Here is a 56,805-nt window from a genome sequence, read left to right on the forward strand (position 1 = left end):
TGTTAAGCTTGGCTCGTTACTGGCGGCTATTGGCCGCGACGCTGAGCTTTCCGACAGCGACGTTGAGGCCCTGCAGAAAAGTCGCGACAAGACGCCCGCTGAACCGATGACCTTCGAATGATCTTGCTGGATACCAACGTTATATCCGAGCCGTGGAAACCGGTTCCTGACGAGGCAGTGGTTGCCTGGTTGGACGCCCAAGCCATCGAAACGCTTTTCCTCTCTGCAATAACGATCGCCGAACTTCGCTTCGGGATTGCTGCTATGCCCTCAGGGAAACGGCAAACTACCCTTCGCGACCGCCTTGAGGGAGAAGTGCTGCCTCACTTTTCCAAGCGCATCCTGCCCTTCGATCTGGCGACTTCACAGTTCTACTCGGAACTGATGGCACGCGCTCGAGTATCTGGGAAGGCGATCGGCCCGGCTGATGGCTACATTGCCGCCATAGCAGCAGCGAATGGTCTTGCAATCGCCACTCGCGACACAAGCCCGTTCGAGGCTGCTGGGTTGAAGGTGATCAATCCCTGGTCCCGATAACGACAATGTGGATCCAGGTGTCGTAGGTTCGCATCCGTTCAAGAGCTGGGATATCCTTCTCGAAGGATGGGTGATGCACACGCCTGAGGTCGACACCATCGACTATGGTGCGCTCGCCGCGATTTACCGTCATGTCGAAAACAACTTCAGGGTGGGCGTCGGCTATAACTTCGGCCGTTTCTCCGATGACCTGAGAGACCTCACCCCCGACGATCAGGGCGTCTTCCTCAATCTCGTCGGGAAATTTTGAGCTGAAACATGCTTCCCGCCGTCGCCGGGAAGCATCTTCATTTCAGGGGACACTACCACGCCGGATGAAAGTACGCGACAGGTAGCCGGCTGCGGCGGTGGGCATGATTGCGTCGGCTCTGCCCGCAAAAATCCCGATCCGTTACAGAGCTGACGGAGATCTGTGGGATATTTGCCATGCGATAACCTCAAGGTGTGCGCATGCGAAAATTAGTAATGGTTTTAGCTACCGGGCGTTGCTAACGTTTCTATGCCGCTTGGGGGCGGCTTGTTGTGGGGCGGGTTATTCATTGAAATGTACAGAGATCTTGCAGACGCTGGTCTGCTGAGGCATGTGCCCGACGACGTCGGGCCGCGGAAGATGGCGTTTCGGGGTGGCGCGGTTCATTGGCGACAGCCACCGGGATCGCAGGAATTCCCCTCAACCGGACACAGTATCGCAATCATGCTGGCCGGCTCACCCAAATTCAGCTTCGCATTCGAATCCGAGCCCTATCGAACCTTCGATGTCACACCCGGCATGATCGCAGTCCGACCGTTTGGAGTAGAGGGGAAAGCCAACTGGTCGTCCACCACTGACGGCGTTGTTATTGCAATCTCGGCCGAAAGCATGCTCGAGCTTGCTGGCCAGGAGTTCGATCGCCCGGAAGTCAATTTGAGACCGGTTTCTTATACTGCCGACAACACGGCCTTGCAGTTCGCCAAAATGATAAAGGCGGAACTGAATCGGCCCGATCATTCGAACGAACTCTATCTCGACTCCCTCATAACAGTGCTGGGTGTTCACGTGCTTCGCAACTATTCGAATGCCGGAAAGCCGGAAAAGGTGGGCAAGGGTGGCCTTTCGGCGGCCGCTGCCACCAGGATCAGGGATTATCTGCACGAGCATTTCAGCCGGAAGCTGACCACGTCGGAGCTCGCCGCCATCTGCGGTCTTTCGCCGGGGCATTTCACACAGGCTTTCTCCAAAACTTTTGGCTGCCCGCCTTATCGCTACGTCCTGGAACGTCGTCTCGACTTTGCGGAAAAACTGCTCTCCGAAACGACGATGCCGGTGGCGGAGGTGGCGTTTCTGAGCGGGTTCTCAAGCCAAAGCCATCTCACGAATATGATGAAGACCCATAGGCATAAAACTCCCAGCCAGTTGCGTTAGCGGCCCGCCGGAACCTTACATCCCGCCAGATTCAAGCAGCTCCGCCCCGCGTCCCCCCGAGCCGGGGGCATTCCTGTCGAACTTTTTCCTCCCTTGGCATTCCCGACGAAGCTTCTACTTAGCTGGAGCAATGGCCGTTCAAATGACCATTTTAACGCCCATTGCTCCAGCTATCCCCCAAAAGGGGTAGCTCGCGTTCGGCACCCTTTCATGCAATATAGATTGGGAACAAAGAGGAGAGGAACAGGTATGGCAAAGCCAACCTGGATATGCGCAGGGTGCGACGTACAGTTTACGACGCGCAAGATCGATGAGTGGCGTGTCCTGCGCGTCGAGATTACATCGATCGGTGAGACATCGCGTCTGAATGAGGCATTTGAACTATGCCCAGACTGCCAGCAGCGCATCGTAAGACTTGCCGATCCTCGAAACTGGCCCCGGCAAGGCCCCGAGTCCGCGGATGATGAACCCCAGATCGTTACGCTTCAGCCATGACGATCTGCTAAGCGCAAAGACGCCTGATCAACGGCAGGCGAGGAGCGCGGGAAGGTATCCACCACGGTTAGGGCGCATCTTAGCCATTCCACAACGCGAACTTCAGGGCGGGGCCTTGCCACCTCTGACCAAACGCTGGTGTCGAGCAGAAGTCTCACAGCGGCAGGTCACGTGGTTCGTCGCATTGGCGCTCAAGGTCCAGGTCTGCGCCGCGTAGTGGTGATTCCATCAGAAATTCTGCAAGTGTACCCTTGCATGCGATCTTCCTCTGCCACTCTTGGGCCGAGACCACGACGACGCTTGGCTTCCATTTCGGATAATCGTCTGCGGCGCGGACTGCGCACGTTCGATGATCTCAGGTAGTTTTGCTTTCGCGCGGGCGTCGGTCCAGCTTTCATCGTTATGCGTCGACGCCTGCATTCTTCGTCTCCTGACTAGAATGACCATTGTGACGATATAAGCCGGAATCGGCCGAGCTGTAAGTCGTTCAACGATAGGGCGGGAAGTTCAAAGCCCAGCTGCTTTCGTGAGATTGACAAAGCCTCTTGGTGTCTTTGTGCACTCCTGTTATAGAGATGGTATGATGGAGTGATTGTCATAATATGTCTATTCCAGATCTCCCGGAGGGCTTATGGCAGTCGCTGAACCAAAAACCTTTCGTCGTTCCTTGTCTTCCCAGGCTGCCGAAGCTCTCAGGAGCCAAATCGAGGCGGGCTATTATGCTCCAGGCGACAAGTTGCCTACCGAGCCGGCTCTTGTTGGTCGTTTCGGGTTCAGTCGCACGGTGATCAGGGAAGCGATTGCGGCTTTGCGGGCGGATGGTCTGGTGGAATCCCGGCAGGGAGCGGGCGTCTTCGTGTTGGGGCCGAGCCAGTCGGATGGCGGCTTGAAACTGTTCACCGGCAGAACCTGCAAAATCTCCGACATCATCGAGGAACTGGAATTCAGGATAGGCATCGAGGTGGAGGCGGCCGGCTTGGCTGCGCTCAGAAGTTCGCCAGCTCAGGAGGCCGAGATTCAGGCTCAGGTGGACCGTTTCGCGGCACTGGCGTCGCAGAACCTGCCAACGGACGACGCGGACTTCCAATTCCATATGGCGATTGCGGCAGCCTCCAATAATGGCCGGTTTCGCGCCTTTCTCGAGCATGTGGGGCGAAGAATGATCCCTCGCGTCAAGTTTCGGTCGGCTATGGGCGGCGTCGAACCGCTACCAAACCGTGACGAACCGATTCTTGATGAGCATCGGGAGATTGGCGAGGCCATTCTTGTCCGGGACCCGGACAGGGCGCGCGAGGCGATGCGGCGCCATCTAGTGACCGGTATCGAGCGGTATCGAGCGTTGAGGAATTCGCGCGACGATGGCGGAGGCGCCCTAAAGGGTTGACTCATCCTTATAGTCATCATACGACATTATGTCAGTATGTATGATGTCGTTGAAGGGCTGGTTGCCGCTCAATAAATTAAATGGCGCATAAACCTTCAGCGGCGGTGGCCAGAAGCATATCGGGAGGCTGTGTGGTTCACGGAACACGGCCATCGGTACGGCTGCCTTGGCAAGTCAGAGGTTGGAGGAAGTAGGAGATGCTACGCGCCGATTGGGGCGCTCTGGATCTGCAGGTGGAGCTTCCGCCCGCATTTGAAATCATCGAGTTGTACAATCGGGAGGAGTGCAATGAGAAAAATGAGCATCCGCGTCGTCGCCGGCGCTGTGTTTTTGGGGGCATCAGCAGCGCTAGCTGCGGCTCAATCAGCATCCGAAGTGCGCATCGTATTGCCGGAGCAGCCGGCAAACCTGGAGCCATGCGGCACGATCATCACCAATGTCGGCCAGATACTGAGCCAGAATGTGGTCGAACCCTTGACGGTCATCGACCCGACCAGCGGTCAGCCGCAACCGAGGCTGGCGACCGAATGGAGCCAGGTCGATCCGAACACCTGGCATTTGAAGCTGCGAGATAGCGTGAAATTTCACGACGGTACGGACCTTAACGCCGAAGCGGTGGTGTTTTCCATCGAGCGCATGACCGGCGGCAAGGTAACCTGCAGCAATATCGCCAAGTTCGGTGATGCCAAGTTGACGGTCACGGCCGTCGACGACCGGACGGTCGAGATCAAGTCGGACAAGCCACAGCCGATCTTGCCGACGCTTTTGAGCGTCGTCATGGTGGTGTCACCGAAGACGCCCGCTGACAAAGCAGTCAACGATCCGATCGGCACAGGTCCTTACAAACTCACTACCTTCTCACCCCAAACGGTGGTGTTGGAAGCCTTCGACGGCTATTGGGGTGAAGATCCGGATATAACCAAGGCCACCTATGTTTGGAGATCGGAATCTTCGATCCGCGCAGCCATGGTTGAAACCGGTGAGGCGGATTTGACGCCATCCATCGCCATCCAGGATGCCAATAATCCCCAAACGGACTTCGCCTATCTGAACTCGGAGACCACGGCGATCCGGATCGACACCGATTTCGCTCCCCTTAACGATGTCCGCATTCGCAAGGCTCTCAATCTTGCGATCGACTGGGAAGGGCTTGCGCAGCTATTCGGTGACGACGTCAAGCGTGCCTCGCAAATGGTGGTGCCCGGCATCAACGGCCACAATAGCGAATTTGAGCCCTGGGCCTACGATCCGGAACAGGCCAAGGCGTTGATCGCGGAAGCCCGCGCCGCCGGCGTGCCTGTCGATACCGAAATCGAACTGATCGGGCGCAACGGCATCTATCCCAATGGGGCGGAAGCCATGGAAGCCATGATGGCCATGTGGCAGGAAGCCGGTTTGAACGTTAAATTGACGATGCTCGACGTGGCAGATTGGCTGAGATACCTGCAAAAGCCATTCCCCGAGGGGCGCGGTCCCAATCTGCTGCAGATGATGCACGACAACAACAAGGGCGATGCCGCCTTTACCGTGCCCATCTTCTATCACTCCAACGGCAGCTATTCGACACTCCACGATCCGGCGCTCGATCAGGAAGTCGATGCTGCAATGGCGGCGACGGGTGAGGACCGCACGGCCAAATTCAAGGCGCTGTTTGCAAAGGTACGCAACGACGTCGTGGCAGACATACCGATGTTCCACATGATCGGATATACGCGCGTCGGCCCACGGCTTGACTGGAAGCCGGATATTACCACGAACAGCGAGATTCCGCTCGCCAACATAGCCTTGAAAGATTGACGAAGCAGACGCGGGAGTGGCGCTCCCGCGTCGTTCTTTCCTCAGATGACAAATACCTAGGGGCGTTGAATGCTCAGTTATCTCGGGCGGCGGTCGTTCCACAGCCTTGTTTCAGTCCTGGGCCTGCTGACCCTCGTCTTCTTTCTCACCAGATTGACGGGAGACCCTTCCGCCCTCTATCTGCCGCTCGATTCAAGCATCGAAGCAAGGACGGCATTCGCGCGGCTGAACGGATTGGATCAGCCTATCTACTGGCAGTTCCTGCAGTATCTGAAGGACCTGCTGGATCTGGACTTCGGCCAATCACTGCGCCAAAACCGCTCGGCCATGGAAGTCGCGCTCGAGGCGTTTCCTCAAACGCTGAAACTGGCCTTCGTCGCAATGACCCTGTCGACGCTGCTTGCCGTGCTCGTCGGCTCTCTTGCCGCCGCTCGTCCCGGCAGCCGTTTCGACAGGATTGCCAGCATCGTGTCGTTGGGAGGGGCAAGCGCGCCCGACTTTTGGATCGCCATTGTCGGGATATTGATCTTTGCTGTCGGCTTCGAACTGTTGCCTACCTCCGGCACCGGCGGGTTTGCCTATTGGGTGATGCCGGTCTTCGTCCTGATGCTGCGGCCGTTTGGACTGCTTGTACAGGTGGTTCGGGGAACGATGCTCTCGGCCCTTGCCTCACCATACATCCGGACGGCGCATGCGAAGGGTATGGCGCGGCGGAAGATCATCTTTGGTCACGCACTACGAAATTCGCTGCTGCCGGTGATCACGGTTGCCGGAGACCTGGCGACCGGTTTGATTAACGGGGCTGTCGTGGTCGAGACTATCTTCGGTTGGCCGGGCATCGGCAAATTGATGATCGACTCCATCATCCAGCGGGACTTTGCTGTCGTGCAATCGACCATCCTCGTGACCGCCATCGCGATCTTCGTCCTGAACATAGCGATCGACCTTCTTTACGCAGCTCTCGATCCCCGTATCCGTTACTAAGGCTGAGATCATGGCTCTTGACGCACCTATGACCAGACCGAAAAGCCGCCTGCAGGTCGTCCTGATCTATTTGATGCGGGACAAATTCGCCCTGGCATCGGCTCTTTTTCTGGTCCTGCTGATATCATTGGCCATCTTCGGTCCTCTGTGGGTCGGTGATGAGGCCGGCCGGCTGGGTTTGCGCCAACGCAATCTGCCTCCGTTCGATTTCGAGCAGGGATGGCTCTATGTCCTGGGCGCCGATACACTCGGACGGCCGATCCTGGCGCGACTTATTGTTGGAGCCCAGAATACCTTGGCGATTGCCGCGGCTGCTGTCGTCTGCTCGATGACGATCGGCGGCGCCCTTGGCCTCCTCGCCGGATATTCCGAACGCTGGTACAGTCAGTTGATCATGCGTTTGGCGGATATCGTGATGAGCTTCCCGTCTCTCCTGCTGGCTCTGATCGTGCTCTATACCCTGGGGCCAAGTATCATCAATCTGGTGATCGTGCTGGCCATTACCCGTGTGCCGATCTATCTGAGGACGTGTCGGGCAGAAGTGCTCGAGTTGCGCGAGCGAATGTTCGTAAGCGCCGCCCGATCGATGGGGGCGGGCTCCGGGCGCATCCTCTTTAGGCATATCTCTCCTTTGGTTCTGCCGACGCTGATGACAATCGCCGCTGTCGATTTCGCAACGGTTATCCTGGCGGAGTCGGCGCTGAGCTTTCTCGGCCTCGGCATTCAGCCACCGGATTTCACCTGGGGCGCCATGGTGGCCAATGGCCGGGGTTATCTCACCACGGCGTGGTGGATCGCATTCTGGCCGGGGCTTGCCATCATGCTCACCACGCTCTCGCTCAACATCCTGGCGAGCTGGGCCCGCATGGTTGCCGATCCACAACAGCGTTGGCGCGTTCAGGCATTGAGAAAGGCGGCTCGATGAGCGCAGCACGCGACATCATTCTGGACCTCAAGGGCCTGACGGTCGATTTCCTCTCGGAGGAGGAGCCGGTCCGAGCAGTGGATTCAGTTTCCTTCCAGGTTCGCAGGGGCGAAACACTTGTCATTCTTGGGGAAAGCGGCTCCGGTAAGAGCGTCAGTACCGGCACCATTATGGGACTGATCGATTGTCCTCCCGGCGATATCGTCGCAGGAACCTGCAGTTTCGACGGCATGGATTTGATGTGCCTGGACGCCGAAATGCGAAGGGATCTCAATGGTCGACGCATCGCAATGATCTTCCAGGACCCGCTCGCCTATCTCAACCCCGTCTACACGGTTGGCAGGCAGATCGCGGAGGTCTTCGAGAGCCATGGTGACGCGGGTGAGGGAAGCGTTCGGGAGCGAGTGGTGAAATTGCTCGAACGGGTTGGTATCCCGGACGCTCGAAAGCGTGCCGATTTTTACCCGCATCAGTTTTCGGGCGGCCAGCGGCAACGGGTGATGATCGCCATGGCCATCGCGCTGAAGCCCGATATCCTGATTGCGGACGAACCGACCACGGCGCTCGACGTGAGCGTTCAGGCCCAGATTCTCGATCTGCTGCGTGATCTTCAGCGTGAGACCGGAATGGCGATAATCATGATCACGCACGATCTCGAAGTTGCGGCGGCCATGGCTGACCGTGTCATCGTGATGAATGCCGGCAAGATCGTCGAGGCGGGGAAAGCGGAGAATGTCTTCCAGGAGCCGAAACATCCCTACACCCGTCGGCTGATTGAAGCGGTACCGCATAGCCGACCAGCGGTGGAACGGCGGCGATCCGCCATACAAGGTGAACCGCTTCTGCGGGTGAAGCACCTGAGCAAGCATTATCTGCTGAAGGCTGGTTTTTTTGCGGAAAAACGGGAATTCCGAGCCGTTGACGATGTCAACTTTACGCTTCGTCGCGGCGAGACCCTTGGCATCGTCGGTGAGTCGGGTTCCGGTAAATCCAGTATCGCACGAATGCTGCTGCGGCTGAACGAGCCCACGGCTGGTAAGGCATTCTTCGCGGGAGAGGATATTTTCAAGCTCGAAGGACCGGCGCTCGGCAGGTTCCGGCGACGAGTGCAGATGGTGTTCCAGGATCCCTTCGGTTCGATGAACCCACGAATGGATGTCCGGACCATTATTTCGGAACCGTGGGCGATTCATCCCGACATTCTTCCACGCGCGCAGTGGGCCGGCAGGGTCGTCGAGCTGCTTGAACTGGTCGGCCTCAAGCCGGACCATGCAAACCGGTATCCGCACCAGTTCTCCGGAGGACAGCGTCAACGCATCGCCATTGCACGGGCTTTGGCCAGCGACCCGGAGATGATCGTCTGTGATGAGGCGGTCTCCGCGCTGGATGTTTCGATTCAGATGCAGGTGGTCGAGCTTCTTGCCGATCTTCAACGGCGCCTGGGTTTGGCCTATATCTTCATCACGCACGACCTGCCGATTGTCCGTCACTTTGCCGACCGAATTCTTGTCATGAAGCAGGGAAGGGTTGTCGAGGAGAATGAGACCGAAGCGCTGTTTGCGTCCCCGCAGCACGAATATACCCAGGCGCTGCTGCAATCGGTTCCAAGGCCAAAGTGGTTGCGGGGTGACGCGGCGCTCCAAAGTACGTCCGAGGGCGCCATACAGCAGGGGTGACCCGAAAAACTTGCCATATGGCAAAAACTCTCCTATTTTATGCCGAAAGGAGATTTGCCATGTTGCAGGAAATCCCGCGCACGGAAGCCGTTCCGGATAATCCGCAGATCACCGCTCGCGAGGCGGAGGCGATGGTACGCGCGGTTATCAGGCTTTTTGAAAAATGGCAGGTATCCGACGCAGACGCCCGCGAGATACTCGGAGGGCTTGCCGCTCGCACCTATGCCCGGTGGAAAGCCGGTGAGCTCGGGCGCATCGACCGTGATCTCGCCACGCGTCTTTCACTGCTCATGGGTATCCACAAGGGGCTCCGCTATCTCTTTTCAGATCCGGAGCGAGGTTACACTTGGGTGAAGAAGCCGAACCAGGCCTTTGGCGGCCGCACCCCGGTCGAGGTCATGGCGCAAGGGGATATCTTCTCGTTGGCCCGTGTGCGAGCCTATCTTGATGCGGAGCGTGGCGGCTGGTGAACGATCGCCTTTCGGTCGTCCGCGTCCAGTGGCCCAAGGCCTGCCGGATCATCCGCTCCATCCACCCGCCCATCGACCTTTTCGAGGATATCGCCGAACCCCAGGATTGGGAGGCGCTGGTTTCGGCGGAATCGAAGACCAATCCGCGCATCTGGGATCATATCGGCAGGCTCGATCTGGTGCCGGCGGAACGGCGTGTAAGCGGGCCGGGCGCCAGCTACCTTATGGCTCCGTTCGTCCATATCAGCACCGATCGGCCAGGGCGATTCACCGACGGTACCTATGGGGTCTATAGTGCCGGCGATCGGGAGGAGGTGGCCATTCGGGAGGTGGCTCATCACCATGGAAGGGCAATGGCAAACAGTGGTGAGGAACCGGGATGGACTTCGCAATTCCGCATGCTGATCAACCGGCTCGATCTCGACCTGCATGATGCAAGGCCGCATAGCCAGTATCACGATCCGGATTCCTACAAGTCTTCGCAAGCATTGGGGCGGAGCCTGAGGGCTGGAGGAGCCAACGGCATCATCTATCGCAGTGTGCGCTGTCTGGATGGCGAATGCGTCGCGATCTTCTGGCCGGATCTCATGGATATTCCGGTGCAGGCGGATCATTTCGATTTTCATTGGGATGGAAGGCGGGTCGACAAGGTGCGCAATTGCCGGACCAATGCGATCTTCGCTCTTTAACTCATGCCGGCGCTCAACGATTCAGCCGTTTCGGAGTGTAGTTTGGACTTGGATGAAGAGACGCAGCAATCCGATGTGCCTACGGCGCGGATGTTCACATGGGCGCGCAACTCGGCGATCTACCGCCTTGAGCGCCGAATGCACACGGAAAAGCAGCTGTTCGACGGCGTTGCCCGCAAGGCACGAGAGAAATTCGACCCGATCAGCGAAGCCCAGGTAAAGGCATTGGCTGATTTCGCCGTGCAGTTTGCCTATGACAACAGGGCATTGGACGACAACGCCTATGCTGAAATCAGCACTCGAAGTGGCATGCGCGGCGGTAAGTCGAAGCGCGCGATCGCGCAGAAACTGTCGCAAAAGGGTGTTGCAAGGACCACGATCGCCGCTGCCGTTGCGGACGCGGACGACCTCTATGCGGCGGTTGTCCTTGCCCGCAAGCGCGCCCTCGGGCCGTTCCGAAAGGCCGATCTCGATGAAAAACGCAAGGCAAAGGAGCTTTCCGCCTTTGCCAGGGCGGGGTTCGGCTTCGAGATCGGCAGGAAGGTTTTCGAGATGTCGCTCGAGGATGCCGAAGAAGCGTTAGCTGCGGTCAGGAGCGTTTAAGGGCCGGATCGTCGAGGGCCGGATTGTAGAAAAGCGAAAGTGTCAGGCTTCTGGCGATACGCTCTGCTGTCGCCATGAACCAGGCCTTTGCCTCTTTGTTCGGGGCGACATCGTCGAGCGTCGCAGCAAACAGTTCGAGCCATTTCGGAAAAAGCTCGGGCGTCATGTTGGCAACGCCGAGATGCGCCTGAACCGGCTTGCCGCCATAGGCGCCGTTGCGGAAAGCCACGGCGGACCAGAAGCTCTTCATCTTCTCCATATGCTCGGGCCAGCGTCCCGAAAGCCTTGCGTCAAAAACGGGTCCGAGTTCCGGATGCGATAGTACGCGGCCATAAAACGTTTCGACCAGCAAGCCGATGAAGGCTTCATCGATGCCAATCGCCGTCATCTCCGCTTCCGCGCGTTCGCGGATCCCAGCGACATGGGCGGCGCGGCCCTGCAGTTCATTGTTCATTTCATACCCCGTGCTCTGCTGCTCTCATATAGTCGTGGCGGGCGTCGTGCCCAAGGCCGAACCGAGCAATTCCCGAGGTGTATCGAGGTGGCAAGCGTCTTTCCCGGCCTGCCTTCCCCATGTTCTTAGATCAGCCTTTCTGGAGCAGTCTCTGCGATCCACCGCCTTCGTTGCCGGTTCGATGATGATGACGGAGAACATGGTGCCTTCGCTTTCCGCTACCCGGTCGTCCATGCGGGCGGCGGGCGTAAGATCGGCCGAGCTGGTCCCGCAGATGCTTGCCGGCCGTCCCAGCGGAAGAGATTCGTGAGCTCTGGCCCGTGGAGCTCATCTTGCGGGAATCCACCGCGCCCGCACCCGTCGAGGCGTGAGAAACGGCCTTGGGTCGATCTTTTTGACTAGGCCAGCTTGGCTCGGCTGACAGTGTCGTCGGTGAGACGCCTTTCGCTTGCCGCATCGAAGAAGTGAAGGTTCGGCGATGCAATCGAAATGGGAATTTGCTGCCCTGGCTCGAAGTCAACGCGATCATTGACGACGCAGGTGATTTCGATGCCTCCGATCTCGGCGAGGACATACGTCTCGGCGCCGGTCGGTTCGATGACCTTCACAACCGCCGCTGTGCCTCCTTCAGCATTGACGATCACGTTCTGCGGACGAATGCCGATAACGACTTCGCCCGCGTGTCCGCTTGGAACGGCCGGAAGCGCCAGACGTTCGCCTCCCGGCAGGCGCATCGATTGCCCCTCTATAGTGCCCTTAAGGAAATTCATCGACGGCGAGCCGAGAAACCCCGCCACGAACATGTTGGCGGGACGATCGTAGAGTTCGAGCGGAGTACCGATCTGCTCGACACGGCCTCCGCGCAAGACCACGATCCGGTCGGCCATTGTCATGGCCTCGATCTGGTCGTGGGTGACATAGATAATCGTCGAGCCCAGTCTCTGGTGGAGCGCCTTGATTTCCCCCCGCATCTGCACGCGCAGCTTGGCGTCCAGGTTCGAAAGCGGCTCATCGAAGAGAAAAACGTCAGGATCGCGAACAATGGCGCGCCCCATGGCGACACGCTGCCTCTGACCGCCGGACAGTTGCGAGGGCTTTCGCTGCAGGAGCGGCGTCAGGCCAAGAACTTCCGCCGCCTCGGCCACCTTCTTCTGTATCTCGGCCTTCTTCACGCCAGAAATCTCCAGCGAGAAGCCCATATTCTGCGCAACCGTCATCTGCGGATAGAGCGCGTAGTTTTGAAACACCATCGCAATGTTGCGATCCTTCGGGGAGAGCTCGTTCACGATACGGTTCCAGATACTGATCCGCCCGTCGGAAATGTCCTCAAGTCCGGCGATCATTCGCAGAAGTGTGGATTTCCCGCAGCCGGAGGGGCCGACCAGAATGAGAAACTCTCCATCCGTGATGTCGATGGATACGTTCTGGATCACGTCCAGTGCGCCGAAGCTCTTGCGCAGATTGGAGACCTGAACCGGTGCCATGCTGCAACTCCTCAATGCTTCTTGCGGGGACGCACGCGTACCGCGAGATACGGCTTGCCCGGCAGTTTCAATCCAAACGCCGCCGCGAACTGGTTGGTGATGTGCGATCCTCCGGTAATGCGCTGCGGATGGACTTTCGGAAGTGCCGCCTTCTCCAGCGGCGTGATCGTCATATTCCAGACGTCGATCAGATCAATGTCCCATTCGCCGTCTTCCTCGGGCAGGCCAAGCGCCCACTCCACCGGCTGATGCTCGGAAAAATAGATATACCGCACATCACCGTCGCGGACTGCCGAGACGCGCTTGAACGGCGTGCCCCGTTCGAGCAGCGGGGTCAATCCGTTGACGGCATCCTCTTCGAGCAACCGGCGCAGGAATGCGATCCGGGGTGGCGCATCCCCGCGGAGCGTGCCGCCCTTTGCCCACCAGAGTTCGTCATTCTCGTGCATGAAGGTTTCACCATGGCCGATATAGCCGCCGCGGCAAAGCGTCAGCCAATACCGGTTGACCAGCTCATGGCCGTGGATATTGCCCCACTCCTTGGGAATGTTGCCCTCATATTCCGGTTCGTCATTGATAACCGGCTTGCCGTAGGCCTGACGCCAATCGAGAGTTTTCTTGACATCCCAGTTCTGGATGCAGACGTGGTCGACCCATGGCTTGCGGTGATCGTAATTCTTGTCCACGTCACCGTTGTGGATCGATTTTGGATGGCGAAGCGGATCGCCCTCCTCGATGATCTGGAAGAACCGGTCCCAGCGCTCCATCGGCTTGGTGTCCAGCAGGAAATCATATTCGTTCGCAAGTGACCACCAGACGTTTCGATAGGCGGCGATGCGGGCGACGATATAGCGGAGATAGCGGAAGTCCTGCTCCTCGGTCATGGTGCAATAGCCCCATCGGTCGTAGGGATGGAAGAGGATGATATCCGCTTCGATGCCCATTTCCATTAGACGTCCGATCTGCGTCTCGAAGTGCCGGAAGCTTTCGAAGTTCGGCCGATCCATGTCGTGGCTGCCGTCGGCGCGCTTCTCGTAGATGTCGTGCAGCGGTTCGTTGGTGTTGTAGATGTAGTCCTTGGGAAAAACTCCCATGCGGATCTTATTGAACGGCGCTGTCTTCAGGGTCTCAAGCGTCTGCTCTTGCAGCTCCATCGTCTGATGGGTCCAGGCATAGCAGGTCGTTCCGAAAGGAAGATAAGGCTTGCCGTCGGCATAAGCGAAATGAAACTGGTTGCGGACCCTGACAGGTCCATGGACCCCGTTCCTGGCTGGTCCGACCGACAGCGTCCCCTGGAGCCCGGAAAGCTCATTGGCGCTGGATGCGGTCACGAACCGCCATTCCCCTTCCGTGTCAGGGCAGAAACGCACCTTGTAGACACCGTCTCCGTCATAGAAGCCGGGCACTTTTATCTCACGGTTGTCGAGCGAGAATGTCGCGCCGAACGAAATGTCGAGATAGGGGTTGCCACTGGAAGGACCAGTTGCTGAAAATTCGAAAACGTCCCAGCGGCTTCGTTGCTCAGCCATAGTTCACTCCTCAATATGCTATGATGTTCAGCCCTTGACGGCGCCCGATGTCAGGCCGCTGACGAAGTACCTCTGGAAGATCATGTAGACGACGACGGCAGGGAATACGGTCATGGCGATGGCTGCGTTCAACTGGCCGTAGTCGGTCGAGAACTGTCCCTGGAAGGACATGAGCCCCAGCGGCAGCGTCCACATGTTGCGATCCTGAAGCAGGACCAATGCCATGGCGAACTCGTTCCAGGTGGAGACAAAATCCAGGATGAGCAGAGCCGCCAGGACCGGCAGGGAAATCGGCAGGAAGATCCTGCGGAAAACGGTCAGATGCGAGGCTCCGTCGATGAGCGCCGCTTCCGACAATTCCTTCGGGACCGCTTTGAAGAAGCCGTGCAGGATGAAGACCTGATAGGGAACCCCGAAAGCCAGGTAGGGCAGGATGACACCCGGATAAGTGTCGATCAGTCCGAAACCGTTCACCAGCGTAAAGATCGGTGCCAGCATGACCTGAAACGGGATCATGGCGCCGAACAGAAAGAACAGCAGGAGCAGCTTGCTGAACCGCAGTTTAATCCGCGCCAGCGCATAAGCGGCCATTGCCGAGAACATCAGCCCCAGCGGGACCTTGATGACGGTGATGATGGCGCTGTTTCGGAATGTCGTTGCGAAATTGCCGCGCTCCCAGGCGCCGGAGAAATTGCTCCAGGCCACGGTCTCTGGCGGCGTGAAGGCATTGGTCGCCATAATCTCTGCATTGGATTTCAGCGCCGTGAAGGCGATGAGCACGACCGGGGCAACCCAAAGCAGGGCAAAGACGACCAGCACCAGCCATAGAATGATGAGGAAGGGATCCCGCCGGCGCTTTATCTCAACCGTCTCGGTTTCAAGATGCGTTGTCATAACCGTCATTCGGCGGCTCCTTCATCGCGTTGCGACCAGCGCAGATAGGGGACGACGATCGTCAGGGTGACCAAGAGGAGAATGACCGAGATGGCGGAACCCCGGCCGAAATCGAAGATCTGCATCGATTGCATGAACGCCCACAGCGCGAGCATCTGGGTCGATTGTGCCGGTCCACCACCGGTCATCCCATAAACGATATCGAAGGCCTTCAAGGACGAAATGGTCGACAGGACGAGGACGATCGCCAGCGTGACGCGTAGAGCGGGCAGCGTTACATGCCGGAAGACCTGCCACCGGTTGGCGCCGTCGATGCGCGCCGCTTCCACGAGCGAGCGGTCGACCCCCTGCAGGCCAGCCAGGAAAAGCACCATGGAAAAGCCGACATATTGCCAGGTGTAGGCGACGAACATGGAATAGAGGGCGATCTCGCGGTCGCCGAGCCAGTCCTGGATCCAGGCCTGGAGGCTCAGACTTGTCAGTACCTGATTGAAAAGCCCGAAAAACGGATCGTACATCCACCGCCACATCGTTGCGACCGCAATCGGCGCGATGATGACCGGAAGATAGTAGATCGCGCGCATCGGCACGCGACCGAAAAGCTGCTCGTTCAATCCGAGCGCGAGCAGAAGGCCGATCGTGGGCGGAAAGATGACCGCCAGGATCGTCCAGGTTATCGTGTTGCGCAGCGCAACCCAGAAGACGGTGTCGCTGGTCAGAATGTAGCGATAGTTTTCAAGGCCGACCCACTCCCGTTGGGGATCGAGACCGTTCCAATGCTGAAAGCTCAGGATGACGACCTCGATCATCGGCCAGATCGCGAACGTCGCATAGACGGCGAAGGCAGGACCGATCAACATGAGAGCTTGAGTCCGTGGGGACTGCATGGCTTTCGATTTCAACATGAGAGTTCCGCTTGTCCAAATCCCCGATCCCGCGTGCGGGTAGCGGTCTCCGCGCCGCATGTTGGACGCGCAGACGTCAGGTCGTAGCCAGCTTACTTGCGGTTACCGATGAAGGTCTGCATCGCGCCGGCCGCAGCTTGCGGCTCGAGCCTGCCGGCGGCGACGTCGTTGATGACGCGGAAATATTCCGTCGTGACATCCAGGGGAAAGGCCTGATCGCCGTTGACGAAGGTGCCCGTCGCCTCCGCGAAGATTTCCGTCCATTCCTTATGCATGGCGGATGCGTCGTCCTTGAGCTTGACCTCCTTGTTCACGGAAAGAGCTCCGAAGACGCCCGCGATTTCAGTCTGGAACTCGGTGGAGGTGAAAGAGTCGATGAATTCCGCCGCCAGATCAGGCTTGCTGGTTTTGGATGAGATGTAGAAATACTCGGCGAAACCATAGAGGCGACCTGTGCCGTTCGGGAACGGAAAGACCCCGTAATCGTCGAGGTTGCCGCCTTCCTTGATCTGGGACACCAGCCAGTCGCCCTCGAGTATCATCGCCGCGCGCTTCGCCAGGAACAGGGTGAAGGATTGCTTCTGATCGACACCCATGAATGGTGACAGGATGTAGTTCTGCCCCCACATCTGCATCTCGGCGAACGCTTTGGTCGCGCACTCCGTCTTGCTCCAGTCTGCCTGCAGCGATTTCAGTTGGTCGTGCAGCTCCGCGCCGCATGTGGTCTCCAGGAGCTCGTCCATCAGACGCATGAGATGCCAGTTGACGGAACCCCCGAACGTGAAGGCTGGAATGCCCGCTTCCTTCAGCTTCTTTGCGGCCTCGACGAGTTCCTCATAGCTCTTGGGTTCTTCGGTGATGCCGGCCTGCTCGAACATGGCTTTGTTATAGTAGAGACCCTCGCCGGAGAAGCGGAAGGGCACGCCATGTTTGCCGGATCCATAGCTGCTTGCAAAGGCAAGAGAGGGGGCGGTCAGGCGGTTGTCCCAGCCATATTGGGAATAATAGGGCGTCAGGTCCCTGCTCAGGCCAGCCTTGACGTATTCACCGCCAAGACCAAGCCCGGCCCAGCTCATGTAGACATCGGGTCCCTTGTCGGAGCCAGCGGCGACCCGCAACGCAGTCTTGTGTTCGTCGACGCCGCGCTGAACGATTTCAACATTCACGTCGGGATGCGATTTTTCGAAGCGCTCCGCAGCGGTCTGCAGCGCTTTGACCTGGGATTCGGCGGAATAGCTGATGATCCAGACCGTCAGATCTTCAGCCTGTGCCGTCCCTGTGGTGGCGATGGCGAGCGCGGATACAGCCAGTAGCCTCTTCAAAGTCTTCACGTGGATCTCCTCCCGTAGATCGTACAAGCCTTCGCGAGAGACTATTCAGATATTTTTGTTTGATGTCAAATTCTTTCGAATGATTTTGTTTGTCGCCGAAAATGCCAGCGTCGGCCTCGTATTTCCCCGAGACTCATTTCGCTTCGATATCGATAGTCTCGTGAATTGCGAGCTGGGTAACTCACCGTGGAGCAGCAAAATGCCGTCGCGCTGCGGCAAGCAGCACGAAAAACGGGTGCCAGGCAGCAATCACCGGATTGATCTCGTAAGCATGCCGTCAGCTTGGCTCATCCGCACTTGGGAATGGTCCAACCTCCGTGCTGGGCACAGCGGAATTCGGCCTCTGCTTGAATGCAATTCTCAAGCAGGGTGCAAGGAGAGCATGCAGTTGGGGGCGATAAGCGCTACTTTGCTATCAATATTTCTATGCCGCGCTTTTCGAATTCCTTTGCATCCCGGTCGGCGATGCCATCGTCCGTGATGAACGAATTGATGACGTCGAGCGAGCCGAGGCGCGTGAACGACGACCGGTTGATCTTCGTGGAGTCAGCGACGAGATAGACGTGTGCCGCAGCCTTGATCATCGCTTCCTTGAGCTGAAGGTCCGCGAAGCTCGGATAGGTCAGTCCGGCATCGAGGGCGACACCGGCGGTCGCCAAAAACAGTTTGCCGGCAAAGATGTTGCGGAAATACTCGACTGATTTGTCACCGGAGAGCGAAAGCGTCGGCGATTTGAATTGGCCGCCCGGCATATGCACCGCCATCGTTGGCACGGATCCCAGTATGATGGCGATGTTCAAGGCGTTGGTGATCACCGTGAGGTCGCGCCGATTGGTCAGCCGCGTGGCGATTTCGGTTGTCGTTGTTCCGGCGTCGAGGATCAGCGTCTCGCCGTCCTTCACCAGGCTTGCTGCAAGAGCCCCGATCCGGCGCTTCTTGTCCATGTTCTCCTGGTGGTGGAGCGTCATGCTTCCCGCTTGAGGCGGGGCGGTGTTGAGATAGGCGCCGCCGTGCTCGCGGGTGATGAACCCGTCGTTCTCGAGTCTTTCCAGATCTTGCCGGATTGTCGCTTCAGATACGCGGAAGGCGCTGGCCAACTCCCGGACGCGGGCGGAACCTTCCTCCTGGAGCCATTCGAGAATACGGCGGCGTCTTGGCTCGGACAGGAGTCCGACCATCGAGTCTGGGGTAGCCTGCTCGTATTTCGCTTCCATAGGGACCTGCCTGAACTGAAAGAATCGCAATTACTCGAAAATCTTCGGTTCCCTTTCCATAATATCCTTACAGCAACCCTGTGAAGCTTCAAATGCTCAATTGACCTGCTGTTGCAGGACAACACGTGCCTGAAGCTTCTGCTGAATTTGGTCGACGACAACGGCGGCGATAATGACGACGCCCTTGATCACCGTCTGCCAGAATGAAGAGACGCCCATCATGATGAGGCCGTCGGCGAGAATACCGATCACGAAGGCGCCGACGATCGTCCCTGCGATGCGTCCGCGGCCACCCGACATGGACGTGCCGCCGAGAACGGCCGCGGCTATCGCGTTCAGCTCGAAGGTTTCGCCGGATGCCGGATGGCTTGCCTGCAACTGAGAAGAGATGATCAATCCGACCAGCGCCGCACAAATCCCCGAGAACATGTACACGAACAGCTTTGTCCGATCGACGTTGACGCCGGAGAGGGCGGCACCCCGTTCATTACCCCCGACGGCATAGATATGACGCCCCAGCGGCGTGCGCGTTGCGAGATAGGCCGCAAGAAGAGCCACGATCGCCATGATCCAGACGGATAGGGGAAAGCCGAGGAAACTGCCGGAGCCGATGAGCCGAAAGGTATCGGAGCCATATTCCGGATTGCCGGCCAGGTTCGGAAAGGTACGACCGTCCGAAAAGAGAAGTGCTGCGCCGCGCGCAACATAGAGCGTACCGAGCGTTGCGATGAAGGGCGCAACGTTGAGCTTCGTGATCAACAGGCCGTTGATCAGCCCGATAAAGACGCCGACCAGCAGGACGAGAAAACATATCTCGATCGTGTTGAACTGGATACTGTATCCAATACCGATGAAGCCAAGGTCGATGCCGTATAGCACGAGATAGCCGGCCACCATGGCGCAAAGGCCGACGATGGAACCAACCGAAAGATCGATGCCGCCGGCGATGATGACGAAGGTCATTCCAATCGCGAGCAGGGCATTCAGCGCGACATGCTTCGAGATGATCAGCATGTTGGCGCCCGTCAGGAAGTTGGGCGCGTAAATGGCGAAGAACCCGAAAACCAGGATCAAGGCAACGAATGTACGCATGTGCAAAAGCAGCAGAAGTCCGGACGTCTTCGATCCACCGGGTACCGTTTTCTCGCTGCTCACCGTGTTGATGCTGCTCATTGAATTGCAACCCTGTTGAAATTGGGCGTTGCCGCGGACACTACGTCGGACGCATTGGCGCCGGCCGGAAACTCTCCGGTCAGTCTGCCATTGGCCATCACCAAAATACGGTCAGACAAGGCGAGAACCTCGTCCAGATCCGAGGTCACGAAGAGGATGCCAAGACCGCTGGCTGCCAGACGGCGCATGGCGCGAAAGATCTCGGCCTTCGCTCCGATATCGATGCCACGCGAGGGCTCGTCCATCAGGAGGATGCGTGGTTTCGTCATCAGCGCCTTCCCGATCACGACCTTCTGTTGATTGCCTCCCGAAAGACTGGAGACAGGATGTTCAAGGCTGGCGACCTTAATCGCCATCTGTTTTACGGATTCGGCGGCCTTGAGAGCCTCTGCCCGCAGACTGAGGTGCAGGATGCGCGTGAAGTCGCGCAGCGACGAAAGCGTCAGGTTCTCCCGGATCGTCATGATCTGAACCAGGCCGTCACGCTTGCGGTCTTCGGGAATGAGGGCGAGACCTTTGCGAATGCGGCCGGACACGCTTTTCTCGCGGACCACTTGGCCTCCAATGAAGATGCGCCCGGAGGAATTGGGATGCTGGGCCATGACGCATTCAAGGAGTTCCGAACGGCCTGCGCCCATCAATCCATAGAGCCCGACGATCTCCCCATTGCGGACGGAGAGCGAGACATGATCGACCGCGTAACCGCCGGCGGCACGGGGCAGGCAGATTTCCTCGACCCGGAAAACCTCGTCGCCCAGCTCGTGTTGTACCGTTTTCGGGAAGTCCTTGGAGGCGCTGCCGATCATGTTGGTGACGATCCAGGGGATGTCGACACCCTCCATCGACCGCGAACCTGTAACTACTCCGTCACGCAGCACCGTGATGTAGTCACCGATGCGGATCAACTCCTCCAGGCGGTGCGAGATATAGACGATGCCGACGCCCTGCCGCTTCAGGTCCTCAATCACCCGGAACAGAACCTCAACCTCGGCTGCCGACAGCGCGGAGGTCGGTTCATCAAGAATAAGAATGCGCGCATTTTCCGCCAGAGCCTTGGCGATTTCGACGATCTGCTGCTGCCCTATTCGCAGATTTCCAAGCGGCGTATCCGGATCGATATCCTGCTCGAGGCGCTTCATTAGCGCACGGGCGGCTGCGGTTTGAGCGCTCTTGTTGATGTGCACCCCTGCGAACGTCTTCTCATGGCCAACGAAGATATTCTCGGCCACAGTCATGTTGGGAAAGAGGTTAAGCTCCTGAAAGACGATGCCCACGCCATGCCGGGCAGCGTCGTTCTTGTCGGCGAAAACCACTGGTTCACCATCGAGGAGAATCGTGCCGCCATTGAGCTGCTCGACACCGGCGATCACCTTCATAAGCGTCGACTTGCCCGCGCCGTTCTCGCCAACCAGGACGTTCACAGCACCCATGCGCAGATCGAAATCGACGCTCTTGAGCGCCTGCGTGCCAGGATAGATTTTTGAGCCGTTGCGGATTGACAGACCGACCGGGTGGGCCTCGTTCATGGCGCAACCTCGATGGATACCGGCATAATGGTCGGCTTCTCGCTGGCGGAGCGTATCACGGCGGCGCCGAGGAAGTTCAGGCGTTTGCCTTTCAGGGCGATATCGGGTCCGAAAAGCTTGGAAACCGCCTTGTCGTTCAAGGCGCGGCCGAGCTTCGCGTACTCGATCTGATCGCGGAAGGTTGAAAAATCGTAGAGATTGGTCGTATCGCGCAGCGCGGTTCCCTTGACCACCGGCCCGAGCTGGAGCGTCGCATCCGCCTGCCCGTCACCATCGAGGTCGATAGCCGCTACCGCGGCCTTGGAAGCGCGATTTTCATCCACCACGGTGGCCGTACCCTTGACGGGAAAGTTCCAGCCGCCGCCTGCGCCACCGACACGCATACCGTATTGTCCGCCTGCTTCATCGAGGCCACGTGCAATCGCCTCTTGCAAAGCTGTGAGCTCGACGGCCTTCTCCTTGAGCGCGGGGACGAGCTTTGCCTCGAATGTCGTCTCCACGAGCTCGGCAATCGGGTCGACGGGCGCACCTCCTTCGCCTTGGTTGGTCTTCACCAGCTTGCAGCTGGCAAGCGATATGCAGGCGAGCACGCTTGCAGCGAGCAGAGTTCTCATCTTCATGACGTGTCGACTTTATCTGGTTAGAAACCCACCCGGACCGTTGGTGGTCCGGGTGGCGCTTTCGCTGCTTACTCAGCCAGTGCGAACGTCTCGAGCTTCGACGCATTCTCGCTATTGATGAGAATGCAGTCCATCAGTTGCTTCTCCTCGAGGCCCGTTGATCCGGTCTTGATGAACTTGTCGGCCTGTTCCACCGCAAGCTGGGCTTGCTGGAAGGCCGGCTGAAGCACGGTCGCCTTTATGCCTCCATTCTTGATGGAGTCGCGAACATCGTTGGAACCGTCGAAACCCACCACGATCACGTCTTTTCGTCCGGCCGCCTCGAGTGCCGCGTAGGCGCCCATCGCCATCGTGTCGTTACCCGAGATAACGCCCTTGATGTCCGGATGTGCCTGCAGCATCGATTCCATCACCGAATAGGCTTCCGTCTGCGACCAGTTTGCCGTCTGCTGCGCAACCATCTTCATGTCGGAATACTGGTCGATCACGTCATGATAGCCCTGCGAGCGGATACCCGCATTGGTGTCGGACTCCTTGCCCACCAGCTCCACGTAATTTCCGCTTTCGCCCATCAGCTTGACGAATTCTTCCGCACCGAGCTGCGCTCCTTGATAATTGTTGGAGACGATCTGCGAGACAGCGACGCCGGTCGCGGTGATTTCGCGGTCGATCAGAAACGAGGGAATGCCCTTGTCCTTTGCCTTCTGGACCGCTGCGACGGACGCGTCTGCGCCGGCATTGTCCAGGATAATGGCCTTGACGCCCGCGGCGATCGCCGAATCGAACAGCTCGTTCTGTTTGTTGGCATCGTCATCGTGGACCATGACCATCGTCTCGTAGCCAAGTTCCTTCGCCCTTGCTGCGGCGCCATCAGCCTCGGCTTTGAAGAACGGATTGTCGTGGCTGGGCGTGATGATGGCGATGGTGTCGGCGGCAAGCGCGGTGCCGGACGCAAGTCCGAGCATGCCGAGAGCTACTGCGGACATAAGTAGACGTTTGGTAATAAGCATGTGGACCTCCCTTTAACGAACCCACCCTCCAGTGGTTTTCATATCCTATCGATTGCTTTCGTTTCCTGTCAATATTCTTTTAATCTAGGTCGATTTATGCGCCGCATAGAAGGTGGAAAATTGGCGTGCGGCGGCGCATACACGAGGCTAGAGTGCGTGGAATTGGCCGCGAGGGGAAAAACTTCTTGAACCCAGTCATGATACATGCGATGAAACGCAACAAACGAAAGAGATCAAAAGTATTCAAAAGGCGGCTTTTTTTGAGAACGCGGCCTTAGGAGGAGATGTGCCGGCTCGTAGCAACTGCCTGAGCTTGCCGCGGCAGTGCACTGGAGGAAGCTTGGGCCGAGCTCAATCGCGCCACTGCAGTTCTCCGCTCCTGCCGTCGGTGCCTTGTCCTTTCCAATAACTGAGTCAAATGGAGGAACCTTATGACCACCCCACGTTTCGGCGCCGGAATCTGGCACTTTGCCACCTACCTCGACCGCTACGCCACTGACGGTTATGGCATCCCGCGGAGCGTCATCGAGGCCATAGACCTTGCCGGTCAGGTCCGGGACCTTTCGGTGGTCGACATCAATTATCCTTTTTTCGGCGGCGACTTCTCCAATGCCCAGATCAAGGAGGCGCTGGATCGCAACAAGCTCGGTGTCATCGGCATCACGCCGGAAATCTACACGCGTGAATTCGTCAAGGGCTCCTTCACGAATCCCGATGCGGGCGTCCGCCGTCGCACCCATGAGCTGGTGACCGAAGCCTGCGATCAGGTTCGCTATTTCGGCGCCGACTACGTGAAGCTGTGGCCGGGGCAGGACGGCTGGGATTATCCCTTCCAGGTCGACTACGGCACACTTTGGAAGCATTCGCTGGATGGAGTTGGCCAGCTCGCCAGTGAGAACCCGGATCTTAAATTTGTCATCGAGTACAAGCCGCGCGAGCCGCGGGTGCGAATGAGTTTCGGTTCTGTCGCTCGCACGCTTCTTGGCATCGAGAAGATTGGGTTGCCCAATGTCGGCATCCTGCTCGACTTCGGCCACGCCATCATGGGCGGTGAATCGGCTGCCGACAGCGCTCAGCTCGCGATCGACTATGGGCGGCTGTTCGGCATGGATGTCAACGACAACTATCGCTCCTGGGACGACGACCTGGTTGCCGGCAGCCTGCACCCGATCGAGATCTTCGAGTTTTTCCACGTGCTTCGGAAGAACAAGTGGGAGGGCGTGTGGCAACTTGATCAGTTCCCCTTCCGCGAGGACAGCGTCGCCACCGCCAATCACGCCATCGACTTTCTCAAGGCTGCAGCGAAAGGTCTCGATGCATTGGACGTGGATGCGCTCAAGGAGGCGCAAAGCCGCCATGACGCGATTGGCGCGCTGAAGATCGCTCAGAAAGCCCTGTTCGGGGCGATGTAGGCGCGGGAAACGGCAGGAGCCAGATCGGCATTGAAAGGCCTATTACCATGTTGAAGAACGATATCGTCGACACGATCAGGCAGAAAGCCTTGTGGATGCGCCGCCGCGCCTTCACCATGGTGTTCGATGCACAGCTCGGGCATCCGGGTGGGGATTTCTCGGCGATCGACATCATCGCAACACTCTATTTCGGCGTCATGCACTATGACCCGAGGAAGCCGGATATGCCGGAGCGGGACCGCTTCATCATGTCGAAGGGACACGCAACCGGTGCGCTCTATACCGCCCTTTGCGCCGCCGGTTATTATCCGGAAGACTGGCTGGCCACCTATATGCAGCCGAACTCGAAGCTGAACGGCCATCCGAACCGCAACTATCTCCCGGGCGTGGAAACCAATACCGGCCCGCTTGGTCACGGCATGCCCGTCGGTGTCGGCATAGCGATTGCCGGACAGTTGACCAACAGCGATTATCGCACCTTTGTCCTGACCGGTGATGGTGAGTTGCAGGAAGGCTCGAACTGGGAAGCGGCAATGACTGCCGGCCACCGCAAGCTCTGTAATTTCACGCTGATCGTCGATCGCAATCGGCTGCAACAGGGGATGGGGACGGAGGAGACAAATGGTCTCGATCCTCTGGACGACAAGTTCCGCGCTTTCGGATGGGATGTGAAAACCGTCGATGGCCATGACGTGCAAGCGTTGCTGGACGTGCTATCGACGCCGCCCAGCGGACGGTCGAAGCCGCTCTGCGTGATTGCCAATACCGTCAAGGGCAAGGGCGTGTCGTTCATGGAAAACAAGGCTTCGTGGCATCATGGGGTGCCGAATGCGGACCAATTTGAAACGGCAATGAAGGAACTGGTGTGATGGCCGCGCCCGCTGTAAAACACGAAGGCACCCACGATTGTCGTGACGCCTGGGCGCGCACGCTCGAAGAGCTTGCGGCGCAAGATCCACGCATTGTCGCCGTCGTCAACGATTCCGTCGGCTCGTCGAAGCTTGGGGGCTTTCAGAAGAAGTATCCGGACCGCCTGGTCAATGTCGGCATTGCCGAGCAGAACATGGTCGGTGTCGGGGCAGGTCTTGCCAATGGCGGTCGGATCCCCTTCGTCTCCGCCGCTTCCTGCTTCCTGACGGGCCGTGCGCTCGAACAGCTGAAGGCGGACATCGCCTATGCCAAATTCAACGTCAAGCTCATCGGCCAATCATCCGGCGTCGCATATGGCGAACTGGGGCCGACCCATCACTCTATCGAGGACTTCGCTTGGCTTCGACCACTGGGCAGCATCACCGTTGTCGTTCCCGCAGATTCTTGGGAAACGGTCGAGGCTGTCAAATGGGCCGCCGTCCACGACGGTCCTGTCTATATCCGGTTGAGCCGCATGCCGGTGCCGGATATTGCCGTTCCAGACCGTGTATTCCGGCCTGGCAAAGCTGAACTCGTTCGCGAGGGCAGTGATGTGACCATCATAGCCTGCGGCACCATGGTTCACCTGGCGGTCGCGGCGGCGGCCGAACTGGAGGCAGGAGACATCTCGGCACGTGTCTTGAACATGGCCACTATCTCCCCTCTCGACGAATCGGCCGTCTTGGCCGCAGCGCGCGAAACGGGGGCAATCGTCACAGTCGAGGAGGCCAGCATCCATGGAGGCCTCGGCGGTGCCGTTGCCGAACATACGGCGGGCAATCTGCCGGTTCCGGTCGAGCGGATGGGGTTTCCGGGCTTCGTTCCGACCGGGTCGGTGGAATGGCTGTTCGAGCATTTCGGCCTAACGGCCGCCGGCATCGCCAGAACGGCCCGGAAGGCGATCGGGCGCAAACGCGGATGAGTGGCGGGTATGTCATCGCCATCGACCAGGGCACGACCAACACGAAAGCCATTCTGGTCGATGCCGCCGGCGGCTTGGTTGCCAAGGCTTCGGCGCCTTTGAGGTCTCATTATCCTCGCCCGGGATGGGCTGAGCAGTCCGCCGAAGATATCTGGACCAGTGTTCAGACCGCGATTGCCGATCTCGTCCGGAGCGGTACCTTCGAGATCGAAGGACTTGCAATCGCCAACCAGCGCGAGACGCTCGTCGTCTGGGACGCAAAAACAGGCAACCCAATCGCGCCGGCAATTCTCTGGCAGTGCCGGCGCACCACTCCGGCATGCGAAGCACTGATCGCCAATGGCGCGAACACGCGCGTAGTGGAAGCAACTGGCCTTTCCATCAATGCCCTGTTTCCGGCCTCCAAGCTGGCTTGGATCCTGCAAAACGTGTCCGAGGCTGCGCCGCTCGCCGCGCAAGGTCGGCTACGTGCCGGTACGGTCGACAGCTGGCTCCTGTACAAGCTGACCGGCGGAGCGATATTTTCCACGGACCATTCAAACGCCTCGCGTACGCAGCTTTTCCACACGGGCAACCTTCAATGGGATGAGAGCCTTTGCGACCTATTCGAGGTGCCGTTATCGGTATTGCCGGAGGTAAGACCATCCGACAGCCGCTTCGGTGAGGTGGCGGAAGGGACAACGGCGCTCAAGGGCGGGGTCCCAATTCTCGCCATGATGGGCGATAGCCATGCCGCCCTTTATGGCCATGGCGTCCGCGCGCCGGGCCTGGTCAAGGCCACCTATGGCACCGGCTCCTCGCTGATGACCCTCACATCAAGCCGCGTGCTGTCGCATAGCGGGCTCTCCAGCACGATCGCCTGGAGCGACAAGAACGGAGTAGCCTATGCGCTGGAAGGCAATATCACCGTATCCGCTCAGGCGGCCGCCTTCGCCGCCGATGTGCTCGGGCTTGCCGATGCCGGCGCTCTTTCCGACCTCGCGCAGACGGTAGCGGATTCGGCTGGGGTCGTCTTCGTACCGGCCCTTGCGGGGCTCGGTGCTCCCCATTGGAATGACAGGGTATCGGGTACAATCTCCGGCATGACGCTGGCCACGACCCGGGCTCACATCGCTCGTGCAACCTTCGATGCCATAGCGCTGCAGGTGAGCGATGTGTTCCTGGCAATGGAGAAAGACATAGGCGCGCAACTGCATGGCCTGCTGGCCGATGGCGGTGCATCCGCAAACGACTTTCTCATGCAATTGCAGGCAGATGTTCTTGATCGCTCCGTCACGCGCAGCGGCGCGGCCGAGGTGGGGGCTCTCGGTGCCGCAGCAATGGTGTTGACCGGTTTGGGAGAGCCTTCGTCTTTATCCAATATGCGGCAGGAGCTGTTTGAACCTCGCCAGGATTCGGCCGCGTGGCGTTCGCAAGTCATTCGGAACTGGCGATCGCTGCTGGCACTGCTGACGGCGGCTTGAAGCTATTGCTGCCCAAGGAAGCGATGTCGCCGCAGTCCATCGAAAATCGGGCATGCAAAACATGATTGTGTAACTCATATTTTTCTGTGCTATTCGCAACCTGAAGCGTATAGAGCTGACTCGTTGCAATACACGGCGATCTGATTTCATGGGCATGGAAAGGGACGACAGACGTAACGGCCTCTACGCCACGCATCGCGCCTCTTTGATTTCCTATGCCGCATCCTTCGTCGGTTCGAGAGATGAAGCGGAAGAAATCGTCCAGGAGGCGTTTTCGAAGCTTTCCGCGGAAAACCTCGATTGCGTGGAGACCCCGAGCGCATATCTTCGGCGGGTCGTCAGAAATCTCGCACTCAACAGGCGCCGACGGCAAAGATACGAGCTGGCACAGGCCACCGAACATGCGCCTGAGTGGATTCAGCCTCTCAAAGTTCCCACGCCGGAGCAGGAAGCTGTTTTCAACGATCAGGTGAGGATCATCGCGCAGGCGCTAAGCGAATTCCCTCACCAGACGCGTGTCATTGTCGAAATGCACCGGTTCGATGGATACACGCTCCAGGAGATTGCCGATCGTCTCGACCTGTCGGTAACGACGGTGCATAGAACCCTGACATCCGCGATGAGCCAGTTGTCCAAACGGTTGACCAGGCACCTTACATGACCGGACAGGTGGAAAAAACGCCCGAGCTATTTGTCTAATTTGTTACAAACAAAATCTGTTCGCCGAGGCAAAGAGTGCATGAAGCCGACTGTCCCGCATGAAAATGACATCGATGCCATCAGAGAAGAAGCGGCAAGGTGGCTGATCGACCTCCAGTCACCGGACTGTCGTGACTTCGATGGCCTGAATGCCTGGCTGGACCGCTCGCCCGAGCACCGGCGGGTGTGGGAAGAAACCCGCCTCATGTGGCAAGCCCTCGGCGCGGCGCCGTTGCACTATAAACGGATCAGCGCGCCTCGTTCCCCCACTGCCGACAAGGCCAGTCCGTCATCGCCGCATGCAAGGAAGAAGGCGATCAAGGGCTTTGCCCGGAGGATGCTCGTTGGAGGGATAACGTCGGCCCTTCTCTGTTTTGCGGCGCTCCTGGTGGTTCCTCGCTTGGCGATCGAATGGCAGGCCGATTATCTGACGACGACGGCCGAAACCCGCTCGATCGCTCTCGAAGACGGCAGCACGGTTCAACTGGGGGCCTCTTCGGCAATCCGGACGGACTTTTCTGGAGGATACCGGAGGGTTACCCTGCTCGAGGGGGAAGCCTTTTTCGATGTGGCCCACGATGAGGCACGTCCATTCATTGTCGATGCTTCCGAGGTGAGGATAGAGGTGCTGGGCACCGCGTTCGATGTTCGGCTGGGAGAAGGGCAAACCGATATCGGTCTTGCACGGGGTTCAATTCGCGCTTCCGTCCATTCCGGAAAGACCACGGCGACGCAGACACTGTCTGCGGGCAATCTGCTGATCGTCGACAGGCAAACGGGGAAAATGTCGGTCGATCAGGTCTCCGCGGATGACATCGGGGTCTGGCGCGCGGGACGGCTGTTGGTGGCAAATTCCACTATCGGTGAAGTCGTGGCCGAGATTCAGCGTTATCACCCGGCATGGATCCTTATGCCCGACAGAGGGCTGGCGGCTTCACGCGTCACCGGTGTTTACGACCTGTCGGAGCCCGACAAGGCACTGCGGGCGCTGGTCAGCGCGCATGGAGGAAAGGTCCGGGATATTTCTTCCGCGATCCGGATGATCACGCGGCTATGATCAACTTCAACATGATCGGAATCAGCTTTTTCGAATTTCGGAGAAAAACATCGGAAAAAATCCTTCGCCAGTTTGTCTAGTTTCTGGAAGCGCCTGATTGGGGGCGCCTTTGGAGATTGCAGGACGAAATGACTGGTGGGGCATTGGGTTTGGTGCGAGGGGTTCGCACCGGAGCGTTTTTATGGGGTACGACCGCGCTGGCGATACTGCTGGGTGCAGGGATCGGCTATGCGCAACAGGGTGACGCCGGGTCATCCCAGGCACAGACAGATCAAGGCGCGCGGCGTTTCGATATTCCTTCGCTGCCGATATTGAGCGCCATCAGCGCCTTCAATCGGCAGTCCGGTCTTCAGATAACCCTGCCGGCCGGCGTCGGCTCTAATATCAGAACCAACCCCGTCAAGGGCAGTTATCGTCCGGAAATCGCCTTGGAGCGAATGTTCGTGGGAACGGGCGTTTCCTACCAGATCGGCGACGTCGATCAGGCGATTCTAAGCTCGTCCGTGACGGGCTCGGATGATGCGGCAACCACACTGCCCACGATCGTCGTCAGGGGCAAAACCGGTCGCAATGCCAATGGAGGTCCGGGCTATCAAGGCACGCCGGATTGGGTTTACGGAGAACCCCGAAGCGTCAGTGTCGTCTCCAGAGAGGCAATCGAGAACAATCCCGCGACGCGCAGCGCCTCCGACGCACTCGATAATGTTGCCGGCGTTATCACCAATCGTGCGGAAGGACAAAAACCGGGTATCGCTGTCAACATACGCGGTCTTCAGGACATGAGCCGGATCACGACCAGCATCGATGGCGCCAGGCAGAATTTCCAGCGATCCGGCCATGGCGGATATCAGCAGACGTTTGTCGACACTGCCTTCATTCGCTCCATCGAAGTGGAAAAGGGCGCGGTCAGGGGCGTCGGCGGGGCGGGTTCGCTCGGAGGTCTCGTCGATTTCCGATCGGTCGGCGTGGACGATATCCTGGAATCTGGCAAGGACATTGGCGCGGAGATCGAGGCGGGCACCGGCACCAACGCATACAATTTCGTCGGTTCGGCCATCGGTGCGGTGCGCCTGTCGGACACGTTCTCGCTGCTCGGTGGCGTCGCCATCCGCAACATCGGCGACTACAAGATCGGCAGCCATGGCGAAATCGCGTCACTGCTGCCGGGCCTGACGGTGGTCGATGACGATGTGCTCTTTTCGCGCCGCGAGATACTCAACACGCTTCTCAAGGCCGAATGGGAGATCACCGATGACCTGACCTTTCAGGGGTCCTGGATGCATTACAAGGCTACGGGAGCCACCGGCGGCTATGGTGGCATAGTCGGGGGACTGCGAACCAACGAACAGGACTATTTCAACGATACGTTCACGGCGACTTGGGACTACGATCCTGAGTCGGAGTTGGTCAATGCCAGACTGCGGCTCTGGTACAACGACACGGTGAACGACGAGAAACGGGATTACGGCACCGGTACCACGGACGATTACTCCTACGGAATGGAAAGCTTCGGTGGCAGCCTTGAGAACACCAGCCGCCTCACCTTGCCTTTCGGCGATCTGGCGCTTCACTACGGCGTCGAGGGATACCAGGACAACGGCAATACCAGGAGCCTGACGATCCCGGCAGCCGATATCGGATATGACGGTGCGTGGGGCCTGCGCGGCGCCAACCCGCCGGGCAAACGCCTGATGGCCAGCGGCTTCACCAGCGCCACCTTGCAGCACGAGGACTGGCTGACCCTGACGGGCGGCTTGCGCTATGATTATTATCGCTTGCGGGGTTCAACGGTTGTCCACAATCAAAGAACCGTCGTAACACCCCGCAATTGCGTGCGATGGCAGGATATCGATTCAGACGGTACGCCCGATCCGAACGGGCTTTGGGTGAGCCCGGATGGTTCGACCTTGCTGGATGGTGCCGTTCCCAATCCCGGTCCCGGATGGGAATTCGCAACGCCGGCTTGTGAAGAGTGGGACTCTCCCTCTGATGGCTTTGAGACCGTGTATGACGCTTTTCCGGTCGAGGTCGACAAGTCGGGGGGCGCATGGCTGCCTTCCGCCACGATCGCGGTTAAACCCTTCGAATGGTTGCAACCGTTCGTCAGCTATTCGCGCAGCTATCGCCCGCCCGCGGTTTTTGAAGCGCTCATCTCGGGTGGGCATCCGGGGCTGCCGTTCGAGAACACACCCAATCCGGACCTGAAGCCGGAAAAGGGCGAAACCTGGGAGCTGGGCGTCAATATCTCGCAGGATGCCGTTTTCACAGCGGACGATGCCTTCCGGATGAAAGCCGTCTATTTCCGCAGGAATATCGAGGACTACATCTCGATGGGTTACCGGTATTTCGAGCCGGCCAGGCGATATTATACGAGCAGCGTCAATCTCGACGGCACGACGAAGATGAGTGGCCTCGAGATTGAGGCCAGCTACGATCTTGGCTATGTCTATTTCGGCGGCTCTTACACGAACGTCGATACGGATTGGGCCGACACCTATACGATCGACGGACCCGACGCGGGATTCGGCAATACGCCGCGTCCCACCGTTCTCTACCTGCCACCCCGCGAAAAGTTCACCCTCGATGCCGGCATACGCCTGTTCGATGAGCGGCTCGTGCTTGGCGCGCGCGTCAATCACGTGAGTGAAACGGAGACCGGGTTCGGCCAGCTCAGTGGCTACACCAATGCGGCCTACACGACCTACGACCTCTATGGGTCCTTCGATGTGACCCCGCAAGCCAAGCTGCGGTTCGGTGTCTCCAACCTGACGGACGAGCGATACGTTCCCTCGCTCGGCATCCAATCCTACCCTGCGGCGGGCCGAACCTTCACTGCATCGCTGAAAATGAACTTCTGACGCGGTGCAAACGAGACATTCGCGGCGGAGCCGCCGTGAAACCCAGGTTCGCCAAGTTGGCGGGCAATCCAGAAAACTAAGGAGATGAACATGGTTGCGACTATCAATCTCACTGTGGCCAATCGTGATCTGGTTGGCTATTTCACTAATTGGACAGCTAACTTCGGTTACAACGGCAATGGTGAATTCAGCCCGAGCTTCGCGGCTGCAACGCAGTGGGCAGCCGGAAATGTAGCCGGCACGACCAACAGCGGCGTCATCATGAACGGCAACTTCGCCTATGTACCTCCGGGCGGTTTTACCGGCACGGTGAACAACCTGCAGTTCGGCACGGATCTCAACGGCTCGACCGCTTCGGGCTTCAGCCTTGCGACCGCCGGCCTCACCGTCCAGATCGGCGATGCCCCGAACGCAGCGCTCAACGGTGCGATCTATTCGCTCTCGCATGGCGGTAGCTTCACCGGCGTCACGGCGCCGAGTGGCAACGCGCAGCCGGGCCTCTACGACTATTTCGGTCAAGTCGGCACGGTTCAGAACGGAACGGCCCTGGCCGACCGCCTCTACAGCTTCGACGGAAACGATGATCTCAATGGCGGCGCCGGAAGGGATACCTTCGTCTTCGATCGGGATATTGCCGGCTCGCTTGCATCATCGATCGGCAATGACAGCGTTTCCGGCTTCTTTGCCGGCGCCAATGGCGATTTCATCGACCTTTCCGGCCTCGCCAGCACGGCTTTCGACACTTATGCGGAAGTCCTTGCGGCATCTTCGCAGGTTGGCGCCAATACCGTCATCGATTTTGGAGGGCTTGGAACGATCACGCTTGAAGGCGTGAACAGGTCCGCTCTGACCTCCGGTAATTTCGTCTTCTAAGGGAACGAAATTCTTGGTCACCACACCAAAGAAGGCGTCGCCGCAGCTTAGGGCTGCGGCGGTCGTCCCGACGGCCAGAGCGGCGATCACGGGCGTAGCGTTGATCAGCGGCGTTGTAAACCTGCTGGCGCTGACCTCGCCCTTGTTCATGCTGCAGGTCTATGATCGCGTGCTCGCGAGCCGGAGCATTCCTACCCTTATCGGCCTGGCTGTCTTGGCTCTTATTCTTTACCTCGTGCAGGCGGGCCTCGACATCATTCGTTCACGCATCCTGCTGAGGATCGGGGAGAGCTTCGACCACCAGCTTTCGGGCCGCATCCACGAGGCAGTGCTCCGCCTGCCCCTTGAGACGAAAATGCCCGGCGACGGGCTTCAGCCCCTGCGGGATCTCGATAATGTGCGAGGCTTCCTTTCCGGGCAGGGACCTGCGGCTTTCTTCGATCTTCCCTGGATGCCGTTTTATCTCGCCATCTGCTTTGCGTTCCATTTCTGGATCGGCGTGACGGCCTCGGTTGGTGCCATTGCGCTGATTACGATGACAGCCTTGACCGATTTTCTTTCCCGGACCCCGATCCGCGAGGCAACAAGGCATGGGATGGTGAGGAGTGCCGCCATGGAGGCGGGTCGCCGAAACGCGGAAGTCGTCCGCGCGCTTGGCCTTCAGGAGCGCCTTTCGATGCGGTGGCGGCAGGTGAATGCGGCATATCTCGCCTCCAACCGAAGGGCGGGCGATGTGGCGGGTCAGTTTGGAGCGGTTTCCCGCTCGCTTCGCCTCATCCTTCAATCCGCCATCCTCGGTGTGGGGGCATGGCTCGTCGTCGAGCAGCAGGTGACGGCAGGCGTCATGATTGCCAGTTCGATCATGATGGGCCGTGCGCTGGCGCCCGTGGATCTGGCGATCGGGAGCTGGAAGCCGTTCCTCATGGCACGTCAGAGCTGGGACCGGTTGAGCGGCCTGCTTTCGATGATGCCGGAAACGCCTGCGGTCATGGCGCTTCCCGCCCCGACTGAAAGTCTGACGGTCGAAAACCTGACGATCGTTCCGCCCGGTTCGGCGAAGATACCGACTATCGCGGGGGTGAGCTTTTCCTTGTGGGCAGGTAGCGCGGTCGGCGTCATCGGACCAAGCGGTTCCGGCAAGTCGACGCTCAGCCGGGTGATCGTGGGCGCCTGGTCACCCGTTGGCGGAAAAGTGCGGCTCGATGGGGCAAGCCTCGACCAATGGGACCGTGACGCTCTTGGAAAGCATATCGGATATCTTCCGCAAGGGGTGGAGCTGTTCGAGGGAACCATCGGTGAGAACATCTCACGCTTTGATCAAGACGCCGATCCGCAAGCCATCGTGGAAGCCGCGAGGGCAGCGGAAGCCCACGAATTGATCCTGCGTTTCGAAAAGGGTTATGAAACGGAAATCGGCGAAGCGGGGTCGATGCTTTCCGCCGGGCAGCGACAGCGCATCGGCCTGGCTCGGGCCCTTTATGGCAATCCCTTTCTCGTTGTCCTGGATGAGCCGAATGCGAATCTCGATGCCGAAGGAGAAGCTGCGGTCGTGAAAGCCATTGCGGCGATTCGGGCGCGCAACGGGATCGCAGTCGTCGTGGCCCATCGCCCAAGTGCCCTGGGTTCGGTCGATCTCGTGCTGATGATCGACAATGGGCGAATGGCGGCGTTTGGCCCCAAGGATGAGGTTCTTTCCCGCGTTTTGAAAGCGCGCTCGCGCGGTGTAGGGGGTGCCGGGGAGAGCCACCCCTTTCAGGCGAGCGGCCGCACGATCACGCCCTTTCGGGTAGTGGCGGCGTCGTCGGAGATCACATCGGCGGCGAGCAAGGATGGCAGCGATGTTGAACAGTAAAGCGGACCCCGTCTCACGATCGATCCACCAACACCTTTTCGCGGGACTTGTGGTCGGGATTGCCTTGATCTTCGGCGCAGGCGCCTGGGCTTCGACAACCCATCTCGCGGGGGCCGTCATGGCTTCGGGCCATTTCGTGGTCGACTCCTACGTCAAGCGAATACAGCATCCGACAGGTGGGGTCGTCGGAGAAATTCTCGTTCGCGAGGGGCAACGCGTCGCTGCCGGAGAGGTTCTGATGCGCCTCGATGCCACCCAGACGCGAGCCAATCTCGCCATCGTGACCAAGCGTCTGGATGAACTCAATGCCCGGCTTGCCCGGCTGGAGGCCGAACGGGATGATCTTGCGACAATCAGCTTTCCGGCTTCGCTTCTGCAACGTCGAGGTAACAGCGATGTCGACCTGGTCCTGCAAAGCGAGGAGCGTCTGTTCGAGTTCCGCAGGAAGTCCAGGGAAGGAAACAAGTCGCAACTGCTCGAACGGATCACGCAGTTCGAGCACGAAATTGCAGGTCTCAAGGCGCAGGAGCTTGCCTATGACCGCGGGCTCAAGGTGCTTGAGGCGGAGATTGCCTCGCTTCGCGCGCTTCATGAAAAAGGCATTGTCTCGGTTCAGCGGCTGAACGGCCTGGAAACGCAGGCGGCAACATTCGGCGGGGAGCGGGGCGAAAAGATCGCATTTCAGGCGCAGGCCGCCGGCCGCATCTCGGAAACGAAACTCCAGATCGCCCAGATCGATCAGGACCTGAAGACGGAAGTCGGCCGGGAGCTACGGGAAGTGCAGGGACAGATTGGCGAGTTCGTCGAGCGAAAGATAGCCGCTGAAGATCAATTGAGGCGCATCGATATCCCGGCACCGCAGGAGGGGACGGTGCATGAGCTGACGGTCCACACCATCGGCGGCGTGATTTCGCCGGCAGATGTGATCATGTCCATTGTTCCCGAGAGCGACAAGCTGGCGCTCGAGGTCCGCATCCTTCCCCAGGATATTGATCAGATCACGGTCGGTCAAAAGGCGGTCGTCAGGATGTCTGCCTTCAATCAGCGTACGACACCAGAGCTGAACGGCACGGTGACGCGTGTTGCAGCCGACCTGACGGAAGACCCCCGCACCGGCTTCTCCTATTATCTTGTGCGGCTCTTGCTTCCTGCTGATGAACTGCTGCGGCTGGATGGCCTGGTACTGGTTCCCGGAATGCCGGCAGAGGCCTTCATTCAAACCGGCGAGCGCACGGCTCTCTCCTATCTGGCAAAGCCGCTTTCAGATCAGATCAGACGCGCATTCCGCGAGGAATAATTCCTAGCCAGCCGCGGGCTCAATCGGTTACCTCATCAGCTCGCTCATCCGTCTGACACTCGTCCAGGACGGAAATGCATTGCCGTTCTAATGAAGGGATGGGTCTCGGAACCCATCCCCTTGAGAAGAGCAAGAACGGCAAGGTTGCCAATCACCAATCTCGCCACCGGCGTTCTCGCCAGCCATGCTCGTGCCGATGGTGGCGGTGAGGGCGGTCGTAATGCCATCCGCGTGGGCGGTCCCATCCATAATGACGTCGCGGCGGCGGCCGCCAACGGTTCGGCCGGCACTCGCCCCACCGGTTCAGGTGCCATCCTCGACCGCATGCCCAATCGACGTTCACGATAGGAGACGCCGATGGAACGTTTATCCCGCCGAGCGGCATGGCATTCACGCCGGTACCTAGCAGTGAGCCGATCAGCAGGGTGGCAGCAATGATGATCTTTCGCATGTCAATGCCTCCTCTAACGAAGACATTTAGCGCCCGTGTCGCTGAATGATGGCTGAAGTCCTCGTTCAGCTTTGCGAAAGATTTCGATGGGAGCTATTGGGCCCGCTCACCAATCACGTGGACGCTCTCTGACGTCATCTCGCCGGCTCCGATCGTCCGATGGGGAGCCTTGCAGCCTGTCAAGCACTTGCAGAAGCGAGTCTGCGCATTCTTTCGTCGTCTCGCCCTCCGCACAACGCAGATCGATCGAGGTTCGGCCGGTCTCGATCCGAAAACGCGCGCCTCGTTCTCGTGGTGATGGATGCATTCGCCAATCGCTCCCATTCATCTCGGGAGCACCCGCTGGTGATGGAGCTGGCGGGGAGCGGTCGTCCTCTGTCTGTGGCGGAGGGCTCGGCGGGGTGTTGGGAGTTTGGGCTAAAGACGCACCGCTGGATACAGCTAGGGCGACGGTTGTCGCAATGAGCGGAAATTTCATGGGATGGCCTCCGGTTATAGATGGCCAACAAACCTCGGTGCAGAAGGGTTTGTTCCTCGGTTAACCGTCTACCGCCAATTCCGCCGATGCCAATGCCATCTCGAAACGCTCGCGGGCGAGATCAGGGCTGCCACGTCCATCGAGTGCGGCAAGGATTGCTTCTGAGGCTGCCATGAAATGTGAATCTTTCAGAAGTGGCCAGCTCGATGTCATAAAATCGTAGGCGTTGAGCGGTCCCATGATCATGATTTCCCCAACCCGAACAGGCCGGTCCCAGAACAAAGTTGTCATGTGCTTCCCATCACTGCCTAGCAGCGGCACAGTGGCATCTATGATATGCCGAGTCCAGCAATAGCCGGCGGTGCTGGGCTTTTACAGGCCGCTGATATCATAATTATCGGTCGCAGCCGTCAGTGCCTGCCCGGCAGCTTTGCCCTCCCAATACGGGAGGAACCACGCGCCTCGGTCGCTTCCGCTTCATCCCTTGGTGGCGGCAGTGAGTCCGTGCCTGTCTGGCCGGATTGCTGAGAATTGGCCACGGGACCACATCACCAGTCGCAACCGGCTTTCAATTTCTTGTCCGGTCCTATGAGGATAGCGCTCCTGCAGGCGCGCAGCGATCTGACCGAGGTTCGTCTCACAGGCTCCGTCCGGTAAAAAACGATCAGCTTCTGCATTGATCGCTCCCATCAACTGCTCATCGCGTCCAGTTTTCATTCCGTGACCTCCTGAGACCATAAGGCGAAGGAATTTGCCACGGTTACGCTGTGCCGTTAATACGGCCAAAAGGCTGATATTGTTATTAAGTGCCTCGCACAGGCGCCGTTGGCTATTATCAACGCTACAGTCTCAAAGCAGGGTAAGAGGCCAGCTATCTCGGTAGGCCGCGAACCCATAAACGGCTGAGATTTGGGTGGCTTCCCGCCGGTCAGCTTTCAAAGGGTCAGTGCCGAAGCTGCCATTGGGTAGTCGGCTTTCTCAGAAAACGATCGAGAAACGAGACACGCCGCGATCTCGTTTCCCTTTCAGAACTCCCGCCGTTTCACCATCTCTTCTGAACTAAGTCGCCAGATGCCGAGCAGGCGTAAAAGCCTGCCGAGGGGCCGAACGCGTGCGTCGTCGCCAAGGCAACGGCCGGGCGAGCACCCTCATCGGGCGAATGGCCGGGTCCGTTCCCCGTCATGTCGGTGGATGTCAGACCCGGGTCCACCGCATTCACTTTTATCCCTTCTGGGTCCAGCTCCTTGGCTAGCTTTACCGTAAGCATGTTCAGCGCCGTCTTCGAAGCGCAGTATCCACCGAAGCCGACCGTCCAGGTTTCGCTCCGCATGTCTAAGGCATCGCCGAGTGAACTCAAGCCACTGCTCATCATCACGATCCGCGCCGCTTCGGACTTGCGCAGCAGCGGCAGGAAAGCTTGCGTCACCCGAAGGACGCCGAACACGTTGGTCTCAAACATTTGCCTGATCTCATCGATCGATTCCTCGGCCAGGGAAGGAGGCTGGCTGGACATGACACCGGCGTTGTTGACCAGCACGTCCAGTTTGCCGGCCTCGCGCTCTATGGTCGTGACGGCACCAGCCACGCTGGCGTCGCTCGTGACGTCGAGTTGCACTGCGCGAATGTCGATACCTAAATTGCGCAACCCACGTGCTGCGGCGTCGCCTTTCTGCAAGTCTCGACATCCCAGCCAGATCGAGTGACCGTTTGCGCCGAGCTGGCGCGCAATCGCGAGACCAATGCCTTTATTCGCACCGGTAACAAGCGCTGTGAGTGGTGTGCGAGTCATGATGATTTCCCTGCTCGTTTCGACCGCAGAGAAATACTACGATTTTCGTAATGTTCAACCTTCGTAGTCTGCAATTCTTTGCGTCAGGCGGACAAATTCGGCCCGCTCTGCAGCATCAAGTGATTCAAGCATCGCGCGACAAGCATCGTGATATCCCGCCATATAGCCTGCGACTGCTTCCTTCCCTTTCGGGGTTACCGTCAGCGCAACGGACCGTCGGTTCGCCTCGGGTCGTTGCCGCCTAATCATTTCCCTACGGACCAACCGGTCGGCGGAGGAAGACATCGTCGTAAGCGCGACTTGGAGGTTTCGGGCAACATCCCCTAAGGTGCAATCAGGATGCTCACTGACGAATAGGAGGGCCTGAACGTCGAGTGCGTTGAGCGAATTTTCCATCGCCGCCGCGGCCTCGGCAACTTTGAAGCGACGGGTGAACCGTTCAAAAGCGAGGGTGAGTTGTTCAATTTGTTCAGGCGTCGGTTTTGTCATTCCTTTTTTAAGCATTTCCGCTTCCCGAACGTAAGTCATCACCGAACGGACAGACGGTAATGAACGCGTTTCTCCCCGGGAGTTCACCGATCGATAATCGCGCGAGCGTGTGAAAACTGCTCCTGATCCAGCGTGAGGAAAAGCGTGGCCCGTTATCGGATGCGACATTGAGAGCGTCCTGTTCACCCCGCCAGTGGAATGGGCGGAATGTAGAGTTCATCACGCTCGATGCTCTCGTTTGGATTGGCTTTATCGGGGCATCTTGAATGCCCGTTGCGCGATTCCGATATCCTTTGATGCCTGTTTTCATCCGGTTGTCCACTGAAGGAGGAAGACATGAACATTCCGGATATTCCTTGGAGAGCTCCCGTCAAAGTTCGGCTGCAGTGCGGTCTGGAACGCACTTTTCTCAGCGTTCACGATGCTCTCGACTTCCTTGAGACCGAATGGCCACTCCGTCGCGGGGAGCGCTATGAGCGCGCAGTCCGAAAATGCGGTGCCGCATTGCGTCGAATGGTTCCTGCTGAAATGGCGCGCGAAGCCTTTATCGCTGCGTGCTTGGAAGCCGGCATGCCGATGATTGTGACGGGAGCAATGAGCTTTCACCCCGCATCAGTTATGCCGGCCCGCCAGGCGTCAGCGTAGCTTTAAAGCCCCCTTCAAGGTCGGCAGGGAGAGTAAAGAGGAACTGCTGATGGTTCGGTCTGAATGACCCAGAGGCGGTGCGGAGCGGTCACCGCCTCCTGCCTGTGATTGTGATCAACACCAAGACTCGCGGCGTCCCGACCAGGTGCGAGCCAAGCCTTCCTCAACGAGGACATCGCCCAAGCTTCTTCCGTGACGTATGAGAACACGCAGCTTGCGGCCGTACTGATCTTCGTCACGTCTTTGCCAGGTTCGCATCTCGAAAGGCCCACTATTCACTAGTTCGACAAAGCGTGCGGTAGCCTTGTCACCCAATGCCTTCTCGTCGGCGCATTGTGGTTGCGACACCTCTGGAGTGTCGACGTCAGCGACCCGGACCTTATCTGCTCCGACGTAGAGGGTGTCCCCATCAACGACGCAGTCCCGCTTGACCCGCCACACCTTTGGAAACCCGCTGCCTGCGCTGGAGTGCCGGTGAGAGCGAAGTAAATATAGGTCGCTGCGAAGGCTGCCATGATTGCAAGAACAAGGAGCAAGCGCTTAAGCCACGGTGGCACTTGCCTCGGCTGCTTCGGTGGTTTCGGTTTCTGGAACTTAATGATGTTGTCGCTCACTGCTTGCATCTCGCTGTCGTTAATCGCCGGGCGTTGCGCACCCTAGTGAGTATCTGAATGATCCCCATGAGGGGAAGGGGCTCGGACTTTGATTCATAGCGGCGATCGACGCTCGGCCATTCTGGTGGTCATGGCGGGGCTTATTTTTTAAGTACAGTCCAAACCATTGAGGTGTGCAGCACAGATTGCGGCGGTGGTTTCTTGCGGCACCTTCACACGCTCGACCAGCCACGCCAGTTCTTCGACGGTGATTTCGAGGTAGGGTTTTTCCGAAAATATGCAGAAAACTACATGTAACAGGCGTATCTATGCATTATTCGACATAGGTAGTTGCGGGTGCATCAGTTATGCACTATTATACATAGAACATGGGGTTGCATGCAGAATTCGACATAAACATGAACTACGAAGCACAGAAGATCATCAAGGCTCTGCGCGAGGCGCGCCTTGCCAAAGGTATGAGGCAGACCGAGTTAAGCAAGCTGTCGGGCGTGCCGCAGGCTCAAATTTCAAGGATTGAGGCAAGCGGCGTTGATATTCGGCTGTCGAGCCTCGCAGCCCTAGCGCACGCCCTTGACCTAGAAGTCGCGCTCGTTCCCCGCAAGGCCGTACCTGCCGTAAAATCCATCACGCGCCAGACCTCCGAACACCCGCCTGTCCAGCCCGCTGCCATCGGCAAGGAACTGCAACGTGTTCAGGAGGCAATCCGTGCGATGCAGGTCAAGATACCCGAAATTCCCAATCTGGACGCCTTGCGCAAAGCTCACGCTGCGATAAAGCCGCTGAAGATCGACATGAGTTTTTTGCAGCCCCTGCGCGAGCTTCGGACTACGCTGGAGCGAATACAAAGATCACAAAAAGATTGGGCCAAGATCGCGGAAGTCGCGCGAAGCATGACGCATCTCCGCAATCAGATTATCCACACACGTCCGTCACCGGAAATTCAGGATGGGCCGCGCCCCGCCTACACACTGGACGATGATGACGATGCCTGACGTTTCCGTTCTAAAAATACGCCTGCACGGCCAAGAGATCGGCACCATCACCTATGTCGGCGGCGAGAAGACACTGTTTGCCTTCAATGACGGCTATATTGAAAATCCTGACAAGCCGACGCTCGGCCTGCGGTTCAAGGATCAGTTCGGGGAGCTGCTCACGGATTTCCGCCCCTACAAGATCAAGCTGATGCCATTCTTCTCCAACCTTCTCCCGGAAGGGCATTTGCGCAAATACCTTGCCGCGAAGGCGGATATCCATGCTGATCGCGAGTTCTTTTTGTTATGGGTACTCGGGCAGGATTTGGCAGGAGCGATTAGCGTAGAACCCGCCGATGGCAAGGCATGGCCGGAAGACGCACACCAGAAGCTCGATGAAGACGCTGTTCAGGCGGTAAGGGAAGACGCCTTGCGGTTTTCGCTGGCGGGGGTGCAACTCAAGTTTTCGGCCGTGAACGACGCAAGCGCAGGGCTGATCATTCCAGACAGCGGCGTTGGCGGTGACTGGATTGTGAAACTTCCCTCACGGGAGTTTGCTCATGTTCCCGAAAACGAATTCTCGATGATGACGCTGGCCAGAATGGTCGGCATGGACGTACCGGCGATTGATCTGGTCGATGTAAGTTCGATCCGCAATCTGCCGGAGGGCATCGAACGGCTTGGCCCCAAGGCATTCATCATTGAGCGGTTCGACCGCATGGAGGATGGCGGCGCGGTTCACATTGAGGATTTTGCGCAGGTCTTCGACGTGTATCCCGAAGACAAATACAAGAAGGCAAGCTTGCGCAATCTCGCCTCGGTTATCGCAGCCGAGTCGGATCACGCCGACGTAGCCGAGTTCATCCGCAGGGTGACATTCAATGTCCTGATCGGGAACGGCGACATGCATCTGAAAAACTGGTCACTGATCTATCCCGATCAACGCCATGCCCGACTATCACCCGCATATGATTTCGTCTCAACGATTCCATATATATCGAATGACAAGTCGGCCCTGACGTTCAGCCGAACAAAGGATTTTACCGGATACACGCTCGATGAGCTTGAGCACCTGGCGGCGAAGGCCGCGTTGCCGCGCAAGCTCGTTATAGGCACGGCAGAGGAAACGGTGGCTTTGTTCATGGAGCAATGGGGCAAGGAAAAAGGCCACTTGCCGATGGATAGCACGGTGACGGAAACCATCGACAAGCACCTTGCAACGCTGCCCATTGTGACAGGTGCAAACTGATACACGGAGTGCGCTGGCTCAATTGAGCTGCCTCATCAGTTCGGCCATCCGGCTGATGATGTCGTCGAGGACGGAGATGCGTTGTCCGCCGGACGGACGAATGGCGAAGTAAGATACGTCGATGCGTGGCTCAAAGGGGATTGTCACGACTTCAGCTCCGGAGGCCCGGATGCTCGTCTGGTCGACAATTCCCACTCCCATCCCGGAAGCGGCGAAATAGCAGCAGTTCAGCATCGAGGTTTCCATCGTGGATACCGGCGGGTGGTCTTCGTGCGAGAAGGCGCGGTCGAGCGTCAACCTCAGGGGTGAATTCCGGCCGGGGATGAGTACACGTTCGTCCTGGAGGTCGGCCGGCGAGATGGCGCTTCGCGACGCCAGTCGATGGCCGGGAGCCATCGCCGCCACCGCGTGCGAACTGTGCAGCAGAACCGCATTCTTGTCGGCCATGCGCGGCGAACTGAACACGAAGCCGAGGTCATAGCGGTTCTTCTCGACCATATCCCAGATATGGCGGCTATTTTCGACATCGATGACCAGCGGCAGATCCAGCCGGTCTCCGACGACATCGATGATGGCCTGATGAAGAAAGGGCCTCACGAGCGACGTCACGCTCGCGATGCGCAAAACAATATTCTTATGTTTTCGGATGTCGTCGGCCGCCTGGGCGATCTGGTCCAGGCCGAGATAGAGGCGCTCGACCTCACGAAAAAGCTGGGCGGCTTCCGCGGTGGGTACCAGGCGCGTGCCCTGCCTTTCGAAGAGAATGATCTGAACGGCATCTTCCAGATCGCGGATCAGCCGACTGACGGCCGGCTGCGTGACGTTCATGACGTCGGCTGCCGCGGTAATCCCGCCTGTCATCATCACGCTTCGAAACGCTTCCATCTGGCGTGGTTTCAAGCGCACTTCCACTTATCTCCATAACATTTGAGCATGAAGGGAGTACTAAATGCAATTTTTCTTTGCTGAGTGAAAGGGGTATTCGACCATTAACCGCGAGGAGAGCGCGGATCCCAAAACATGGAGGAGCCCTGTTTATGAAACTCTTTGCCCTTTCCGCCGCTTTGGCCGCTTCCGTCTTCGCCGCACCGCTTGCAGTCCACGCAGAGGATCTGACCGTCGGTCTCGCCGCGTCCACGACGTCCATGGACCCGCAGTTTTATGTGGTCGGCCCCAACAGCGCGATGGCGCGCAACATCTTCGATGGCCTCGTCAATCAGGACGCCAAGCAGCAGATTCAGCCGGCGCTTGCCATCTCCTGGAAGACGATCGACGAGACGACCTGGGAATTCAAGCTGCGCCCGGACGTCAAATTCCATGACGGCAGCGATTTCACGGCCGACGACGTCGTGGCCAGTATCAAGCGCATCCCGCTCGCATCGACCAACAGCCCAAGTTCGTTTGCGGCCTATGTGAAGGCGATCACCGAAGTGACGGCGGTTGACCCGCTGACGGTTCGCATCAAGACCGACGGCCCCACGCCGCTGCTCCTCAACAATCTCAGCCGCATCGCCATCCTTCCGGCGGAGATGGAAAAGACGACGACGGAAGAGATGAATTCCGGCAAGGGCGTCATCGGCACGGGTCCCTTCAAATTCGCCTCCTGGACACCGGACGATAACGTCGTTGTCGAGCGCAATGACGGTTATTGGGGCGAGAAGCCCGCTTGGGACAAGGTTACCTTCCGGGTTTTCAAGAATAGCAGCGCTCGCGTGGCCGCCATTCTCGCCGGGGATGTCGATATGATCGAGAGCATTCCGACCGCCGATACCCGCAGCCTTCAAGCATCCGACAAGCTGAAAGTCGTCAATGTCGCGGGCAACCGCATCATGTATCTGCACATGGATCAGGACCGGGAGGAATCGCCGTTCGCCAAGGGGCCGGACGGCAAGAACCCGCTTCTGAAGCCGGAAGTCCGCCGTGCGCTTTCGCTTTCGATCAATCGTGAGGCGCTCGTCGACCGGATCATGGATGGGCAGGGCGTACCGGCCGGCCAGGTCGTTCCGGAGGGCTATTTCGGCTACGATCCGGCGATCAAGGTCGATCCCTACGATCCGAACAAGGCCAAGCAGCTGCTTGCCGATGCGGGTTATCCGGACGGTTTCTCGCTGACCTTTCATGCCTCGAACGACCGCTATCCGAACGATTCCAAGGTGGCGCAGGCGATCGGTCAGTTCTTCAGCCGCATCGGCATCAAGACGGAAGTGGCGACGCTTCCCGGCAGCGTCTATTTCACCCGCGCTTCCGCGCTTGAATTCAGCTTCATCATGGGTGGCGCCGCCGTCGAAACCGGCGAAGCTTCCGGCGTACTTGGGCCTATCCTGGAGACCTATGGCGAGAAAGCGGGGCAGGGCAACCGCGGCCGTTATTCCAATCCGGAGTTCGACAAGGCTTTGAGCGATGCCCGTCGCACGCTGGACGATGTCAAGCGCGAGGAACAGCTGAGGAAGGCGACGGAAATCGCCATGACCGATCTCGGCGTCATTCCGGTCTTCTATCTGGCCAATACCTGGGCGGTCAAAAATGGCCTTTCCTACGAGGGCCGTTCGGACGGTTACACGCTTCCCTACTACGTGAAGCCGAACTAATCGCGGGAGGACGTCCACCATGTCTTTCAGCGGCGTTTTTCCCTACCTCGTTTCGCCGATCGATCACTCCGGCGCGGTCATGGAAGGCGTGCTGACGGATTTGGTGGATCACCTCGTTCAGACGGGTGTCCATGGCCTGACGCCGCTCGGCAGTACCGGTGAATTTGCCTATCTCTCCCAGGAGCAGCGGCGTCACGTCGTCGACACGGTGATCTCGGCCAGTCGTGGCCGGGTTCCCGTCGTTGCCGGCGTGGCGTCGACGTCAACGAGCGATGCCGTCGCGCAGACGGAATACATGATTGAGTCGGGAGCCGACGGCATTCTGGCGGTCCTGGAGGCCTATTTCCCGATCGGCGACGAGGGTGTCGAAGCTTACTTCACGGCGATTGCCAAGGCTGCGAAGGGGCGTCCGGTCGTTCTTTATACCAATCCCCAGTTTCAGCGCTCGGACCTGACATTGCCGGTCATCGAGCGTCTGAGCCATATTGAGAACATCCGTTATATCAAGGACGCTTCCACGAATACTGGTCGTCTGCTTTCCATCATCGAGCGGACGCGGGGCCGGATGGAGGTGTTCGCTGCCTCCGCCCATATTCCGGCCTGCGTGATGATGATCGGCGGGGTCGGCTGGATGGCGGGCCCAGCCTGCATCGTGCCGCGCCAGAGCATCGCCCTTTACGAGGCTGCGAAGGCAGGCGACTGGGCGAGAGCCATGGAGCTTCAGCGGCCTCTTTGGCGGGTCAACGAAATCTTCGCGAAATATTCGATCGCGGGATGCATCAAGACGGCGCTCGACCTGCAAGGCTTTCCGGTCGGAGCGCCGATCGTGCCGCAATCGCCGCTCGGCGAAGTCGCCCGTGCTGAAATCAGCGCGGTGCTGCGCGATGTCGGCGCGCTTTGAACTGTCAATTTCCCGATCGATACATCAGGCAACCATAGAATGACTGCAATTCCGATCATCATCGACTGCGATCCCGGTATCGACGACACGATCGCGCTTCTGACCGCCTTCGTCTCGGCCGAACTCGAAATCCTCGGCATCACCCCTGTCTGCGGCAACCAGCCGCTCGATCGGACGGTCCGGAATGCCCTCCAGGTCTGCGAACTCGGCGACCGGACCGATATCCCCGTCTATGCCGGTTGTTTCCGGCCGATGTTCCGGGACCCCATTTATGGCCAGTTCCATGGCAAGAACGGGCTCGGCAACACCACGCTGCCGGAACCGGTCAAAGTTGCCGAAAGCAAATCGGCGGTCGATTTTCTCATCGATACGCTGACTGCCGCAGCCGTATTGCAAAAGCGCGTCACGATCTGCTGTCTCGGCCCGATGACCAATCTGGCGGTCGCCTTGCGGATGAAGCCGCAGATCGCCGAAGGCATAGAGCAGGTGGTCATGATGGGCGGGGCCTATCGCGAGCCCGGCAACCGGACGATCACCTCGGAGTTCAACGTGCTGGCTGATCCGCATGCCGCGCACGTGGTCTTTGCCAGTGGCATAAAAATCGTGGCGCTCGCGCTCGATGCGACACATCAGGTCATGCTCAAGCCGGAGCACGTTGCGCAGTTTTCCAAGGTCAGCGGACGCATCTCCGAAACCCTAGCGGAGCTGATGGCGTTCTGGGACCGTAACGATGTCCGTCGTTACGGTTCGCGCGGCGGGCCGCTGCACGATCCGCTCGTGATCGCCTACCTGCTCTCCCCCGATCTCTTCGAGACGCAACCCGCTCGCGTGTTCGTGGAGCATGAAAGCGAGTTGTGTATGGGACAGACGATCGCCGACTGGTACGGCAAGAGCGGTCTGGAGCCGAATGCGGAGATCGTCACCCGGGTGGATGCCGACGGCGTGATCGCGCTCTTCCTCGACCGGCTTTCGCGTTATGCCGAGGAGGTCGTGGCATGAGCCTTCAGAAGGTCATCATCGATACGGATCCGGGAGTCGACGATGCCGCCGCCATCCTGATGGCGCTTGCTTCGCCGGAGATCGACCTACTTGGCCTGTCCGTCGTGGCCGGCAACGTTCCGCTGAGCGATGCGGTCGCGAACGCCTGCAAGGTCGTCGATCTATCGGGCCGTGATGACGTTCCTGTTTATGCGGGCGCGCCGGGTCCGCTGGTGAGAGACCAGGTCTTCGGCAAATACGCGCGCATCGGCCCGTTCGGCCATGACTTCGTTACCGATGGCAATATCATGCCAGCCGGCGGGCACGCAGTCGATTTCATCGTCTGCACGGCGCGCGAAGCGGCCGCAAGCGGGGAGAAGGTGACGATTTGCGCGATCGGGCCGCTCACAAATATTGCGCTTGCCCTGATGCAGCATCCCGATGTCGCGCGCGGCATCGGCCAGATTGTGTCGATGGGTGGGGCGTTCGCGGCGCTCGGGCACCGTACGCCATGGGCCGAGTTCAACGTCTATGCCGATCCGCATGCTGCCGAGATCGTCTATCGATCCGGCGTGCCGGTCGTGGTCATGCCGCTCGACATGACGTTCCAGGCGCTATTCACTCAAAGGCATTTCGAGCGCTTTGCCGAGCAGGGCGGGCCGGCCGGCGCCGCGCTTTTCAAACTGTTCACCACCTTCGATCGTAGTGATGTCGACCGCTTCGGACGTCCGGGCGGCCCCATTCACGATGCCACGACGATTGCCTGGCTCATCCGGCCCGATCTTTTCAAAAGTCGAAAGGCCACCGTCGGCGTACAGGTCACTGGCTTCACGAAAGGCTATACCTACGCCGATTTCCACCAAAAGATGAACCTTGCTGCCAAGGCGACCATCGTCACCGATGTCGATGAAGAAGGGTTCATCAACCTGATGGTCGAGCGGATATCGCGCTATGGGCGCGTTGCTCCGCCCGACGCCCAATCGCTGGGAGGCTGATATCTATGAGCGGTTATCTGTTGAGCCGGTCGATACAGACTGTTCTGACCTTGCTTGTGATGTCGGTTCTGGTTTTCGTCGGCCTTTATCTGGTCGGCAATCCGGTCGACGTCCTCTTGAGCCCGACGGCAACGCCGGCCGAGCGCCTTCAGGTTATCCAGTCCTTCGGCCTCGATAAACCCGTCTGGGAGCAATACTGGCTTTTCCTGACGCGGGCGCTTTCCGGTGATCTGGGCAATTCCTTCGTCTTCAACCAGCCGGCGCTTACCCTGATCCTCAACCGCATGCCGGCGACGCTGGAGCTTGCCTTTGTCGCGCTGGTTATGGCGCTGATCGTCGGAATTCCGCTCGGCGTTTATGCCGGCCTGAAGCCGAAGGGATTGATCTCGAAATCGATCATGACCTTCTCGATCCTCGGTTTCAGCCTGCCGACCTTCTGGATCGGCCTGGTGATGATCATGCTGTTCAGCGTGCATTTCGGCTGGCTGCCGGCTTCTGGACGCGGCGATACCGTGCCGGTCTTCGGTGTTCCGGTGAGCCTCCTCACGCTGGATGGCCTTTCCCATCTCCTGCTGCCAGCATTCAACCTGGCGCTGTTCAAAATCTCCCTCGTCATCCGCCTCACCCGCGCCGGGGTGATGGAAACGATGCAGCTCGATTTCGTGCGTTTCGCCAGGGCCAAGGGGCTTCCGGAGCGCCGCATCGTCCTGGTCCATGTTCTCAGGAATACGCTGATCCCGCTGATTACCGTGATTGGTCTCGAGCTCGGATCGCTGATCGCCTTCGCCGTCGTTACCGAGACGATCTTCGCCTGGCCCGGCATGGGCAAGCTGATCATAGACGCCATCGGCGTTCTCGATCGCCCGGTCATCCTGGCCTACCTGATGATCACCGTCGTGATGTTCAGCATCATCAACCTGCTTGTCGACATTCTGTATTCGATCGTCGATCCGCGCGTTCGACTTGAGGGGAATTCGTGATGAACCAGGAGACAGGCACGACCAGCTCGGTCCATGTCGGCAACAATCTCGGCAAGCCGACCGCATCCCGCTCCCCGTTCCGCCAGGCGATCTCGGCCCTGCTGAATGACAAGCTGGCGCTTCTCGGCATCGTTCTGGTGCTGATCTTCGTCGTCGCGGCAATTCTGGCGCCGGTCATCGCGCCTCAGAACCCCTATGATCTGTCGCAGCTCGATATCCTCGACGGGCGCCTGCCGCCCGGTTCGGAAAGCATGAACGGGCTGGTCTATGTGATAGGTACCGACGACCAGGGCCGCGATCTTCTGAGCGCCATCCTCTACGGGCTTCGCACGAGCATCCTCGTCGGCATATCGAGCGCGGCGATCGCGCTGGTCATCGGCGCATCGATCGGCCTGATCAGTGCCTATGCGGGCGGTCGCGTCGATTCCGTGCTGATGCGCATCGTTGATATCCAGCTCAGCTTTCCGGCGATCCTGATCGCGTTGATCTTTCTCGCCATCCTTGGCCAAGGCGTCGATAAGATCATCCTCGCCCTGATCGTCACCCAATGGGCCTACTATGCCCGCACCATTCGCGGTTCCGCGCTTGTCGAGCGCAAGCGCGCCTATGTGGATGCGGCCCGCTCCATGGCGCTTCCCGACAGGCGCATCCTCTTCCGGCACATCCTGCCGAACTGCCTGCCGCCGCTGATCGTCGTGGCCACCATGCGTGTCGCCTATGCCATCATGCTGGAAGCGACGCTCTCCTTCCTGGGCATTGGCCTGCCGGTGACGGAACCCTCGCTCGGCCTGCTGATCTCGAACGGCTTCGAATATCTTCTCTCCGGGGATTACTGGATCAGCTTTTTCCCCGGTCTTGCGCTGTTGCTGCTTATCGTCGCGATCAACCTGATCGGTGATGCCCTGCGCGACATCCTCAATCCTCGGCGGGAGGGCTGAGCCATGATCAAACCGACACTTTCCATATCCAATCTCACCACATCGTTCCGCGTGAACGGCGAGTGGCAGAATGTCGTGCGCGACGTCAGTTTCGACATCGGCGAAAAGGAAACGGTCGCGGTCGTCGGGGAGTCCGGCTCGGGCAAGAGCGTGACGGCCATGTCGATCATGCGACTGCTCTCTCCGGCCAATTCCCGGGTTACCGGCAGGATCGAATTCGAGGGGAAAAACCTGCTCGACCTTCCGCTTGGCGATATGCAGTCCATTCGCGGCAACCGCATCGGCATGATCTTCCAAGAGCCGATGACGAGTCTTAATCCGGTGCTCAAGATCGGTCAGCAGATCACCGAGGTTCTCGTCCAGCACCGCGGCATGTCGGACGCGCAGGCAGAAGCCGAAGCCGTCAGGCTTCTGGAGAAGGTCCGCATCCCCTCGGCGAGGTCGCGCCTCAACGAATATCCGATGAGCTTCTCCGGAGGCATGCGCCAGCGTGTGGTGATCGCGATTGCGCTTGCCTGCGATCCGAAACTCCTGATCGCCGATGAACCGACGACGGCGCTGGACGTCACCATCCAGGCGCAGATTCTGGAATTGATCAAGACGCTGCAGGAGGAAGAGGGCATGTCTGTCCTCTTCATCACCCACGACATGGGTGTGGTTGCCGAAATTTCCGACCGGACCGTGGTGATGTATCGGGGAGAGGCGGTGGAAAGCGGAACGACCCGCGACATTTTCAAAGCCGCGAAACATCCCTATACGCGTGCGCTTCTGTCGGCAGTGCCCCAGCTCGGTTCCATGACGGGAACGGACCGGCCGCTTCGTTTTCCGCAGGTCGACATGGCGACGGGTGAAATCCAGCCGGTGCAGCAAACCGAGGACACGGTGAAGCTGAACGCCGGCCCGATCCTCAAGGTCGATGACTTGGTGACGCGCTTCAATGTCAAGAAGGGCTTCCTGCGCAAGACGGTGGGTCGCATTCATGCCGTGGAAGGCGTGTCACTCGAACTGCGGCAGGGTGAGACCTTGTCGCTCGTCGGCGAGTCCGGTTGCGGCAAATCCACGACCGGTCGTTCGATCATTCGTCTGACTGATCCGACCGCCGGCGAAATCCGCATTGACGGAAAGAATGTGCTCGGCGCCGGCAAATCCGAACTGGCCGACATACGCCGTGAGGCGCAGATGATCTTCCAGGACCCGTTCGAAAGCCTCAATCCGCGTATCCGCATCGGTGAGGCGATCGCCGAACCTATCATCGCACATGGGCTTGCAAACGCTGCCGAAGCGAAGGAACGTGTTGGGGAATTGCTCGAAAGGGTCGGTCTCTCGGCTTCGATGGCGAGCCGTTTCCCGCACGAGTTTTCAGGCGGGCAGCGCCAGCGCGTCTGCATCGCAAGAGCCCTGGCGCTCGAGCCGAAGCTGATTATCGCCGACGAATCCGTTTCCGCGCTCGACGTTTCCGTCAAGGCGCAGGTCATCAACCTGATGCTCGACCTGCAGGAGAAGTATGGACTCGGTTACCTGTTCATCTCCCATGACATGGCCGTCGTGGAACGGATCAGTCACCGGGTTGCGGTGATGTATCTCGGGGAGATCGTCGAGGTCGGGCCAAGGCGGGCCGTTTTCGAAAATCCGCAACACGAATATACGAAGCGCTTGATGGCGGCGGTGCCGATAGCCGATCCGTCGCGACGGCAGACGCGGCGAATTTCCAACGAGGAGATCAAGAGCCCGTTCCGTGCGGCCGACTATGTACCTTCGAAGCGCCTCTACCGGGAAGCCGGGGAAGGCCACTTCGTTCAGGTCGCATAGCAGGAGATCGCGTGATGATCGTCACCTTCGGTTCGCTCAATGTTGATCTCGTCTTTTCGCTCGAGGCCATGCCGCAGCCTGGCCAAACGCTACTGGCGAAGTGTTTGCGCACAGAAGCCGGCGGCAAAGGGGCAAACCAGGCGCTGGCGGCGGCGCGCGACGGAGCTGAAGTGGTGTTCGTTGGCGCTGTCGGTCGTGACCCGCTGGCGGAGATCGCAATTGCGAATCTTGCGACAGTCGCAGATGTCAAACGCGTAAGCCGCGTTTCGGAGCCGACTGGCTGCGCCTCGATTTTCATCGATGCGCAAGGCCGTAATCTCATTGCTGTCGCGGCCGGCGCCAATCTCGCAGCCTCTGCCGGGTCCGTCGACGATGATCTTTTGCACCGAGCCAATATCGTGCTCATGCAAATGGAGAACAATATTGGTGAGACGGAAAGACTCATTCGCCGCGTGCGGGATGCGGGAAAAATGTCGATCCTGAACCTTGCTCCCGCCACCGAGCTTGAGTTCGACCTGCTTTCGCTTTGCGATCTCATCATCGTCAACGACGATGAGGCTGTTGCCTTGGCTGGCTGGTTTGGATGTGAGCCTTCGGCAGAAGGAATCGCACACAGGTTGAACACGGGCGTGCTGCGAACGCTCGGCGAAGACGGGGCTGAAGCCGTCTTCAAGGGGGAGTTTGTCCGGGTCCCCGCCGTCAAAGTCGATGTCAAGGATACGACCGCGGCGGGAGACTGTTTCGTCGGTGTCCTCGCGGCATGTCTCGACCGGGGTCGGACTCTGAAAGAGGCAATGCAGCGTGCCGTTATCGCCGCGGGCATCGCCTGCTTGCGCGCCGGCAGTCAATCGAGCATTCCAACCAGGACCGAGACGGATAGCTTCACGTCGAGTCAATAACGCTACCGTGGTGAGTGGATCACACTGCCCGCGATGCGGAATGGACTTGTGACCACCGCGCCAGCCGTGTCGAACACGAAGGCACCGACATCGCCGGCGCCGGAGCGCGTGCTGTTTTCGAAGGTGGCAAGCTGCGCGCCGAATTTGGCGAGCGATGCATAACGATCGTGTCCCAGCCCATCGGATCCTTGGACGGACGTGATGTCGATTACCCGGAGCTTTTCTTTCAGGGCGACCTCCTCGATAAGGGGGTCGTCGATATCCAGACGTCCGACGCGGGCCCGCTCACCGGCGATCAGGCTGGAGGCCGTCAATGCACGATCGTCTTTCGAGACGAGGAGAGTGATCGGGGTCGCCATCTTGCCGATGTCCTTCAACTGCGATCGGAAGACATCCACGTCGATGTCGGGAGCGGCCAGGATGACGACCAGCTTTTGAAGGATATCGTCGCGGCGCTGGAGCTTGAGCTGGCGTGCCGCTTCCATGACCAGGAACCCGCCCATGCTATGTCCGAAGAGGATGATGCGTTTCGGGCTCCTGGAAGCGGCGAGCGATTTCACCAGGTCTGCGAGTTCGCTGCGCGAATACAAGGTCGCGTCGCGATCAGCGACGTATCCGGCGACCGCGGCAGCCGATGGCCAGGAAAACAGGATAGGCGTGCCCGGAAAATTGGCGTCCGCGGCTATCTGCGCTGTTCTGAATAAAGCCTCCTGATAGCTGTAGTTATAACCATGAACGAATATTCCGATCGAGCCGTCAAATCGTGCCGAGCGCGCCGCTGCCTGCACGAACGCGTCCTTCGGAAGTTGTTTGCGCCCGGTCACCACGAATTGGCGCTCCGGATTCGGTCTCGCCGACGGATAGGTGATGGTGGTGCCCTTCCTGTCGGGAGGCACCGAGAACTCGTACTGCTCGTATGTCAGGTTCTCCGCCCAGGTGCTTCCGTATCCCCCGGTTGTGGCGTCGCGATTCCTGTTGGTTGCGGTCAAGATGGTCACCTGATCCGAGGCGGCCTTATCCAGATGAACCGGACTGAGGACGCTCGACGAAGGTCTCGTGGCGCAGCCCGCCAGGAACATCATGGCGACGGCGATCACGATGTGAGTTTTTGTTTTCAAGAGCTCGGCGATCGTAAACATGGAGGCCTTTCTGCTTATGCCGCCGATTCAGTCAAAATTGGGAGCAGTTTAACAAAAGCAAGAGGTCTCCATTTCAGTCTCGCAGCCATTGCCGGTTGAAGTGTGAATGAGCTTGTCCACAACGACCTGCTGAAATGTTCATTTCCTGTTTACCGTTTTGCAACCCGAGGGTGTCCATGATGAACTTCCGTTGCGAACGGAGGCCCTAATGTTTCGAGTTGTCGATGTGTTTGGACGCAGCATGATCACCTTACCGTCGGGCTGGCAGCGGCAATCTGCGTTATGGGTAGTATAGCCTTCTTCCTGGCACTGGAACGCGCCCAGGAATGCCGTGCCGAACGCCGCGCCTCTTGGCTGGGTCTGAGCGGATTGGCCGGCGGCCTCGGCGTCTGGGGCACGCATTTTGTTGCGATGCTTGCCTATGATGGGGGCCTCTCAATCAGCTTTGCGTTCATGCCGACCGTTTTGTCCGCCGGGATAGCCATTCTGGGCTTCTGGGAAGCATGCACAGGGCTTCTTCTTTGGCCGTCCCGGTCTGGGGCCGGCTGTCGTCACTGGCAGGTCTCGACCGGGACAAGCAGCTTAAGGTTTTGCAAGTCTTGAACTCGGCCCAGACCTTAGCGGCGGACGGGTTGATCCAGGCGCGCGGGCTGCGGATTGAAGTGGATCAGCACGAGAGTACGTCATCTTCGTGGTTCATTCGGGCACCAGACCGAGATAGCTTTCCATCAGCGCGGGGTCATGCGAAAGCTCGGCAGCAGGCCCGGAGCGGCGAACTTCTCCCAGTTCGACCAGATAGCCGTGATCGGCGATTTCCAGAGCGGCGCGTGCGTTCTGCTCGACCAAGAGTATCGAGACGCCGGTTTTTCGCAGTTCTGAGACGATTTCGAGGATATCGATGACGATCTTCGGAGCAAGGCCCAGACTCGGCTCATCGAGAAGCAGGAGCCGCGGCCGGCTCATCAGGGCGCGGGCAAGTGCCAGCATCTGGCGTTCGCCGCCCGAAAGCGTGCCGGCGAGTTGTTTGCGCCTCTCGGCAAGCCTCGGAAAGCGCCCATAGACCTCCTCGCGTGTATCGGCCCGCTCTGCCGCAGAACGAAGGAAGCCGCCGAGATCGATATTGTCCTTCACCGACATGGTGGTAAAGAGTTCGCGCCGTTCCGGTACGAGGCACAGGCCGGCGGCGACACGGGCCTCCACCGATGGCGGTATCGGCTTGCCGTCGTAAAGAGCGGTCCCGCTGCTCGGGATCACGCCCATAACGGCATTCAGCAGCGTCGTTTTTCCCGCACCGTTTGCACCGATCACCGCCACGATGGTGCCGGGAGCCATGGTGAGCGAAATTCCATGGAGAACCGGCGCTCTGCCATAGGCGACGCGAATGTCCTTCAGTTCGAGAAGATTCATGCCGCCACCTCGCCAAGATATGCTGCGATGACGGCCGGGTGCTGCCGGACCTCCGCAGGTTTGCCCTCGGCGATCAGCGTGCCGAAATCAAGCACGACCAGATGGTCCACCAGACCCATGACGAACCCCATGTCGTGTTCGACGAGAAGCACACTGACGCCCTCTTCCTTGAGCTTCCTCAGAAGAGCGGAAAGTTCCTGCTTTTCGGCGTGCCGAAGGCCGGCAGCAGGTTCATCGAGCAACAGGATTGTCGGATCGAGGCAGAGAGCCCTAGCGATTTCAAGGATGCGGATCTGGCCAAGCGCCAGGTCGCCGGCGGGGCGGTGCATGTTGGCACCAAGGCCGACGCGCTCGAGTTGACGTGCCGCTTCGGCAAGAAGTGTTGCCTCTTCCTGCCTTTCCAGATGGAGAAAGCTCTTGAACACGCCCGCAGAACCGCGCAGGTGCGCGCCCAGTGTGACGTTTTCCAGAACCGACATCGTCGGAAGGATCTTCGCGTGCTGGAACGTCCGGGCAATGCCGTGTTTGGCAATGCGGCGCGGGCTCATGCCCGAAAGCTTCTCTCCGCCATAGAAAACGCTGCCGCTCGTCAGAGACAGCATTCCCGTGATGAGATTGAATGTCGTGCTCTTGCCCGCGCCGTTCGGTCCAATCAGACCGGCGATCTGGCCAGCCTTAATCTCGAAACTGACGTCGTTCACGGCGACCAGTCCACCGAACGCCTTTCTGGCCATGTCGATGCGCAACAACGGGGTGCCGACCGCAGGCATGGTGCGTCGCGGCAGCGAACCTGCCGCCGCAGGCTGGCGGGTCGGTCGCTTCGCAGCGAATTTCAGCACAAGGGGCCACAGGCCGTCTCGTGCGAACTGGAGGATTGTGACGAGCAGCGCGCCGAAGACGATCATCTCGAAATTGATCGAGGAGCCGATGAGATCCGGCAGGAAGCGCTGCAGGAGATCCTTGAGGATCAGGACGACCCCTGCACCGAAGATAGCGCCCCAGACATGGCCCGCCCCTCCAACCACAGCCATCAGCAGA

The 56,805-nt window shown here is 59.0% G+C and carries 53 protein-coding genes and 4 pseudogenes (1 of these 57 only partly in view); 35 read left to right on the forward strand and 22 right to left on the reverse strand.

The genetic code is table 11. From position 1 onward, the window contains the following. From ACE04I_RS06240 to ACE04I_RS06255, 4 genes and pseudogenes are all read left to right on the forward strand, one after another. Window positions 1-121, forward strand: a pseudogene (locus ACE04I_RS06240) (FitA-like ribbon-helix-helix domain-containing protein); the annotation flags it as partial. Then, the gene (locus ACE04I_RS06245; RefSeq protein WP_046797785.1) at window positions 118-537 is read left to right on the forward strand and encodes a type II toxin-antitoxin system VapC family toxin; all 420 of its coding nucleotides are present in this window, start codon (window positions 118-120) and stop codon (window positions 535-537) included. The pseudogene ACE04I_RS06240 and the gene ACE04I_RS06245, both read left to right, overlap by 4 nt. 73 nt (window positions 538-610) lie before the next feature. Next, window positions 611-787: a hypothetical protein gene (locus tag ACE04I_RS06250; RefSeq protein ID WP_245282151.1), complete on the forward strand. Its 177-nt coding sequence runs from the start codon at window positions 611-613 to the stop codon at window positions 785-787. 294 nt (window positions 788-1,081) lie between these two features. Next, window positions 1,082-1,939, forward strand: coding sequence for a helix-turn-helix domain-containing protein (locus ACE04I_RS06255; RefSeq protein WP_046796441.1), 858 nt, complete (start codon window positions 1,082-1,084; stop codon window positions 1,937-1,939). A gap of 649 nt (window positions 1,940-2,588) precedes the next feature. On the opposite strand, the pseudogene ACE04I_RS06260 reads toward ACE04I_RS06255, so the two are convergent. Continuing rightward, window positions 2,589-2,854: pseudogene (locus tag ACE04I_RS06260) on the reverse strand (type II toxin-antitoxin system prevent-host-death family antitoxin). Window positions 2,855-3,065: 211 nt separating this feature from the next. On the opposite strand from ACE04I_RS06260, the gene ACE04I_RS06265 reads away from it, so the two are divergent. From ACE04I_RS06265 to recX, 8 genes are all read left to right on the forward strand, one after another. After that, window positions 3,066-3,818, forward strand: coding sequence for a FadR/GntR family transcriptional regulator (locus ACE04I_RS06265; protein WP_046796443.1), 753 nt, complete (start codon window positions 3,066-3,068; stop codon window positions 3,816-3,818). Between the two features lie 288 nt (window positions 3,819-4,106). After that, window positions 4,107-5,615: an ABC transporter substrate-binding protein gene (locus ACE04I_RS06270; RefSeq protein WP_487206852.1), complete on the forward strand. Its 1,509-nt coding sequence runs from the start codon at window positions 4,107-4,109 to the stop codon at window positions 5,613-5,615. 69 nt (window positions 5,616-5,684) lie between these two features. Beyond that, complete coding sequence (locus tag ACE04I_RS06275; protein WP_046796444.1) at window positions 5,685-6,599, forward strand: ABC transporter permease; 915 nt, start codon at window positions 5,685-5,687, stop codon at window positions 6,597-6,599. 28 nt (window positions 6,600-6,627) lie between these two features. Further along, on the forward strand, window positions 6,628-7,524 hold the full coding sequence (locus ACE04I_RS06280; RefSeq protein ID WP_245282153.1) for an ABC transporter permease: 897 nt from the start codon (window positions 6,628-6,630) through the stop codon (window positions 7,522-7,524). Continuing rightward, a complete protein-coding gene (locus ACE04I_RS06285; protein ID WP_046796446.1) occupies window positions 7,521-9,200 on the forward strand; it encodes an ABC transporter ATP-binding protein in 1,680 nt (559 codons plus the stop codon). The genes ACE04I_RS06280 and ACE04I_RS06285 overlap by 4 nt, the downstream gene beginning before the upstream one ends. A 59-nt stretch (window positions 9,201-9,259) precedes the next feature. Then, the gene (locus tag ACE04I_RS06290; RefSeq protein ID WP_487206763.1) at window positions 9,260-9,670 is read left to right on the forward strand and encodes an antitoxin Xre/MbcA/ParS toxin-binding domain-containing protein; all 411 of its coding nucleotides are present in this window, start codon (window positions 9,260-9,262) and stop codon (window positions 9,668-9,670) included. Next, window positions 9,664-10,359 carry an RES family NAD+ phosphorylase gene (locus tag ACE04I_RS06295; RefSeq protein WP_487206853.1) on the forward strand — a complete coding sequence of 232 codons (696 nt, stop codon included), beginning with the start codon at window positions 9,664-9,666 and terminating at the stop codon, window positions 10,357-10,359. Before ACE04I_RS06290 ends, ACE04I_RS06295 begins: the two co-directional genes overlap by 7 nt. A 3-nt stretch (window positions 10,360-10,362) precedes the next feature. Continuing rightward, window positions 10,363-10,962 carry a recombination regulator RecX gene (gene recX / locus ACE04I_RS06300; protein WP_487206764.1) on the forward strand — a complete coding sequence of 200 codons (600 nt, stop codon included), beginning with the start codon at window positions 10,363-10,365 and terminating at the stop codon, window positions 10,960-10,962. Here the strand turns inward: recX and ACE04I_RS06305 are convergent. Then, complete coding sequence (locus tag ACE04I_RS06305) at window positions 10,949-11,416, reverse strand: group III truncated hemoglobin (protein ID WP_487206765.1); 468 nt, start codon at window positions 11,414-11,416, stop codon at window positions 10,949-10,951. The two genes, recX and ACE04I_RS06305, sit on opposite strands and share 14 nt — an antisense overlap. 193 nt (window positions 11,417-11,609) lie before the next feature. On the opposite strand from ACE04I_RS06305, the pseudogene ACE04I_RS06310 reads away from it, so the two are divergent. Then, a pseudogene (locus tag ACE04I_RS06310) lies at window positions 11,610-11,787 on the forward strand (transcriptional regulator); the annotation flags it as partial. Window positions 11,788-11,814: 27 nt separating this feature from the next. Here the strand turns inward: ACE04I_RS06310 and ACE04I_RS06315 are convergent. The 10 genes from ACE04I_RS06315 to ACE04I_RS06360 form a co-directional block, all read right to left on the reverse strand. Continuing rightward, window positions 11,815-12,900, reverse strand: coding sequence for an ABC transporter ATP-binding protein (locus tag ACE04I_RS06315; protein ID WP_487206766.1), 1,086 nt, complete (start codon window positions 12,898-12,900; stop codon window positions 11,815-11,817). Window positions 12,901-12,911: 11 nt separating this feature from the next. After that, complete coding sequence (locus ACE04I_RS06320; protein WP_046796451.1) at window positions 12,912-14,429, reverse strand: DUF5060 domain-containing protein; 1,518 nt, start codon at window positions 14,427-14,429, stop codon at window positions 12,912-12,914. 27 nt (window positions 14,430-14,456) lie between these two features. Continuing rightward, window positions 14,457-15,332 carry a carbohydrate ABC transporter permease gene (locus ACE04I_RS06325; RefSeq protein WP_487206767.1) on the reverse strand — a complete coding sequence of 292 codons (876 nt, stop codon included), beginning with the start codon at window positions 15,330-15,332 and terminating at the stop codon, window positions 14,457-14,459. After that, window positions 15,329-16,228, reverse strand: a complete 900-nt coding sequence (locus ACE04I_RS06330) for a carbohydrate ABC transporter permease (protein ID WP_046796453.1) — start codon at window positions 16,226-16,228, stop codon at window positions 15,329-15,331. Before ACE04I_RS06330 ends, ACE04I_RS06325 begins: the two co-directional genes overlap by 4 nt. Window positions 16,229-16,320: 92 nt before the next feature. Further along, window positions 16,321-17,559: an ABC transporter substrate-binding protein gene (locus ACE04I_RS06335; protein WP_487206768.1), complete on the reverse strand. Its 1,239-nt coding sequence runs from the start codon at window positions 17,557-17,559 to the stop codon at window positions 16,321-16,323. 404 nt (window positions 17,560-17,963) lie between these two features. Further along, entirely contained in the window at window positions 17,964-18,737 is a 774-nt protein-coding gene (locus tag ACE04I_RS06340; RefSeq protein ID WP_046796455.1) for a DeoR/GlpR family DNA-binding transcription regulator, read from the reverse strand. 132 nt (window positions 18,738-18,869) lie between these two features. After that, window positions 18,870-19,946 (reverse strand): ABC transporter permease, encoded by a 1,077-nt coding sequence (locus ACE04I_RS06345; protein ID WP_487206769.1) that lies wholly within the window; start codon window positions 19,944-19,946, stop codon window positions 18,870-18,872. Next, complete coding sequence (locus ACE04I_RS06350; protein ID WP_046796457.1) at window positions 19,943-21,472, reverse strand: sugar ABC transporter ATP-binding protein; 1,530 nt, start codon at window positions 21,470-21,472, stop codon at window positions 19,943-19,945. Before ACE04I_RS06350 ends, ACE04I_RS06345 begins: the two co-directional genes overlap by 4 nt. Further along, window positions 21,469-22,092, reverse strand: coding sequence for a DUF2291 family protein (locus tag ACE04I_RS06355; protein WP_052760478.1), 624 nt, complete (start codon window positions 22,090-22,092; stop codon window positions 21,469-21,471). Before ACE04I_RS06355 ends, ACE04I_RS06350 begins: the two co-directional genes overlap by 4 nt. A 68-nt stretch (window positions 22,093-22,160) precedes the next feature. After that, a complete protein-coding gene (locus tag ACE04I_RS06360) occupies window positions 22,161-23,102 on the reverse strand; it encodes a D-ribose ABC transporter substrate-binding protein (protein ID WP_046796458.1) in 942 nt (313 codons plus the stop codon). A gap of 431 nt (window positions 23,103-23,533) precedes the next feature. Here ACE04I_RS06360 and ACE04I_RS06365 point away from each other — a divergent pair, with 431 nt between their 5' ends. From ACE04I_RS06365 to ACE04I_RS06410, 10 genes are all read left to right on the forward strand, one after another. Then, entirely contained in the window at window positions 23,534-24,514 is a 981-nt protein-coding gene (locus ACE04I_RS06365; protein ID WP_046796459.1) for a sugar phosphate isomerase/epimerase family protein, read from the forward strand. Between the two features lie 47 nt (window positions 24,515-24,561). Further along, the gene (locus ACE04I_RS06370; protein ID WP_046796460.1) at window positions 24,562-25,383 is read left to right on the forward strand and encodes a transketolase; all 822 of its coding nucleotides are present in this window, start codon (window positions 24,562-24,564) and stop codon (window positions 25,381-25,383) included. Then, the gene (locus ACE04I_RS06375) at window positions 25,383-26,345 is read left to right on the forward strand and encodes a transketolase family protein (protein WP_046796461.1); all 963 of its coding nucleotides are present in this window, start codon (window positions 25,383-25,385) and stop codon (window positions 26,343-26,345) included. The genes ACE04I_RS06370 and ACE04I_RS06375 overlap by 1 nt, the downstream gene beginning before the upstream one ends. Then, window positions 26,342-27,808: an FGGY-family carbohydrate kinase gene (locus tag ACE04I_RS06380; RefSeq protein ID WP_487206770.1), complete on the forward strand. Its 1,467-nt coding sequence runs from the start codon at window positions 26,342-26,344 to the stop codon at window positions 27,806-27,808. Before ACE04I_RS06375 ends, ACE04I_RS06380 begins: the two co-directional genes overlap by 4 nt. 148 nt (window positions 27,809-27,956) lie before the next feature. Then, window positions 27,957-28,469, forward strand: coding sequence for an RNA polymerase sigma factor (locus ACE04I_RS06385; protein WP_487206771.1), 513 nt, complete (start codon window positions 27,957-27,959; stop codon window positions 28,467-28,469). Between the two features lie 78 nt (window positions 28,470-28,547). After that, on the forward strand, window positions 28,548-29,564 hold the full coding sequence (locus ACE04I_RS06390) for a FecR family protein (RefSeq protein ID WP_487206772.1): 1,017 nt from the start codon (window positions 28,548-28,550) through the stop codon (window positions 29,562-29,564). Window positions 29,565-29,692: 128 nt separating this feature from the next. Beyond that, entirely contained in the window at window positions 29,693-32,422 is a 2,730-nt protein-coding gene (locus tag ACE04I_RS06395) for a TonB-dependent hemoglobin/transferrin/lactoferrin family receptor (protein ID WP_487206773.1), read from the forward strand. Window positions 32,423-32,512: 90 nt separating this feature from the next. Continuing rightward, window positions 32,513-33,295 carry a hemolysin gene (locus ACE04I_RS06400; RefSeq protein ID WP_487206774.1) on the forward strand — a complete coding sequence of 261 codons (783 nt, stop codon included), beginning with the start codon at window positions 32,513-32,515 and terminating at the stop codon, window positions 33,293-33,295. 13 nt (window positions 33,296-33,308) lie between these two features. Then, window positions 33,309-35,147 (forward strand): type I secretion system permease/ATPase, encoded by a 1,839-nt coding sequence (locus tag ACE04I_RS06405; RefSeq protein ID WP_046796467.1) that lies wholly within the window; start codon window positions 33,309-33,311, stop codon window positions 35,145-35,147. Then, on the forward strand, window positions 35,134-36,444 hold the full coding sequence (locus ACE04I_RS06410; protein WP_046796629.1) for an HlyD family type I secretion periplasmic adaptor subunit: 1,311 nt from the start codon (window positions 35,134-35,136) through the stop codon (window positions 36,442-36,444). The genes ACE04I_RS06405 and ACE04I_RS06410 overlap by 14 nt, the downstream gene beginning before the upstream one ends. A gap of 151 nt (window positions 36,445-36,595) precedes the next feature. On the opposite strand, the gene ACE04I_RS06415 is transcribed toward ACE04I_RS06410, so the two are convergent. The 5 genes from ACE04I_RS06415 to ACE04I_RS06435 form a co-directional block, all read right to left on the reverse strand. Beyond that, complete coding sequence (locus ACE04I_RS06415) at window positions 36,596-36,895, reverse strand: GCG_CRPN prefix-to-repeats domain-containing protein (protein WP_082118457.1); 300 nt, start codon at window positions 36,893-36,895, stop codon at window positions 36,596-36,598. Window positions 36,896-37,433: 538 nt separating this feature from the next. Further along, the gene (locus ACE04I_RS06420; protein ID WP_197082544.1) at window positions 37,434-37,613 is read right to left on the reverse strand and encodes a DUF982 domain-containing protein; all 180 of its coding nucleotides are present in this window, start codon (window positions 37,611-37,613) and stop codon (window positions 37,434-37,436) included. A 237-nt stretch (window positions 37,614-37,850) separates the two neighbouring features. Continuing rightward, window positions 37,851-38,090, reverse strand: coding sequence for a hypothetical protein (locus ACE04I_RS06425; RefSeq protein WP_487206775.1), 240 nt, complete (start codon window positions 38,088-38,090; stop codon window positions 37,851-37,853). A 325-nt stretch (window positions 38,091-38,415) separates the two neighbouring features. Then, window positions 38,416-39,162: an SDR family oxidoreductase gene (locus ACE04I_RS06430; protein WP_046796470.1), complete on the reverse strand. Its 747-nt coding sequence runs from the start codon at window positions 39,160-39,162 to the stop codon at window positions 38,416-38,418. Window positions 39,163-39,216: 54 nt separating this feature from the next. Next, the gene (locus ACE04I_RS06435; protein WP_245282154.1) at window positions 39,217-39,666 is read right to left on the reverse strand and encodes a MarR family winged helix-turn-helix transcriptional regulator; all 450 of its coding nucleotides are present in this window, start codon (window positions 39,664-39,666) and stop codon (window positions 39,217-39,219) included. Between the two features lie 321 nt (window positions 39,667-39,987). Here ACE04I_RS06435 and ACE04I_RS06440 point away from each other — a divergent pair, with 321 nt between their 5' ends. Further along, entirely contained in the window at window positions 39,988-40,296 is a 309-nt protein-coding gene (locus ACE04I_RS06440) for a DUF982 domain-containing protein (RefSeq protein WP_046796471.1), read from the forward strand. Window positions 40,297-40,410: 114 nt separating this feature from the next. On the opposite strand, the gene ACE04I_RS06445 is transcribed toward ACE04I_RS06440, so the two are convergent. Next, the gene (locus ACE04I_RS06445) at window positions 40,411-40,737 is read right to left on the reverse strand and encodes a thermonuclease family protein (protein ID WP_487206776.1); all 327 of its coding nucleotides are present in this window, start codon (window positions 40,735-40,737) and stop codon (window positions 40,411-40,413) included. Between the two features lie 571 nt (window positions 40,738-41,308). Between ACE04I_RS06445 and ACE04I_RS06450 the strand changes: the two genes are divergently transcribed. Together ACE04I_RS06450 and ACE04I_RS06455 are read left to right on the forward strand one after the other, a co-directional pair. Beyond that, a complete protein-coding gene (locus ACE04I_RS06450) occupies window positions 41,309-41,905 on the forward strand; it encodes a helix-turn-helix domain-containing protein (protein ID WP_487206777.1) in 597 nt (198 codons plus the stop codon). Next, a complete protein-coding gene (locus tag ACE04I_RS06455) occupies window positions 41,898-43,133 on the forward strand; it encodes a type II toxin-antitoxin system HipA family toxin (protein WP_487206778.1) in 1,236 nt (411 codons plus the stop codon). Before ACE04I_RS06450 ends, ACE04I_RS06455 begins: the two co-directional genes overlap by 8 nt. Before the next feature lie 18 nt (window positions 43,134-43,151). Here the strand turns inward: ACE04I_RS06455 and ACE04I_RS06460 are convergent, their stop codons facing one another. After that, a complete protein-coding gene (locus tag ACE04I_RS06460; RefSeq protein WP_082118465.1) occupies window positions 43,152-44,039 on the reverse strand; it encodes a LysR family transcriptional regulator in 888 nt (295 codons plus the stop codon). Between the two features lie 131 nt (window positions 44,040-44,170). On the opposite strand from ACE04I_RS06460, the gene ACE04I_RS06465 reads away from it, so the two are divergent. The 8 genes from ACE04I_RS06465 to ACE04I_RS06500 are packed head-to-tail and all read left to right on the forward strand — an operon-like array spanning window position 44,171 to window position 53,221. Further along, on the forward strand, window positions 44,171-45,721 hold the full coding sequence (locus tag ACE04I_RS06465) for an ABC transporter substrate-binding protein (RefSeq protein ID WP_487206779.1): 1,551 nt from the start codon (window positions 44,171-44,173) through the stop codon (window positions 45,719-45,721). A 19-nt stretch (window positions 45,722-45,740) separates the two neighbouring features. Beyond that, on the forward strand, window positions 45,741-46,622 hold the full coding sequence (locus tag ACE04I_RS06470; RefSeq protein ID WP_046796475.1) for a dihydrodipicolinate synthase family protein: 882 nt from the start codon (window positions 45,741-45,743) through the stop codon (window positions 46,620-46,622). A 39-nt stretch (window positions 46,623-46,661) separates the two neighbouring features. Continuing rightward, window positions 46,662-47,621, forward strand: coding sequence for a nucleoside hydrolase (locus tag ACE04I_RS06475; protein ID WP_046796476.1), 960 nt, complete (start codon window positions 46,662-46,664; stop codon window positions 47,619-47,621). Then, window positions 47,618-48,595 carry a nucleoside hydrolase gene (locus tag ACE04I_RS06480; RefSeq protein ID WP_046796477.1) on the forward strand — a complete coding sequence of 326 codons (978 nt, stop codon included), beginning with the start codon at window positions 47,618-47,620 and terminating at the stop codon, window positions 48,593-48,595. The genes ACE04I_RS06475 and ACE04I_RS06480 overlap by 4 nt, the downstream gene beginning before the upstream one ends. Before the next feature lie 5 nt (window positions 48,596-48,600). After that, the gene (locus tag ACE04I_RS06485; protein WP_046796478.1) at window positions 48,601-49,575 is read left to right on the forward strand and encodes an ABC transporter permease; all 975 of its coding nucleotides are present in this window, start codon (window positions 48,601-48,603) and stop codon (window positions 49,573-49,575) included. Beyond that, a complete protein-coding gene (locus ACE04I_RS06490; protein WP_487206780.1) occupies window positions 49,575-50,513 on the forward strand; it encodes an ABC transporter permease in 939 nt (312 codons plus the stop codon). The genes ACE04I_RS06485 and ACE04I_RS06490 overlap by 1 nt, the downstream gene beginning before the upstream one ends. 3 nt (window positions 50,514-50,516) lie before the next feature. Next, window positions 50,517-52,322: an ABC transporter ATP-binding protein gene (locus ACE04I_RS06495; protein ID WP_487206781.1), complete on the forward strand. Its 1,806-nt coding sequence runs from the start codon at window positions 50,517-50,519 to the stop codon at window positions 52,320-52,322. 14 nt (window positions 52,323-52,336) lie between these two features. Then, window positions 52,337-53,221 carry a ribokinase gene (locus ACE04I_RS06500; RefSeq protein WP_487206782.1) on the forward strand — a complete coding sequence of 295 codons (885 nt, stop codon included), beginning with the start codon at window positions 52,337-52,339 and terminating at the stop codon, window positions 53,219-53,221. A 2-nt stretch (window positions 53,222-53,223) separates the two neighbouring features. Here the strand turns inward: ACE04I_RS06500 and ACE04I_RS06505 are convergent, their stop codons facing one another. After that, on the reverse strand, window positions 53,224-54,303 hold the full coding sequence (locus ACE04I_RS06505) for an alpha/beta hydrolase (RefSeq protein WP_487206854.1): 1,080 nt from the start codon (window positions 54,301-54,303) through the stop codon (window positions 53,224-53,226). Window positions 54,304-54,642: 339 nt separating this feature from the next. Between ACE04I_RS06505 and ACE04I_RS06510 the strand changes: the two genes are divergently transcribed. Beyond that, the gene (locus ACE04I_RS06510) at window positions 54,643-54,963 is read left to right on the forward strand and encodes an MHYT domain-containing protein (RefSeq protein WP_046796483.1); all 321 of its coding nucleotides are present in this window, start codon (window positions 54,643-54,645) and stop codon (window positions 54,961-54,963) included. A 321-nt stretch (window positions 54,964-55,284) separates the two neighbouring features. On the opposite strand, the pseudogene ACE04I_RS06515 reads toward ACE04I_RS06510, so the two are convergent. Further along, window positions 55,285-55,767: pseudogene (locus tag ACE04I_RS06515) on the reverse strand (ABC transporter ATP-binding protein); the annotation flags it as partial. Continuing rightward, a protein-coding gene (locus ACE04I_RS06520) for a branched-chain amino acid ABC transporter ATP-binding protein/permease (RefSeq protein WP_046796485.1) crosses the window boundary here: on the reverse strand, window positions 55,764-56,805 show its 3' portion. Its footprint extends 734 nt past the window's final position; only the last 1,042 of its 1,776 coding nucleotides appear in the window; its start codon lies off the right edge, out of view; the stop codon is at window positions 55,764-55,766. The gene ACE04I_RS06520 and the pseudogene ACE04I_RS06515, both read right to left, overlap by 4 nt.

Source organism: Rhizobium moroccans, from assembly GCF_057559155.1.

Excerpts from the sequence above, each read along its gene's own strand:
- ACE04I_RS06285 (WP_046796446.1), top strand. The coding sequence starts at position 7,521 with ATGAGCGCAGCACGCGACATCATTCTGGACCTCAAGGGCCTGACGGTC.
- ACE04I_RS06425 (WP_487206775.1), bottom strand. The coding sequence starts at position 38,090 with ATGAAAACTGGACGCGATGAGCAGTTGATGGGAGCGATCAATGCAGAA.
- ACE04I_RS06475 (WP_046796476.1), top strand. The coding sequence starts at position 46,662 with ATGACTGCAATTCCGATCATCATCGACTGCGATCCCGGTATCGACGAC.
- ACE04I_RS06245 (WP_046797785.1), top strand. The coding sequence starts at position 118 with ATGATCTTGCTGGATACCAACGTTATATCCGAGCCGTGGAAACCGGTT.
- ACE04I_RS06490 (WP_487206780.1), top strand. The coding sequence starts at position 49,575 with ATGAACCAGGAGACAGGCACGACCAGCTCGGTCCATGTCGGCAACAAT.
- ACE04I_RS06385 (WP_487206771.1), top strand. The coding sequence starts at position 27,957 with ATGGGCATGGAAAGGGACGACAGACGTAACGGCCTCTACGCCACGCAT.
- ACE04I_RS06280 (WP_245282153.1), top strand. The coding sequence starts at position 6,628 with ATGACCAGACCGAAAAGCCGCCTGCAGGTCGTCCTGATCTATTTGATG.
- ACE04I_RS06470 (WP_046796475.1), top strand. The coding sequence starts at position 45,741 with ATGTCTTTCAGCGGCGTTTTTCCCTACCTCGTTTCGCCGATCGATCAC.
- ACE04I_RS06365 (WP_046796459.1), top strand. The coding sequence starts at position 23,534 with ATGACCACCCCACGTTTCGGCGCCGGAATCTGGCACTTTGCCACCTAC.
- ACE04I_RS06480 (WP_046796477.1), top strand. The coding sequence starts at position 47,618 with ATGAGCCTTCAGAAGGTCATCATCGATACGGATCCGGGAGTCGACGAT.
- ACE04I_RS06380 (WP_487206770.1), top strand. The coding sequence starts at position 26,342 with ATGAGTGGCGGGTATGTCATCGCCATCGACCAGGGCACGACCAACACG.
- ACE04I_RS06440 (WP_046796471.1), top strand. The coding sequence starts at position 39,988 with ATGAACATTCCGGATATTCCTTGGAGAGCTCCCGTCAAAGTTCGGCTG.
- ACE04I_RS06250 (WP_245282151.1), top strand. The coding sequence starts at position 611 with ATGCACACGCCTGAGGTCGACACCATCGACTATGGTGCGCTCGCCGCG.
- ACE04I_RS06390 (WP_487206772.1), top strand. The coding sequence starts at position 28,548 with ATGAAGCCGACTGTCCCGCATGAAAATGACATCGATGCCATCAGAGAA.
- ACE04I_RS06350 (WP_046796457.1), bottom strand. The coding sequence starts at position 21,472 with ATGAACGAGGCCCACCCGGTCGGTCTGTCAATCCGCAACGGCTCAAAA.
- ACE04I_RS06465 (WP_487206779.1), top strand. The coding sequence starts at position 44,171 with ATGAAACTCTTTGCCCTTTCCGCCGCTTTGGCCGCTTCCGTCTTCGCC.
- ACE04I_RS06290 (WP_487206763.1), top strand. The coding sequence starts at position 9,260 with ATGTTGCAGGAAATCCCGCGCACGGAAGCCGTTCCGGATAATCCGCAG.
- ACE04I_RS06510 (WP_046796483.1), top strand. The coding sequence starts at position 54,643 with ATGGGTAGTATAGCCTTCTTCCTGGCACTGGAACGCGCCCAGGAATGC.
- ACE04I_RS06455 (WP_487206778.1), top strand. The coding sequence starts at position 41,898 with ATGCCTGACGTTTCCGTTCTAAAAATACGCCTGCACGGCCAAGAGATC.
- ACE04I_RS06400 (WP_487206774.1), top strand. The coding sequence starts at position 32,513 with ATGGTTGCGACTATCAATCTCACTGTGGCCAATCGTGATCTGGTTGGC.
- ACE04I_RS06495 (WP_487206781.1), top strand. The coding sequence starts at position 50,517 with ATGATCAAACCGACACTTTCCATATCCAATCTCACCACATCGTTCCGC.
- ACE04I_RS06320 (WP_046796451.1), bottom strand. The coding sequence starts at position 14,429 with ATGGCTGAGCAACGAAGCCGCTGGGACGTTTTCGAATTTTCAGCAACT.
- ACE04I_RS06485 (WP_046796478.1), top strand. The coding sequence starts at position 48,601 with ATGAGCGGTTATCTGTTGAGCCGGTCGATACAGACTGTTCTGACCTTG.
- ACE04I_RS06410 (WP_046796629.1), top strand. The coding sequence starts at position 35,134 with ATGTTGAACAGTAAAGCGGACCCCGTCTCACGATCGATCCACCAACAC.
- ACE04I_RS06370 (WP_046796460.1), top strand. The coding sequence starts at position 24,562 with ATGTTGAAGAACGATATCGTCGACACGATCAGGCAGAAAGCCTTGTGG.
- ACE04I_RS06415 (WP_082118457.1), bottom strand. The coding sequence starts at position 36,895 with ATGCGAAAGATCATCATTGCTGCCACCCTGCTGATCGGCTCACTGCTA.
- recX (WP_487206764.1), top strand. The coding sequence starts at position 10,363 with ATGCCGGCGCTCAACGATTCAGCCGTTTCGGAGTGTAGTTTGGACTTG.
- ACE04I_RS06395 (WP_487206773.1), top strand. The coding sequence starts at position 29,693 with ATGACTGGTGGGGCATTGGGTTTGGTGCGAGGGGTTCGCACCGGAGCG.
- ACE04I_RS06420 (WP_197082544.1), bottom strand. The coding sequence starts at position 37,613 with ATGGGACCGCTCAACGCCTACGATTTTATGACATCGAGCTGGCCACTT.
- ACE04I_RS06275 (WP_046796444.1), top strand. The coding sequence starts at position 5,685 with ATGCTCAGTTATCTCGGGCGGCGGTCGTTCCACAGCCTTGTTTCAGTC.
- ACE04I_RS06435 (WP_245282154.1), bottom strand. The coding sequence starts at position 39,666 with ATGCTTAAAAAAGGAATGACAAAACCGACGCCTGAACAAATTGAACAA.
- ACE04I_RS06355 (WP_052760478.1), bottom strand. The coding sequence starts at position 22,092 with ATGAAGATGAGAACTCTGCTCGCTGCAAGCGTGCTCGCCTGCATATCG.
- ACE04I_RS06305 (WP_487206765.1), bottom strand. The coding sequence starts at position 11,416 with ATGAACAATGAACTGCAGGGCCGCGCCGCCCATGTCGCTGGGATCCGC.
- ACE04I_RS06500 (WP_487206782.1), top strand. The coding sequence starts at position 52,337 with ATGATCGTCACCTTCGGTTCGCTCAATGTTGATCTCGTCTTTTCGCTC.
- ACE04I_RS06270 (WP_487206852.1), top strand. The coding sequence starts at position 4,107 with ATGAGAAAAATGAGCATCCGCGTCGTCGCCGGCGCTGTGTTTTTGGGG.
- ACE04I_RS06375 (WP_046796461.1), top strand. The coding sequence starts at position 25,383 with ATGGCCGCGCCCGCTGTAAAACACGAAGGCACCCACGATTGTCGTGAC.
- ACE04I_RS06265 (WP_046796443.1), top strand. The coding sequence starts at position 3,066 with ATGGCAGTCGCTGAACCAAAAACCTTTCGTCGTTCCTTGTCTTCCCAG.
- ACE04I_RS06330 (WP_046796453.1), bottom strand. The coding sequence starts at position 16,228 with ATGTTGAAATCGAAAGCCATGCAGTCCCCACGGACTCAAGCTCTCATG.
- ACE04I_RS06450 (WP_487206777.1), top strand. The coding sequence starts at position 41,309 with ATGAACTACGAAGCACAGAAGATCATCAAGGCTCTGCGCGAGGCGCGC.
- ACE04I_RS06315 (WP_487206766.1), bottom strand. The coding sequence starts at position 12,900 with ATGGCACCGGTTCAGGTCTCCAATCTGCGCAAGAGCTTCGGCGCACTG.
- ACE04I_RS06360 (WP_046796458.1), bottom strand. The coding sequence starts at position 23,102 with ATGCTTATTACCAAACGTCTACTTATGTCCGCAGTAGCTCTCGGCATG.
- ACE04I_RS06505 (WP_487206854.1), bottom strand. The coding sequence starts at position 54,303 with ATGATGTTCCTGGCGGGCTGCGCCACGAGACCTTCGTCGAGCGTCCTC.
- ACE04I_RS06345 (WP_487206769.1), bottom strand. The coding sequence starts at position 19,946 with ATGAGCAGCATCAACACGGTGAGCAGCGAGAAAACGGTACCCGGTGGA.
- ACE04I_RS06255 (WP_046796441.1), top strand. The coding sequence starts at position 1,082 with ATGTACAGAGATCTTGCAGACGCTGGTCTGCTGAGGCATGTGCCCGAC.
- ACE04I_RS06430 (WP_046796470.1), bottom strand. The coding sequence starts at position 39,162 with ATGACTCGCACACCACTCACAGCGCTTGTTACCGGTGCGAATAAAGGC.
- ACE04I_RS06340 (WP_046796455.1), bottom strand. The coding sequence starts at position 18,737 with ATGGTCGGACTCCTGTCCGAGCCAAGACGCCGCCGTATTCTCGAATGG.
- ACE04I_RS06325 (WP_487206767.1), bottom strand. The coding sequence starts at position 15,332 with ATGACGGTTATGACAACGCATCTTGAAACCGAGACGGTTGAGATAAAG.